At 52.5% G+C, this 57,671-nt stretch carries 45 protein-coding genes, 1 tRNA gene, 3 pseudogenes and 1 riboswitch (2 of these 50 cut by a window edge); of the genes and pseudogenes, 18 read left to right on the top strand and 31 right to left on the bottom strand.

The annotated features are described in order from the left end of the window. The 9 genes from cbiQ to ACZ5EH_RS01660 all read right to left on the bottom strand — a co-directional run. Positions 1 to 185: the beginning of a cobalt ECF transporter T component CbiQ gene (gene cbiQ / locus ACZ5EH_RS01700; RefSeq protein WP_464276411.1), read on the bottom strand. 571 nt of this gene lie to the left of the window's left edge; 185 of the gene's 756 nt are visible here — the first part of the coding sequence; it begins with the start codon at positions 183 to 185; its stop codon lies off the left edge, out of view. After that, positions 182 to 772 (bottom strand): hypothetical protein, encoded by a 591-nt coding sequence (locus tag ACZ5EH_RS01695; protein WP_464276410.1) that lies wholly within the window; start codon positions 770 to 772, stop codon positions 182 to 184. The genes cbiQ and ACZ5EH_RS01695 overlap by 4 nt, the downstream gene beginning before the upstream one ends. Beyond that, complete coding sequence (cbiM, locus tag ACZ5EH_RS01690) at positions 766 to 1,407, bottom strand: cobalt transporter CbiM (protein WP_464276409.1); 642 nt, start codon at positions 1,405 to 1,407, stop codon at positions 766 to 768. Before cbiM ends, ACZ5EH_RS01695 begins: the two co-directional genes overlap by 7 nt. A gap of 2 nt (positions 1,408 to 1,409) precedes the next feature. Continuing rightward, on the bottom strand, positions 1,410 to 2,153 hold the full coding sequence (locus tag ACZ5EH_RS01685) for a sirohydrochlorin cobaltochelatase (RefSeq protein ID WP_464276408.1): 744 nt from the start codon (positions 2,151 to 2,153) through the stop codon (positions 1,410 to 1,412). 32 nt (positions 2,154 to 2,185) lie between these two features. Continuing rightward, complete coding sequence (locus ACZ5EH_RS01680) at positions 2,186 to 2,323, bottom strand: hypothetical protein (RefSeq protein ID WP_464276407.1); 138 nt, start codon at positions 2,321 to 2,323, stop codon at positions 2,186 to 2,188. Between the two features lie 243 nt (positions 2,324 to 2,566). Continuing rightward, positions 2,567 to 2,771, bottom strand: a riboswitch (cobalamin riboswitch). A gap of 632 nt (positions 2,772 to 3,403) precedes the next feature. Beyond that, complete coding sequence (locus ACZ5EH_RS01675; protein WP_464276406.1) at positions 3,404 to 3,502, bottom strand: MetS family NSS transporter small subunit; 99 nt, start codon at positions 3,500 to 3,502, stop codon at positions 3,404 to 3,406. A gap of 3 nt (positions 3,503 to 3,505) precedes the next feature. Beyond that, positions 3,506 to 5,017 (bottom strand): sodium-dependent transporter, encoded by a 1,512-nt coding sequence (locus tag ACZ5EH_RS01670; RefSeq protein WP_464276405.1) that lies wholly within the window; start codon positions 5,015 to 5,017, stop codon positions 3,506 to 3,508. A gap of 300 nt (positions 5,018 to 5,317) precedes the next feature. After that, on the bottom strand, positions 5,318 to 7,459 hold the full coding sequence (locus ACZ5EH_RS01665) for a xanthine dehydrogenase family protein molybdopterin-binding subunit (RefSeq protein WP_464276404.1): 2,142 nt from the start codon (positions 7,457 to 7,459) through the stop codon (positions 5,318 to 5,320). After that, on the bottom strand, positions 7,456 to 7,923 hold the full coding sequence (locus ACZ5EH_RS01660) for a (2Fe-2S)-binding protein (RefSeq protein ID WP_464276403.1): 468 nt from the start codon (positions 7,921 to 7,923) through the stop codon (positions 7,456 to 7,458). Before ACZ5EH_RS01660 ends, ACZ5EH_RS01665 begins: the two co-directional genes overlap by 4 nt. 193 nt (positions 7,924 to 8,116) lie before the next feature. On the opposite strand from ACZ5EH_RS01660, the gene ACZ5EH_RS01655 reads away from it, so the two are divergent. The 4 genes and pseudogenes from ACZ5EH_RS01655 to ACZ5EH_RS01640 all read left to right on the top strand — a co-directional run bounded on the left by ACZ5EH_RS01655 (position 8,117) and on the right by ACZ5EH_RS01640 (position 11,266). Then, entirely contained in the window at positions 8,117 to 9,064 is a 948-nt protein-coding gene (locus ACZ5EH_RS01655) for an AraC family transcriptional regulator (RefSeq protein ID WP_464276402.1), read from the top strand. Between the two features lie 135 nt (positions 9,065 to 9,199). Next, the gene (locus tag ACZ5EH_RS01650) at positions 9,200 to 9,547 is read left to right on the top strand and encodes an ArsR/SmtB family transcription factor (protein ID WP_464276401.1); all 348 of its coding nucleotides are present in this window, start codon (positions 9,200 to 9,202) and stop codon (positions 9,545 to 9,547) included. Positions 9,548 to 9,567: 20 nt separating this feature from the next. After that, positions 9,568 to 10,679 (top strand): annotated as a pseudogene (gene arsB, locus ACZ5EH_RS01645) (ACR3 family arsenite efflux transporter). A 158-nt stretch (positions 10,680 to 10,837) separates the two neighbouring features. After that, positions 10,838 to 11,266 (top strand): arsenate reductase ArsC, encoded by a 429-nt coding sequence (locus ACZ5EH_RS01640; RefSeq protein ID WP_464276400.1) that lies wholly within the window; start codon positions 10,838 to 10,840, stop codon positions 11,264 to 11,266. A gap of 99 nt (positions 11,267 to 11,365) precedes the next feature. Here the strand turns inward: ACZ5EH_RS01640 and ACZ5EH_RS01635 are convergent, their stop codons facing one another. The 10 genes from ACZ5EH_RS01635 to ACZ5EH_RS01590 form a co-directional block, all read right to left on the bottom strand. Next, positions 11,366 to 12,022 (bottom strand): corrinoid protein, encoded by a 657-nt coding sequence (locus ACZ5EH_RS01635; protein ID WP_464276399.1) that lies wholly within the window; start codon positions 12,020 to 12,022, stop codon positions 11,366 to 11,368. Positions 12,023 to 12,025: 3 nt separating this feature from the next. Next, positions 12,026 to 13,660, bottom strand: a complete 1,635-nt coding sequence (locus ACZ5EH_RS01630; RefSeq protein ID WP_464276398.1) for an ASKHA domain-containing protein — start codon at positions 13,658 to 13,660, stop codon at positions 12,026 to 12,028. Continuing rightward, on the bottom strand, positions 13,653 to 14,693 hold the full coding sequence (locus ACZ5EH_RS01625; protein ID WP_464278248.1) for a uroporphyrinogen decarboxylase family protein: 1,041 nt from the start codon (positions 14,691 to 14,693) through the stop codon (positions 13,653 to 13,655). Before ACZ5EH_RS01625 ends, ACZ5EH_RS01630 begins: the two co-directional genes overlap by 8 nt. A gap of 28 nt (positions 14,694 to 14,721) precedes the next feature. Further along, entirely contained in the window at positions 14,722 to 15,687 is a 966-nt protein-coding gene (locus ACZ5EH_RS01620; protein ID WP_464276397.1) for an ABC transporter substrate-binding protein, read from the bottom strand. Between the two features lie 27 nt (positions 15,688 to 15,714). Further along, positions 15,715 to 16,500 (bottom strand): ABC transporter permease, encoded by a 786-nt coding sequence (locus ACZ5EH_RS01615; RefSeq protein WP_464276396.1) that lies wholly within the window; start codon positions 16,498 to 16,500, stop codon positions 15,715 to 15,717. Positions 16,501 to 16,541: 41 nt separating this feature from the next. Then, on the bottom strand, positions 16,542 to 17,318 hold the full coding sequence (locus tag ACZ5EH_RS01610) for an ABC transporter ATP-binding protein (protein ID WP_464276395.1): 777 nt from the start codon (positions 17,316 to 17,318) through the stop codon (positions 16,542 to 16,544). Positions 17,319 to 17,329: 11 nt separating this feature from the next. Next, entirely contained in the window at positions 17,330 to 18,424 is a 1,095-nt protein-coding gene (locus ACZ5EH_RS01605) for a uroporphyrinogen decarboxylase family protein (protein ID WP_464276394.1), read from the bottom strand. After that, on the bottom strand, positions 18,421 to 20,427 hold the full coding sequence (locus ACZ5EH_RS01600; protein WP_464276393.1) for a molybdopterin-containing oxidoreductase family protein: 2,007 nt from the start codon (positions 20,425 to 20,427) through the stop codon (positions 18,421 to 18,423). Before ACZ5EH_RS01600 ends, ACZ5EH_RS01605 begins: the two co-directional genes overlap by 4 nt. A gap of 723 nt (positions 20,428 to 21,150) precedes the next feature. Beyond that, the gene (locus ACZ5EH_RS01595; protein WP_464276392.1) at positions 21,151 to 22,038 is read right to left on the bottom strand and encodes a hypothetical protein; all 888 of its coding nucleotides are present in this window, start codon (positions 22,036 to 22,038) and stop codon (positions 21,151 to 21,153) included. A 343-nt stretch (positions 22,039 to 22,381) separates the two neighbouring features. Next, entirely contained in the window at positions 22,382 to 23,605 is a 1,224-nt protein-coding gene (locus ACZ5EH_RS01590) for an MFS transporter (protein WP_464276391.1), read from the bottom strand. Between the two features lie 128 nt (positions 23,606 to 23,733). Between ACZ5EH_RS01590 and ACZ5EH_RS01585 the strand changes: the two genes are divergently transcribed. The 3 genes from ACZ5EH_RS01585 to ACZ5EH_RS01575 all read left to right on the top strand — a co-directional run bounded on the left by ACZ5EH_RS01585 (position 23,734) and on the right by ACZ5EH_RS01575 (position 27,414). After that, a complete protein-coding gene (locus ACZ5EH_RS01585; protein WP_464276390.1) occupies positions 23,734 to 25,035 on the top strand; it encodes a hypothetical protein in 1,302 nt (433 codons plus the stop codon). After that, complete coding sequence (gene hisC / locus ACZ5EH_RS01580; RefSeq protein WP_464276389.1) at positions 25,022 to 26,131, top strand: histidinol-phosphate transaminase; 1,110 nt, start codon at positions 25,022 to 25,024, stop codon at positions 26,129 to 26,131. Before ACZ5EH_RS01585 ends, hisC begins: the two co-directional genes overlap by 14 nt. A gap of 194 nt (positions 26,132 to 26,325) precedes the next feature. Continuing rightward, the gene (locus tag ACZ5EH_RS01575) at positions 26,326 to 27,414 is read left to right on the top strand and encodes a hypothetical protein (protein WP_464276388.1); all 1,089 of its coding nucleotides are present in this window, start codon (positions 26,326 to 26,328) and stop codon (positions 27,412 to 27,414) included. Between the two features lie 404 nt (positions 27,415 to 27,818). Here ACZ5EH_RS01575 and ACZ5EH_RS01570 read toward each other — a convergent pair whose 3' ends face one another. Then, positions 27,819 to 29,240 (bottom strand): hypothetical protein, encoded by a 1,422-nt coding sequence (locus ACZ5EH_RS01570; RefSeq protein WP_464276387.1) that lies wholly within the window; start codon positions 29,238 to 29,240, stop codon positions 27,819 to 27,821. Between the two features lie 762 nt (positions 29,241 to 30,002). Continuing rightward, positions 30,003 to 32,186, bottom strand: coding sequence for a glutamine synthetase III family protein (locus tag ACZ5EH_RS01565; RefSeq protein WP_464276386.1), 2,184 nt, complete (start codon positions 32,184 to 32,186; stop codon positions 30,003 to 30,005). 167 nt (positions 32,187 to 32,353) lie between these two features. Between ACZ5EH_RS01565 and ACZ5EH_RS01560 the strand changes: the two genes are divergently transcribed. The 7 genes from ACZ5EH_RS01560 to ACZ5EH_RS01530 all read left to right on the top strand — a co-directional run bounded on the left by ACZ5EH_RS01560 (position 32,354) and on the right by ACZ5EH_RS01530 (position 40,287). Then, positions 32,354 to 32,626, top strand: coding sequence for a tyrosine-type recombinase/integrase (locus ACZ5EH_RS01560; RefSeq protein WP_464276385.1), 273 nt, complete (start codon positions 32,354 to 32,356; stop codon positions 32,624 to 32,626). A 120-nt stretch (positions 32,627 to 32,746) separates the two neighbouring features. Further along, a complete protein-coding gene (locus ACZ5EH_RS01555) occupies positions 32,747 to 33,670 on the top strand; it encodes a Hachiman antiphage defense system protein HamA (RefSeq protein ID WP_464276384.1) in 924 nt (307 codons plus the stop codon). Further along, positions 33,654 to 36,998 carry a DEAD/DEAH box helicase gene (locus tag ACZ5EH_RS01550; RefSeq protein ID WP_464276383.1) on the top strand — a complete coding sequence of 1,115 codons (3,345 nt, stop codon included), beginning with the start codon at positions 33,654 to 33,656 and terminating at the stop codon, positions 36,996 to 36,998. The genes ACZ5EH_RS01555 and ACZ5EH_RS01550 overlap by 17 nt, the downstream gene beginning before the upstream one ends. 436 nt (positions 36,999 to 37,434) lie before the next feature. Beyond that, positions 37,435 to 37,677, top strand: coding sequence for a CopG family ribbon-helix-helix protein (locus ACZ5EH_RS01545; RefSeq protein ID WP_464276382.1), 243 nt, complete (start codon positions 37,435 to 37,437; stop codon positions 37,675 to 37,677). Then, positions 37,658 to 37,963, top strand: coding sequence for a type II toxin-antitoxin system RelE/ParE family toxin (locus ACZ5EH_RS01540; protein WP_464276381.1), 306 nt, complete (start codon positions 37,658 to 37,660; stop codon positions 37,961 to 37,963). Before ACZ5EH_RS01545 ends, ACZ5EH_RS01540 begins: the two co-directional genes overlap by 20 nt. 555 nt (positions 37,964 to 38,518) lie before the next feature. Continuing rightward, on the top strand, positions 38,519 to 39,427 hold the full coding sequence (locus ACZ5EH_RS01535) for a potassium channel family protein (RefSeq protein WP_464276380.1): 909 nt from the start codon (positions 38,519 to 38,521) through the stop codon (positions 39,425 to 39,427). Next, on the top strand, positions 39,424 to 40,287 hold the full coding sequence (locus tag ACZ5EH_RS01530; protein ID WP_464276379.1) for a nucleotidyltransferase domain-containing protein: 864 nt from the start codon (positions 39,424 to 39,426) through the stop codon (positions 40,285 to 40,287). Before ACZ5EH_RS01535 ends, ACZ5EH_RS01530 begins: the two co-directional genes overlap by 4 nt. A 389-nt stretch (positions 40,288 to 40,676) precedes the next feature. Here the strand turns inward: ACZ5EH_RS01530 and ACZ5EH_RS01525 are convergent, their stop codons facing one another. From ACZ5EH_RS01525 to ACZ5EH_RS01515, 3 genes and pseudogenes are all read right to left on the bottom strand, one after another. Next, positions 40,677 to 40,964 carry a type II toxin-antitoxin system RelE/ParE family toxin gene (locus tag ACZ5EH_RS01525; protein ID WP_464276378.1) on the bottom strand — a complete coding sequence of 96 codons (288 nt, stop codon included), beginning with the start codon at positions 40,962 to 40,964 and terminating at the stop codon, positions 40,677 to 40,679. Then, on the bottom strand, positions 40,965 to 41,195 hold the full coding sequence (locus ACZ5EH_RS01520) for a type II toxin-antitoxin system ParD family antitoxin (protein WP_464276377.1): 231 nt from the start codon (positions 41,193 to 41,195) through the stop codon (positions 40,965 to 40,967). It lies immediately after the preceding gene. Positions 41,196 to 41,598: 403 nt separating this feature from the next. After that, positions 41,599 to 41,853: pseudogene (locus tag ACZ5EH_RS01515) on the bottom strand (integrase core domain-containing protein); the annotation flags it as partial. A 72-nt stretch (positions 41,854 to 41,925) separates the two neighbouring features. Between ACZ5EH_RS01515 and ACZ5EH_RS01510 the strand changes: the two are divergent. Then, positions 41,926 to 43,013 (top strand): IS3 family transposase gene (locus ACZ5EH_RS01510; RefSeq protein WP_464276376.1). Its coding sequence is split into 2 segments (ribosomal slippage): positions 41,926 to 42,178 and positions 42,178 to 43,013, totalling 1,089 coding nucleotides; the frame shifts between segments, so codons are not numbered across the junction. A 213-nt stretch (positions 43,014 to 43,226) separates the two neighbouring features. Here ACZ5EH_RS01510 and ACZ5EH_RS01505 read toward each other — a convergent pair. Further along, a complete protein-coding gene (locus ACZ5EH_RS01505) occupies positions 43,227 to 43,451 on the bottom strand; it encodes a hypothetical protein (protein ID WP_464276375.1) in 225 nt (74 codons plus the stop codon). Between the two features lie 553 nt (positions 43,452 to 44,004). After that, a tRNA-Ala gene (locus ACZ5EH_RS01500) sits at positions 44,005 to 44,080 on the bottom strand. Positions 44,081 to 44,339: 259 nt separating this feature from the next. On the opposite strand from ACZ5EH_RS01500, the gene thrC reads away from it, so the two are divergent. Next, positions 44,340 to 45,800, top strand: a complete 1,461-nt coding sequence (gene thrC / locus ACZ5EH_RS01495) for a threonine synthase (RefSeq protein WP_464276374.1) — start codon at positions 44,340 to 44,342, stop codon at positions 45,798 to 45,800. 122 nt (positions 45,801 to 45,922) lie between these two features. Here the strand turns inward: thrC and ACZ5EH_RS01490 are convergent, their stop codons facing one another. Next, positions 45,923 to 48,181, bottom strand: a complete 2,259-nt coding sequence (locus ACZ5EH_RS01490) for a putative bifunctional diguanylate cyclase/phosphodiesterase (RefSeq protein WP_464276373.1) — start codon at positions 48,179 to 48,181, stop codon at positions 45,923 to 45,925. A gap of 448 nt (positions 48,182 to 48,629) precedes the next feature. Here ACZ5EH_RS01490 and ACZ5EH_RS01485 point away from each other — a divergent pair, with 448 nt between their 5' ends. Both ACZ5EH_RS01485 and ACZ5EH_RS01480 read left to right on the top strand, forming a co-directional pair. After that, a complete protein-coding gene (locus ACZ5EH_RS01485; RefSeq protein WP_464276372.1) occupies positions 48,630 to 51,887 on the top strand; it encodes a UvrD-helicase domain-containing protein in 3,258 nt (1,085 codons plus the stop codon). Positions 51,888 to 51,981: 94 nt separating this feature from the next. Then, on the top strand, positions 51,982 to 52,845 hold the full coding sequence (locus ACZ5EH_RS01480; RefSeq protein ID WP_464276371.1) for a UbiA-like polyprenyltransferase: 864 nt from the start codon (positions 51,982 to 51,984) through the stop codon (positions 52,843 to 52,845). A 9-nt stretch (positions 52,846 to 52,854) separates the two neighbouring features. On the opposite strand, the gene ACZ5EH_RS01475 is transcribed toward ACZ5EH_RS01480, so the two are convergent. The 4 genes and pseudogenes from ACZ5EH_RS01475 to ACZ5EH_RS01460 all read right to left on the bottom strand — a co-directional run. Further along, positions 52,855 to 53,337, bottom strand: a complete 483-nt coding sequence (locus tag ACZ5EH_RS01475) for a hypothetical protein (RefSeq protein ID WP_464276370.1) — start codon at positions 53,335 to 53,337, stop codon at positions 52,855 to 52,857. Positions 53,338 to 53,436: 99 nt separating this feature from the next. After that, on the bottom strand, positions 53,437 to 54,186 hold the full coding sequence (locus ACZ5EH_RS01470) for a response regulator (RefSeq protein ID WP_464278247.1): 750 nt from the start codon (positions 54,184 to 54,186) through the stop codon (positions 53,437 to 53,439). Positions 54,187 to 54,336: 150 nt separating this feature from the next. Next, a pseudogene (locus ACZ5EH_RS01465) lies at positions 54,337 to 55,880 on the bottom strand (PAS domain S-box protein); the annotation flags it as partial. A gap of 1,705 nt (positions 55,881 to 57,585) precedes the next feature. Then, a protein-coding gene (locus tag ACZ5EH_RS01460; protein ID WP_464276369.1) for a SiaB family protein kinase crosses the window boundary here: on the bottom strand, positions 57,586 to 57,671 show its 3' portion. It continues 454 nt past the right edge of the window; only the last 86 of its 540 coding nucleotides appear in the window; the start codon falls outside the window, past its right edge — the gene reads right to left on this strand; it ends in the stop codon at positions 57,586 to 57,588.

Here is a 57,671-nt window from a genome sequence, read left to right as displayed (position 1 = left end):
GCTTCACGTATACGGACTCGCCCTATAATGAGGAGCAGAACTCCAAGCAGCAGCGAAACAAGTGCAGCAGCCATTGTTTGGATAGGCGCCATGGCGCAGGTGAGCGCCAGGGCGCTGAGAAGCTTATAGCGAATATCAAAGCGCAGCAGGGGGCCGGCGCTTGAAATAGGTGTATCCTGTATCATTTGTGGGCGGTTTCGTTGTGCCTGCGCCGCGCACCTACCAGTGCCGCCACACCGGCAAGGCCAAAGATATAGCCGATACCACCGAGGATGGTGCTCAACGACGGCCCCTTGTCCGCCATGGTCATAATTTCGCGGCGCAAGGGTTTGATTTCTTCGCGTACGGCCTGCTTCACCATAACCTTAACGGCATCGGAAGAGGCGGTTGCGCCCTGCTCTGAAAGGTTTTTTTCAGCAGCAGGCGACTCTACGGGGGGAGAGAACTCATCGCCCGACACAGTCGCCTTGGCCTGGTGTCCGGCGCCGGCATTCGTGACCACTTGAAGATCATGACCTTGTACGATGACTTCGGCTGGAATTTGCGCCTCAAAGAGGCCATTTTCATCTGCAACTCCTGTCAATACCTCTGCGCCCGTTGTGGCGTCGGTGACGGTGATTTTGGACTCTTTTCCCGCGCTGCCATCGCTGAAGCCTGTTTCAGTGATGAGGGTGTCGCCTTCGCCCCAGGCATTCAATATTATCTTGTGCGCGCTGGCTGGTATCGCGAACAACATGATGCAAAGCGCGGTAAGCACTCCCCGCATCAGCATGATGCAGCCTCCTTATGTTCCGGTTTATGGAGTTCATTACCCAGCCCCAGAAGGGAGGGGTGTGTTTTAGCCAGATACCCCACTGCAAACATGGTAACGAATCCTTCTATGATCATGACGGGGATATGGGCAACCACCACAAGCTTTGCGGTGTCCAGGAAACCATCATCGGTGAACGCCAGCGAAAGCGCGGCCATGATTGCCGTACCCAGTACTGCGCCAGCACCGCCAATAAATCCCGCCACAGTGGCCCGTTTGCCGCCGGCCTTGAGCTGGCTGTACAGCAAGTATCGGCACAGAATGGCCGGTACGGCCACGTTCATGGTGTTCACACCAAGCACTGTGATGCCACCGAACTGAAAAAGCAGTGCCTGCAATAAAAGCGCAACGAGGATGCAGGGAAAAGCCACCCACCCGAGAATCAACCCGAGCAAACCATTGAGCAGAAGATGCACGCTGCTAGGGCCAAGTGGCACATGGATGAGAGAGCCGACAAAAAACGCTGAGGCCAGGGTGGCTGCAGTGATAAGATGGTCATAGTCCAGGCGTTTGAGTCCCAACCATGCGCCGGCAAGCGAGACGCCACCTCCTGCAAGGAGAATGGGCACGGAAAGTACGCCCTCGGAAATATGCATAATTATTCTCCTTTGTTGCAGGAAACTGGCTGCGTGGCCATAAACGTTTTTTCGAGATGGTGCAGCCACAGCGAACGGAAGGGAGGGTGCTCCATTGTGCCGGTCATGCAGGTGCGTACATCGAGACCGGCTGCGGTCATGCGGCTTTTCCAGGATCGTGGTCCTTCACCGGCGATATCAACGCGCACATGATGCCCCGGCGCGCTCATGAAGGGCAGCAGCCACACACGTTTTACGCCTGATTCCTGAATCCGCGAAAGAATCTCATCGCAGTTCGGCCTGCCCATGAGCGTGCCCATGAAGACAAGAGGGTCGCGCTGGCGCACAATGGCCTCGAAGTCCAGGTATCGCTGATGGCCTGCATGATATGTGCCGTGCCCAACAAGTATGACTGCTTCGTCAGTGCTGCGATCTGGCGGCAGGTACCCGGATAGCGCATTTGCTGTGCTGTGCAGGTCCTCTTCAGCCATAAGCAGTGGAGCGCCTACCTGGACCTGGAGGAACCCCTTGCGCGGATGTTGATAGACGTGCGCCTGGTCCAGAGCCCAGTGGTACTCCACTCCGGGCACTGTATGCAGGGACTGCACCGCCAGATGGGTCACGCCTTCATCATGCAGCCTGGAAAGCGCGACAGCCACGGAATCGTTTGCAAAGCCGCGGGCTGCAAGCTTGCGTCGGATTTTATGAGCGGTGTATGCCCAGCGTACGGGGATATCGGGAAAACGTGTGTGTACCTCGCGCTCCAATGCTTCGTATCCGGCCCGGGCGTCTGGAATGGCTACTCCAAATGCTGCCAGCAGAATGCCTGGGCGCTCTGGGCGCGATCGGCCATGTTCATGGTCATGCCCGTGGTCTTGGCCATGTTCATGGTCGTGATCGTGGTGGTGATCGTGGCAGCCGCCATTTTCGTCAGCATGATGCAGGCAAGGTATATGACTGTTTTGTTTCCAGGATGTCATTGGAAATCACCGCCACATTAATGCTTGTCCACAGCATGGAGCAAAATGGTGGTGAAAACAGAAGAAAGGGTGGGGTGAGACATGAGCTCTCCTCAGTGGTTCTGAAAAGTTGTAGTGAACCGGAATGAGGAGGAGCGGCCAAGGGTATGGGATAAAGCCCGGATGCCACCATCCCCTTGCCGGCAATAACCCGTGCCATGAAACAGGGAAACAGGATGGCAGGTCTTCTGACTTTCCGGACGTGCGCCCCGCCTTCCCGCTCAGAACAAATGAACAGTGGCTTTGTGGGACGCCGTAACTTCCTGGGTTGCAGCCAAGGCCGGATTACAGCGGCGGGTCCGTTCCGGATTCGCACCGGATTCCCTTTATATCTCCACATGGAGAACCATCCGTCAGAAACGGTATCCAATCGTAGCATTAAATGTCAAAGCATAAAACTCGGGTAAAATGATGGCGGGGAGCATTTGTAAGGTATTTTGAGATAAAGGCAGAAAGCGGGCACTTCAGAAGAAATAAACCTCCAGCTTTGATGGCGTGAGAAAAAGATCCCTCATCTGTAAAGTGTTAATTGCCGCCAGAGGTGAGAGGAATAATTCTCCGTTCGTCGACAATCGTTTACTATCCAGCCGTACTCGGGGTCTACGCTAAGGACGGGCAGTAATATGCCGCAGATCCCTCATGAGAAGACGGAGGTGGCCGGAGGGGGATACACTTAACGCGGTGAAACTGAGGCCGTCCGGTATTTCAAGGGGCGTTTTCGTCAGAAGCTTCTCGTCTGCAATGAAGCTACCCTGGGTTGGACTTTTCACACAAACTGCTTCTCACAGCTCTAAAGGAAATATTTTGTTATTTGTGGAATATGTACAATGTATAGTCAAAAATAACCTACCCATACGCGCTCCGTCAGTCCGTCAGTGTGTCTACAAATAGACCCGCACGGTCTGCACGAAAGCAGAGCTGGTGCCACTATGTTGGAGCACAAAAAAAGGGTAATCGTTATGATTACCCTTGTTTATTCCCTGTGAACTGGTGCTGATTCAGTTGTCTTTTTTCATGGCGATGCGCAGGCAAATGGCGGCGCCCCCCCATGTGATGACTATGCCGCAGGCCATGGTCAGTATGGCTGTCAGTTCCATGTATCAGCTCCTTTTGGTGCAAAAATCACTATGAATGGCGATGACGCCCTGAAATTGCCCACGCCAGAGGGGCAGGCACAATGCGAGCAGCAACGTGCCGAGGAGGAGCGCCCAGCCAAAGAGGAAAATGGCGTTTGTGGTGTAGCCGCCGTAGTTTTTGCCAAAATCCTCTATGAAGTTGGAAATGAGGATGGCCCCTAACATTAAGGGGGTGACAAAACGCAGGCAAAGGTTCCAGGCTGTATTGATCCTGAAGTCAGAGACGGAGTTGACGTAATTGCGCATGGATTCCAGGTTACAGAACCACGCGACGAATACGATTTCTATGAGTCCTCCAAGCAATATTCCGAAATTGTTGATGAAATGGTCAACAATATCGAGGAGGAGCAAACCGCCCCCTGTTGTAAAGGCAGTGCTGCACAAAAAGCCGACCCCACAGACCACAATGGCTGCTTTTTTCCTGCTGAGCCCCATTTTGTCTATGATTGCCGCCACAACGGCTTCGGTGATGGATATCATGGAGGTGAGCCCAGCGAACATGAGTGCCAGAAAGAAAAGCGCGCCGAAGAAAACGGGCATGGGCATGAGGTTTATGGCAGTGGGGAGGGTGATGAACGCCAGACCAACGCCGCTGGACACGACATCCTTGACGGCGACGCCCTGTTCAGCAGCCATGTAGCCCAGAACGCTGAAAATCATGATGCCGGCCAGCAGGCTGAAACCGCAGTTGATGAACACGGTCATGCAGGCGTTGTTGTTCACGTCGGAATCTTTCGGCAGATAGCTGGAGTAGGAAAGCATGATGGCGAAGCCAACGGAAAGACTGAAGAAAATCTGCCCAAAAGCGGCGGCCCAGACCTTTCCATTCATAAGGGCGGAGAAATCAGGCCGAAAAAGCCAGTTCAGTCCTTCTGCCGCGCCGTCCAGCATGACGCCCCGGCCAATGAAGACAAGCACCAGGATGAACAAAAGGGGCATGAATACCTTGTTGGCGCGCTCTATCCCGCCGCGGATGCCTGTAAATACGGCCAGAAACGCCACCAGCCACGCAAAGACGGCAGCGCCCAGAATTGGCCATTGTACGCCGCCCGGATTCATCGGAGAGTCAGTGATGTTCAGGAACTGGCTGAAGAAAAAATCCTTTGGTGCGCTTGTCCATGCCTGTGTGAAGGAAAACAGGAAGTAGTCGATGGTCCAGGCGATGACGACCACATAGTAACAGGCGATTATAAAGGCGACGATGACCTGCCACCACCCCAACCATTCAGCTTTCTTGGAAATGGAGGCGAATATCCGGGGGGCGGAGCCGCGGAATTTGTGGCCAAGGCCGAATTCGAGCATCATGAAGGGGATGCCTGCCAACAGCATTGCGGTGAAGTAGGGGATGAGGAATGCTCCTCCACCGTTGTCATAAACCATGTAAGGGAATCGCCAAATATTCCCCAGTCCTATTGCGGAACCCACAGCGGCCAGCACAAATCCGGTCCTGGAGCCCCATGTCTCTCGCTTGCTCATGACCCTGTCCTTGATGCTTGCATGCAGTTATTTTCCAGCATGCATGTATGAAAAGTGCATAAAAAACGTAAGGGGGGTCGAATAGGACAAAGCGCTTTTCTGGTCAACTCTAATGGGGGGCGGTGCGAGGGGTGTTGCGGGGAGTGATGCATGAAGTCAGGGGTGCAATCAGTTGTTATCTATAAAAATTGTGTTTGGCGCCGGGCCTGTATGGGAGCCCGGCGCTTTTTATTCATATCGGCAGGGTTTGATCCATCGCAACATGGTCAAAGTAGCATCAGGACAATAACACCGCGGCGCTCACCCCTGCAGTAATTCCTTTTGAAAGGGCAATTCTCGCAGCCTGACCCCAGAAGCATTGAAAATGGCGTTTGCCACCGCTGGGGGGACGGTTGGCAGTACAGGCTCACCAACGCCCCCAGGCTTGTGGGTGCTGTTCATGATATGAATTACTATTTCCGGTACCTCTGACATCCGTAAAACAGGGTATTCGTGGTAGTTGGAGGTAAGAACACCGCCGTTGGCAAAGTGGACTTTTTCGTAAAATGCGGTGCTCAACCCCATAACGACTCCGGCTTCAGCCTGAGCCTGGATTGCATCAGGGTAGACAGCGACGCCGCAGTCGAGTGCGCAGATCACCTTGTGTACGGTTATCTCCCCTGCGTCCCCCACGGAGACTTCCGCCATGTGAGCGGCAAAGGATTCGAAGTTGGAAGAGACGGCGACGCCTCTGCCTCTACCAGCAGGGGCGGGCGCCCCCCAACCGGATTTTTCGGCCAGGAATGAAAGTATGTTGTATTGTCTGGACCCTTTTTCCATGTGGTCCAGGCGAAACTGTACCGGGTCTTTCCCCGCTGCGTGGGCCATTTCATCCATGAACGATTCAACCGTGAACACATTTACCGAATATCCCACCGAGCGCCAGAATCCCACGCGTATGGGCAGATTTACCATGGCGTAGGTCACGTTCATATTGGGGAGCGTGTAAATGCTATCCCTGACCCCGGAAACCGCGTCCGGGTCGATTCCGTTTTGCACATAATCCGGCATGAGTCTGGACATGACAGAAGGGGCGGCGATGCTATGCGCATAGGCGACCAGCCGGCCGTTCTTGTCCAGCCCCCCCTTTATGCGGCATTGGCTTGCAGGGCGGAAGTAGTCAGTGGCAAATTCGTCCTCGCGGGTGTTGATGACCTTTACAGGGCGGTTCAGCGCCTTGGAAAGCAATACAGAATCCACGACAGTGTCCTGCTCCCCTCGCAGGCCAAAGCCGCCCCCAGCGGGAAGGGTCATGACCTCTACCTTTTCCGGTGGCAGCCCTGTCAGATGTAAGGCAGTATTTTGGGTGGCGGTCTGCCCTTGCGTTGGCGCCCACACCCTGCAACGTTCTTTTTCCACATGGGCGGTGCAGTTCATGGGTTCTACCTGGGCGTGGGAGATGTACGGGAGTTTATATGTCTGTTCCAGTGTTTGCGCAGCATCTGCCATTGCTGCTTCGACGTCGCCCTCACTTTTGACTGCGGCTCCGGGTTTGTCGAGGTGCTCCATGAATATGGCGTTCAGCCTCGTGTCATCGAGATCAGGGTGGGAACCTTGCGACCACGTGCAGTTCAGTGCGTCTCGCCCCTGCATGGCCGCATAGGTTGTTTCTGCGCAAACCGCTATCCTGTTATCCAGAGGAACCACCTGGATAACCCCTTTGACGGCCAGAGCCGCCTCATTGTCGTAGGTTTTGAGTGTTGCGCCATACTGGGGCGGTCTGGCCACCACGGCCGTACACATGTTCGGGACGGTGAAATCCATGCCGAAAACGGTTTTTCCCGCAACCTTATCAGGAATATCAAACCGCTGCCGCTTTGTGCCTATTATGGTGTAATTCGCTGGGGATTCAAGGACAGGGCTTTCAGGAACAGGCTGTTTACTCGCCGCTTCCGCCAATTGCCCATAGGACAGACTGTGTCCGTCCGGATGAAGAACCTTGCCTTCTTGCGTGGTGCACGAATCTGCTGCTACCCCCCACTTTTCTGCTGCCGCTTGTAGCAGCATCTGCCGTGCGGCGGCGCCGACCTGAAGCAGCAAGCTCCATCTATGACGAATGCTGGTACTGCCCCCTGTTACCTGGACGTGCCACATGGGGTCCTTGAAGGGTTCTGCCGCAAGGGCTGTTCTCACATGCACATTCTCCCAGGCCGCGTCCAAGGCATCGGCAATTATCATGGGAATGCCGGTATGTGTGCCCTGACCAAGGTTTGTTTGCCCCACCCAGACAGTAACCGTATCGTCGTCGGCTACCTCCAGGAACGCGTGGGGTTTGAAGGAGAGTTCCTTTGCAGCCACAGAGTAAGAGGCGTTAAAAAACTCGAAATGGCCTGAAATAACGGTGGTGGCAATGACCAGGCTGGTTTGCTTCAAAAAGGATCTTCGCGTCATTTCTGTCTTCATGACTGACCTCCCTGCTTGGCGGTCATTGCGGCTGCCGCAAGAATGGCCTGCTTGATCCTCGGATGTGACCCGCAGCGGCAAATGACGTCGTCCATGACTTCATTGATTCGCGCCTCGGTGGGGTTTGGTTCTTTTGACAGAAAGTCAACCGTTTGCAGCATAATGCCAGGCTGACAGTAGCCACACTGGGGCGCCTGTTTCTCAATCCAGGCCACCTTTACAGGATGATTTTCGGGTAAGCCTTCAATGGTGGTGATCGCAACATTTTGTGCATCTCCAACCATGATGACGCAGGAGCGCTGGGCTTCACCATCGATGAGGACCGTACACAAACCGCATTCGGCAATACCGCAAGCGTATTTGACACTTGTGATGCCCAGGTTGTCTCGCAGCACCCATAGTAGAGGTGTTTCCGGATCTACATCGACCTGCTTTTTCGTACCATTCACATGCAATTCGATCATGGCTCCTCCAAATACTTTGTAATTCAGTACTTGCCGTTATTTTCTGCATCCTCAAGCAATAATACTATGAATACATGAAAATGCGATAGACAAATAACCTCCGATTATTGCCTGATTCTCCGAAAATGGTGATGAACATATTGTTCATATCACATTGTATCTGGTAAGGTAATAAAAAGACTGGAGGAGTGAGATGGATATCCAAAGCACTTCAGTTGATTACACCTTTGATGCAGTTCGGAAAATATTGGCGGGTCAAATATTTCAATGGACTGCGAATAAGAGTCTCCTGGAAACAGAAATATCAGGCCTGTTGTTTGTAAAATATGAATCTTCCTCTGAGCCTATGATTTTGATGTACGATCCCTGCATCTGTCTTGTTGTGCAAGGCTCCAAGCGTGCTGTGCTCGGTGATGAGGAATATGTGTATAATGCAAATAACTACCTGATTACTTCCGTGGGGTTGCCTGTGACGGCAAATGTCGTTGCTGCGGATAAAGAAAAGCCTCTTCTCGGACTGATTCTGAAGATCGACTTGCAGGTTATTGCTCAAATGATGGTGGACAGTGATCTGCCTGCTGTTCGCAAACACACCCCAAGCAGGGGCATGGCTGTTAGCAAAATCAGTTTCCCATTGCTGCACGCTTTGCAGCGCCTGGTTGAACTGCTGGACCATCCAGAAGATATCCCGATTCTCGCACCACTTATCCATAAGGAGATCCTGTACCGGCTTCTTGTTGGCGAGCAGGGAGTCCGTCTGCGGCAAATCGCCTCCACTGGGAGCCACGCCCATCGAATCGCCCGCGCCATTGATTGGCTCAGGGAGAACTATGCGCAGCATCTGAAAATCGAGAGCCTGGCAAGGGATGTCGGCATGAGCTTGTCTACGTTTCATCAGCATTTTCGAACTATAACGGCCATGAGTCCGCTTCAGTATCAAAAAAAGATGCGCCTTCTCGAAGCGCGACGCCTCATGCTTACGGAACAGCACGACGCAGCAAGCGCAGCGCTGCAAGTGGGGTACGAGAGTCCGTCGCAGTTCAGCAGGGAATACCGCCGCCAATTTGGTGCCCCGCCTTTGCGAGACATAAAAAAATTGCAGGAGAGAGCGCAGTCAGGGGGGCCCCACGCTAGGGCATGATACCACCTGTAAACGTGATGAAATACGCGACGGCTTGGCGCCCTTTGAATGCGTAATAATCCCACCGGACATGACGTTTCAGTGACATTGCAGTATACCTATTGACAAATCCGCATAGGCAGATATGTTGCCGCCATGGAAATTCTTGCGGAACGTCTCAAAGCACTCTCCGATCCGACACGGCTGCGGCTCCTGTGTTTGCTTGAACACGGCGAGCTGTGCGTTTGCGATCTCATGGAAGCCCTGGAATTGCCTCAATCCAAGGTCTCGAGACACATGTCCTATTTGAAAAAATCCGGCTGGGTTCTCAGCAGGCGAAGCAGGAAATGGATCTACTACAGCCTGGCCGCACCCGACGACTTCATTCAGTCCGGGGTGCTGGCCGTTTTGCGGAAGGGGATGCCGCATATGCCCCAGGCCAAAGATGATTATCAACGGCTTTGTCACTACCTCGAGACGAAAAACGCGGACAAGTGTGATTAACTGGCACAAAGGGGGTGAATATGTCTGCATCTGTCGTAAAAAAGCTGTCCTTCCTGGACCGTTATCTTACGCTTTGGATATTCCTGGCCATGTTCGCTGGGGTCGGCGGGGGGTACCTGTACCCGGATATTAAGAATGTCATCAATTCTTTTCAGGTGGGCGCAACCAACATTCCCATTGCCATCGGCCTTATTTTGATGATGTACCCACCCCTTGCAAAAGTGAAATACGAGCAACTCGGGCAGGTATTTCGAAACGTCAAGGTGCTTGCGCTCTCGCTTGTACAGAACTGGGTCATTGGTCCGATTCTCATGTTCGCCCTCGCCATAACGTTCCTCTCAGGCGAACACGAATACATGGTGGGGCTCATCCTTATCGGGTTGGCGCGTTGCATCGCCATGGTCATTGTCTGGAATGACCTTGCAAAGGGCGATACCGAATACTGCGCAGGCTTGTGGCCTTCAATTCCATCTTCCAGGTGCTCTTTTTTTCCGTTTACGCTTATCTGTTCATCACGGTTTTACCGGGCTGGTTTGGTTTGCAGGGCATGGTTGTGGATATTTCCATAGGGCAGATAGCCGAGAGCGTGTTCATCTACCTTGGCATCCCATTCATGGCCGGCATGCTGACGCGATTCGTGGGCATCAAGAGCAAAGGGCGGGAGTGGTATGAGAATACGTTCATTCCCCGTATCAGCCCCCTGACGCTTGTCTTCCTCCTGTTCACGATACTGGTGATGTTTTCTCTCAAGGGCGACAAGGTCATCCAACTGCCCCTCGATGTCATACGTATTGCTATTCCTCTGAGCATCTATTTCCTGGTCATGTTTCTTGTGTCTTTTTACCTGTCCTACAAGGCCGACGCCACATACGAGCAGGCAACCACGCTGAGCTTTACCGCGGCGTCCAACAACTTCGAACTTGCCATAGCGGTGGCCATTGCGGTTTTTGGCATCAATTCCGGAGAAGCCTTTGCCGCGGTCATCGGCCCTTTGGTGGAGGTTCCTGTGCTCATCGCTCTGGTTAATGTCGCCTTGTTTTTCAAGCGGAAATTTTTCCCCAATGCAGTGGAAACCATTGCCGGTGTTTGCCATGTGAAATGTGACGCCGCAGTTGTCTCAAAAGGGTCCTGACATAAGGAAACGCCCCTTTTCGTAAAGAGCACGGAAGCGCCTGGAGTCGGCATGGCGGGGCCAGCCACAAAGGGTTCGGTAAGCGGGGCGTATTCAAGCGATGATGGGAAGCTTTGAAGGTTCCGCAAAATGTAACTGTTAGAAAAAAGGAAATCGCAATGAATATTCTCTTCTTATGCACGGGGAATTCGTGCCGCAGCCAGATGGCGGAAGGGTGGGCGCGCCACCTCAAGGGGGATGTCTTCACCGCCTATTCGGCAGGTGTGGAAAAGCATGGGCTCAACCCCATGGCAGTGAAGGCCATGGCGGAAGCCGGTGTCGACATCAGCATGCAGCAGTCCAAAACCACGGATGAATTGCCGAAAGACGTCGTGTTTGATTACGTCGTGACCGTATGCAACAACGCCCATGAGCAGTGCCCGTTTTTTCCGGCCCGGACAAAGGTTGTCCATGTTGGCTTCGATGATCCGCCTGCCCTTGCCAAAAACGCGGCAAACGAGGAAGAAGCCATGGATCATTTTAGGCGTGTGCGCGATGCCATAAAAGCGATGGTCGCCGATCTGCCCGGCTTGTTCTCCTCTCTGTGACGCGGATTCTTCTCTCACATGCCATGTTTTCTTATATAGCAGCTTTCCCTCGTATGATTTTTGCGAAGCTTGCTGACATCTTTTACATGGGGCTTGTGATTATACCTTTTCAGCAACCAATTGTTTGGCCATGCGGACTGCGTTGACCGCGTCTCCTGCATAGCCGTCGGCGCCGATTTTATCTGCAAATGACTGGGATACGGGACCGCCACCGATCATGGTCCGGAAGCGATTCGCCAATCCTTGCTCGCGTACTGCCTCCACTACTTTGGCCATTCCGTCCATGGTTGTTGTCATCAGGGTAGACATACAGATGAGTTGGGCATCAAATTCCTTAGCCTTGTCCAGGAATTGATCAAGGGGTACGTCACGCCCCAGGTCGAGAACCTCGAAGTTGGCCGCCTCGAGCATGAGCTTGACCAGATTTTTCCCGATATCATGCGTGTCGCCCTCAACCACACCAATGACGACGCGCCCGCGTTGGCTGGTAAAATCCTTTTCAAGATGGGGGTTGAGTACGTCTACACCAGCATCCATGGCGTCAGCGCAAACGAGGAGTTGCGGGATGAAGTATTCGCCGCTTTCGTATTTTTCTCCCACTTCCTCCATGCCTTTGGAAAGGCCTTCGATGATGGCCACATGGGCTTTAATACCTCTATCCAGAGCCTCCTGGGCTGCTGCCGCGGCGCCGTCTTCGTCCATTTCCACCACCGTTGTGGCGAGTTTGCTCAAGATTTTTTGGCAGGTTTCATCCATGGTCTATCCCTCCTGTATCTGCTGTCGGTGCGTATCTTGTTCTGGAAAACGCAGGCAGCGGACGAATATGTCCTGGTAGTTTTTGTGGGTGGAAAGCGGGAAAGCCGCCACACGGCGGGCGATTGCCTCTGCGTCGGCCAAAAGCTCAGGATTCCGGGCTATCATTTTGGCGCCGGCAATGCTGCTGTTGCCGATGAAGGTGTGCGAAGCAGCTGAAAAATTATCCAGGAAACCAAGCCGGAGCAGATTCTCCAATTTGAGATTCAGGCCGAATTCGCCAGCGATGAAAACCCTGGAGATATCCTTGGCCGTTATTTCTGTCTGGTCCTGAAGGGTCTTCAGCCCTGAAAGGATGGCGCCCTTGGCGAGCTGAACCTGACGCACGTCTTGCTGCGTGAACAAGATGGCGTCTACGAGGCGGAAGGCAGTGGCCTTGCCGACTTTGTCCAGGCGTTGGAGCAGCCCTTCTGATAATGTACCTGACAGATTCTGCGGGCGGCCATTGTCGCCGGGGCTCATACGGCCGTTGGCATCTACAATGCCAACCCTGAGCAGTTCGGCCAAAAGGTCTATAATGCCGGAGCCGCACAGGCCCAAAGGGGGCGCTCCCTCGAGAGTTGTGAAATGCGCGTCGTTATTCAGGCTGACACTATCGATGGCCCCCGGGCAGGCAGTCATGCCACAGTGTATGTTCATTCCTTCCAGGGCTGGTCCTGCGGCGCAGGATGTTGCCGCGATAGTTGAACCGCTGGCGAGAATGATTTCGCTGTTGGTCCCGATATCTATCAATAGAAAATCACTTTCGCCCCGGTGCGCACCAAGGGCTAGAAGACCCGCGACCAGATCGCCCCCCAAATATGCGGATATGGAAGGAAGGCACATGCTTGGAACGTCTTTCAGGTGGAGGAATCCAAGCTCGCCGGCGTTGCCGCGCCATGCTTCCAGACTCACTGAGGGGTAGGGGTATTTCCCCATACCGGTCACGTCGAGGCCGCGTAGAAAATGCTGCATGACCGTATTGCCTGAAATCACGATACGGGCCAGGGAGCTTATGGGAGCACCCAGTGCCTTGAGTGACTCCATAATGCAATTCTCAATGGCTTCACGGATGGTCGTTGTCATGATTTCGGCCGCGTTTGAGGACTCTGCGGCGTGTATGCGGCTCATGACATCGTGGCCGAAAACCCGTTGCGGGTTCAGCAGGGAGGCTTTGGTCAGCTCCTCTTCTGCCTCCAGGGATATAAGCTGCACCTTAACACCCGTGGTGCCAATGTCCACGGCTGCAGCGCATTTTTCGTTTGCATGGGTGCGTTTTTCTGGGATTACGGTGAGGCTCATGGCCCCAGTGGTGTGGCCTGCCACTTCTACTTCCAATGGGGCAACGGGAAATATCCGGCAGGCCAGACGAAGCCCGGATTTGATATCATTTGCCGAAAGGTGGCGCAGTTCGTGTTCATCCGGCGGTGGCAGCGATCCCTTGATACGGACCCGGCATTTGCCGCAACCTCCACGAGCGCCACAGGCTGAAGCGATGTTTATTCCCGCCCTGACAAGGGCGTCGTGCAAAGACCCCCCGAGCTGGGCCTCGAAGCGCCGTCCCCCTGGCATAAGGGTCAAAGGAACGCTGTTCTCAGACACGTTCCTCCTCCACACCGCAGACTGTCCCGAGCTTGGCTGAAGCGTTCTTGGCTGCCTGAACCATGGCCTTAATGTTCTCGGTCAGGGTGGAGGTGGGAAGCCCGCATGCCGGAGCCAGAATGGTGGAAATTTCTACAGCCCGAGTGGACGAACGGAACGCTTTGTCCGGGTCCGCCACGCCTAATAGATGAGTGGACACGTTCCCCATGAGAGCGCGGTCCGGGAATCTTTTTTTGAGCCGTTTCAGACTGACCACGGAATCAACGGACATGGCGTCCCAGGCGATATCATCCAAGGCATCAGCCACAGGCATTATGTCGCCGCATATATGTAAAATCACAGGGGCGCCCGCATCTTTGGCAGCGGCTACCACCCGTTGCAGCATGGGCGCAGCAAACTTGCGGAAGCACGCCTCCCCCAGGATTTCACCCGAAGCACCGGGGGCGGCCAGGACAATGACGTCGGCCCCTGCGGCTACTTGCTGGCGGGCGAAATCGGCGATGTGGCCGGTGACGGCCTCAAAAGCGCTTGCGGCCAGTTCAGGCTCTCTGGCCATGGCTTTATATGCCGTGCAAGGTTCTATCAGGGAGGTCAGAAGAGACACGGGTCCGGTAAGATTGCCCAAGACAGGGACGTCCTCGCCTCGCAATAAGCCGATCGCCTCCAGGGTGGTCTCATGTCTTGGACACGCCTCGGGCGCCAGTTGTAACACTTCGGCCAGTTTATCTACCGCATAGGCTGTGACTCTGGGTTCCTTGATCATGGTGCCCAGGTCCACCGGCGCACCAAAGTCTTCGGCTTCGATGGTCATGCAGAAGGGGACACCGTAGTTGTCAATGCCACAGCGTTCCCGAAGCAGGCGCGCGTAGGCGGCCATTGCTTGTGGGTCGGTATGGATGTCGGGATAGCCCAACTCTGAATCGTGCAAAAGCTCATACAATGTGCCGGCCATCATGCCGCCGGGGATGACCACCGGAACGCGGTCCACCGCCTCCCCGGCCAAAGCGCCGAGGAGGCGTTCAAGGGAATGCATCTGATTCACAGTGTTTTTCCTTGAGTTGCTAGTAATCCGTGTCGATAACTTTGGCGAAACGTCCGTCAACGCTGGCGTCGATATCAGGCTGGTTTTTGATAAGGTCATACTTGAGCATGATTTCAGCGGTCTTTCTCAAGCCGTATTTGTAGACCACGGGCGGAATATCAAAGGTCGGCAAGGGAAGAGGCATTTGAAGTTTTTTGAGATCCAGGTGGCGACTTTTCGCGAGCATGGCTACAGTCTCATCATAATGTTCGCTCATCCAGGTGCGCGCCAGGGTAATACCTTCAACGAAACGCTTGACCGCTTCAGGATTCTCTTCAAGGTACTCAGGCTTGAACCACCAGCCGCAGGAATTCCAAATGTATTTGCTGGCTGTACAAACCCATACTTTCTTTACGGAATCCCCGTAGAAAGCCTGAATGTAAGAGCTTCCATTGATTATTTCGAGCTGGCCGGAAAGGAGCCCGGACAAGCGGTCGCTTTCGAACTTGACGTCCATTGAGGTGGCATTGATTCCGTTGGTTTCCAGGTCATAAATCAGCGCAAGCCAAGGACCTCCGGGCCGGGGGGCATTGCCCACTTTGCGGCCTTCGAAGTCGGCCAAAGTATTAACAGGCGAATCCTTAAGGGTGTAAAAGTCGAACGTGCGGTTGCCGATGCCTGAAACCATGACCAAAGGAATGCCTTTGTCGATGGCTGTGAGCGCGCCGGAAGAGGAAATGAAGCAGCCGTCGACCTCGCCCCTGTGCAGGGTGGAGATAATCACCGCAGTGCCGCCTTCAAGGGAGACTGGCTCAAGATCAAGACCTGCCTGCTTGAAAAAACCTTTTTCTATAGCCACAAGTACGTCCAGGGTGAAGTCGTAGGGCGAGTATACCAGCTTCATGTGCGGCATTTCAGCTGACGCGTCCTCTGCGTATAGAACGGGGGCGCTGCAGATGGTCAAGAGCAGGGTCAAGAGCAAAAGGCTTGAAAACATGCGTTTCATGATCAGGTCTTCCTTGTGGTTTGGGTTTCAGACAGAGATGGTCTTACCCTTGCGCCAGGGCATGAGTTTGGCTTCAGTAAAACGGACGAATCTGTCGATGCTGTAGCCGATGACGCCGAGCACGATGAGGTCCATGAACATGGTTGTCATGTTCAGGCTGGCTCTTGCCTGCTCCAGCATGTAGCCAAGCCCGTTATCCCCGGCCAATATTTCCACAAAGACCAGAATGACCAGGGAGGTTGCTGCGGCGATGCGCAAGCCTGCGTACATGGACGGCATGGCTGCGGGCAGAATTATCGTGCCCAATATGCGTCCGTCGGTTGCGCCCATGGAACGGGCTGACTTGATGTAAAGGGAGTCGACGTTCTTTACCCCCTCGATGGTTGGGATGAGTGTGTAGAAAAATGCGCCCAGCCCCACCAAAAGCACTTTGGGAAGGTCGCCAAAGCCGAACCAGACAATAAAAAAAGGCGCCAGTGCGGTTTTGGGGATGGAACGGAGAAAATTTATTACAAAATCGAAGTAGTCGTGAAGTTTGCTATACCATCCCAAAAGGATGCCCATGCTGATGCCCAAGGCGGAACCTGCCAGGAAGCCTATAAGGCAGCGGCGCATGCTGGAGATGGTTTGGCTCAAGAGTTCACCCGTACCGAGATAATGGATGAAGTCATTGATCACGTCCGAAAGCTTCGGCAGAAACAAGGGGTGTATCGTCCAGAAAGTAGTGGCAATGGCCCATAGAGCCAGGATGAGGACGGGCAGGAGCATGCCCCGTAGCAGTGTGGCAGCCTTACTTTTCTTACATCGCGGCATTAGTCCTTCTCCTTGAAAACGTTGCCCGTAAGATCAATTCTTCAGTGGGAGGCCTGTGATTCGTGCGCTGCAACCAGAAGTTTGCGGGCGTGGTGTTCGGTGCGCCTGAATTCTTCGCTCATGCGCATTTCGACGTTTCTCGGCCTTTGAATTGGGACCTCTATATCCTCGATGATCCGGCCTGGATTGCGCGATAGAAACAAAATGCGGTCGGAGAGAAAGACAGCCTCTGCTACGTCATGGGTAACAAAGATGACCGTGAGCCCCGTCTCATGCCAGATGGACAGGAGTTCCTGCTGGCAGCGCTCCTTGGTAAGTGCGTCCAGGGCGGCGAATGGTTCGTCCAGAAGCAGAATGTCCGGCTGTCCGGCCAGGGAGCGGGCCAAGGCCACACGCTGTTGCATGCCTCCTGAAAGTTCATGTGGGTAGTAGCTTTCGTACCCGTCGAGGCGGACCATGGAGAGATACGTCTGACTGATCTCGCGTCGTTCCTTTTTGGCTATTCCCTTCACCTTAAGGCCGTATTCCACATTGCCCCGGACTGTAAGCCACGGGAAAAGGCCGTATTGCTGAAAAACAATGGCGCAGCTCAACCCGGACCGGGCCATGGGTTGATCGTTCGCCAGAATTTCACCGCTGCTGCATGGTTGGAGCCCGGCAATGATCTCCAACAGTGTGGACTTGCCGCACCCGCTGGGGCCCACGATGGAAAGAAATTCTCCTTTGCCGACTTCCACACAAATTTCATCGAGAATGGCGGCAGGCCCCTGACCGTTACCGGGGAAACTTTTGCATAAATCCTTGATTTTAAGCTGCATCAATAATCTCTCTAGTCGTAAAAGCCGCAATCCAAGAGCCCTTGGGCAATGGCTTCCACATTTTCCAATGGCGTGTCCGGAGGAAAGCCACAGGCGGGCATAAGCACAAAGCCGCCTGGATGACGCTTACCTGATTCCAGACACCGTCGCGCCTCGGCTCGCACTTCTTCTGGCGTGCCATTTTGTATGATCGCGTTATTCATGTTGCCGGCCACTATATGGTTTGATCCCACAACGCCCCCTGTGTCCTCGATGTCCATCTCATGACCGATGGAAAAGATGGTTCTATCCGGGAGTGTGACGTCCTTCCAATGGACCGCGTTCAGGGTGTGATCGCCACAAAGGTGCACGGTGACCTTGGTCACACCCGCATCAGCGTAAAAATCGAAAAGCTCCTTGATATACGGCTTGCAAAAAGTCTCGAACATCTGGGGAGAGATGAGTTGGTTCGATTCCATGGGCACGCCGCTAAACAGGGTGCAGTTTTCAGCGCCATAGGTACGGATCGTTTTGATCGCCGCCCGAATAATGAAATCCGTTACCTTGCGCTGCACAGCGTGCACCGCGTCGGGGTGCCGCAGCAGCCATTTTAGAAAGGTGTCCCGGCCCACTATCCCGGCGGTGAGGGTGGTAGGGGTGCCTCCAGGTAATGACGCAGGAAAACCCTTACTTCTGGACAACTCGTTAAAGCGGGCCACCAGGGGCATCATCCCGGCAGTGGCCGGGTCCGGGTCCGGTAGATCCTCCACCTCCTCAGGGCGGGTGATCACGGGGTCAAAGGAAACAGGGGCAGGGTAGCGGTTGCCGTCAGGCCAGATTATTTCTCCGCCAAATTCCCAAGCCCCGCGTTCGGCCCAGCCGTATCCTGGCCGGGTGTTCATCCAGGGATAGACTTCCATGAGTTTCAGTCCGGCCTGGAAAGCGTTTTTGGGGTCGCGGTAGTACTGGCCGCGGTCTATGCCCGCCACGGTTGCGGAAAACGATCCGGCAAAGGGTACGTATGGCACCCGATCGGGCTTACCGCCCTTTACAAGGGCAGCCATGCGCTGGCCGGGAGTCATGCTGTCGCGCCGGGAAAGTTCGTGGCTTGGGGTGGGCTTTGTCATGATGTCCGCCTTTTGCCTATTTTTGCAGGCAAAGCCCGGAGCCAAGGAAACCCGGAAATGGGGTCCAGGTTTTCAAAGGCTCCCAGACTGTTGGCATTGGCCTCGTCCCATCCATGGGCCAGGCGCAGACAGTCCGGCCTTAGGTCGTCGGAAAGCGCCAATGTGATGTCCATATTGCCCCAAGGCGTCGTCAATTCGACTGTTTCTCCATCATTGAGACCGCGTTCGGCTGCAGCCAGGGGGTGGATGTCCAGGACAGGCTCTGGCGCCATACGCCGATATGCTTCAATCATGCGGAATTGGCTGTGTTGATAGTGGGGGAGCCTGTCTCCAGTAGAAAGCATGAAAGGAAAATCAGCATACAATTCAAGAGGCGGGCGGCAGCTTTCAGGGGTGGGAATGGCCGGTTGCCCCTGCTCCCCTACGTTGTCCGCGCGAAAATGGATTTTGCCATCAGCTGTGTTCCAAATCCCGGGCATGGATGCAGGGCGGTCGTAGGCAATGCATTTGCCAGGGGTTGCCGCAATTTCGTCGAATTCGATACCGGTCCCTGCCATGCGATCAATTAATGCCTGACGGTTGTCCTCCCAGGGGAAAAGATGACCAAGTCCCAATCGCCGGGACATTTCAAAGACCACTTTTGATATGGGCCACCCTTTGCCAGTATCGTCGGCTGGGTTGATCAAACCCAGGTAGGGCATCCCTGTCTGAACGTAGTCATGGAGCTCGAACTGTTCCAGATGGGTGGCTGCCGGGAGAATGAGATCCGCGAGTTTTGCGGTCTGCGTTGGAAAAAGGTCGAAGACAACAAGGAAATTGAGATGCGCCAGAGCGTTGCCCAATAGTGCGGGGTCGGGAAATGTGAGCATGGGGTTGGACCCGGCTATGAACATCGTCTTCACCGGGTACGGGTCGCTTTGCAGAATGGCCTGGGGCAGGCGCATAGCCTGTCCTTCACCCTTGGATGCGTAAAACAGAGGAAATTCATCTGCGCCAATGGGGGGCAGTCGTTCGGGATACCGGTCCTTGCCAGGAAGGGGTTTTAGCTTGCCCCAGCGCTTGGGCGGACGGGCTTGAGGATCGAGAAGTGCCTGAAGGCAGGCGATAGTGCGGATTGACTGCACGCCACCAGGTGACAATTCCAGACCCAGGCCTGTCTGAATCCATACGGGGGGGTGCTCAAGGAGCAGCTTGGCCGCATGGAGGAAATCCTCTGTTGCAATATTTGTCGGAGTCAGAAGATCCGCCAGGCTGGTTGTCGCCAAGAAGGCGGCCAGCTCCTCCCACCCTTCGGATTCTTCAGGGGCGGGTGCAAGCCCGGCTTTTTCCGAAAAATATTTTATGAATGCCAGAGCCAGGAGGCCGTCTGTCCCAGGCGTAATGCGAAGGTGGGCGTCGCAAAGCCGCGTGGTTCGCGTTTCGGACGGGTCCACGGCTATCATTGCCACGCCACGTTTACGGGCCGCTTTGATGCGTTCAAAGGTTTTGGCCATGGAGTTGGCCGGGTTCACACCCCAGAAAAGGATGCTTTGCAGACGGTCCCAATTTGGGGCAGGGATGCCGCCGTATGTCAGGCCGTGGCCCAGGGCAAGGGAATTGTGGCAGATGCTTCCCACAGAAAGGGCGTTGGGCGTTCCGAAACCGTATGCCAGATGCCGTAAAAAGGCGGTGACTTCCTGGTGCTTTAGCGATTCTCCCTTGAGCAGACAAACGCTCTGCGGGCCGTAAGCTTGCCTGGAGTCAACCCACTTCTCACAGATCAGGTCGAGGGCGTCGTCCCAAGAAATGGGCTTATGGCCGGATTTGGATTTCAGGAGCGGTGTCGACAGGCGGGCAGGGGAGTCCTGAACATTGCTGAACTGCTTTCCGCGAAAACAGATAAAACCTTTGCTTACTGGATGTTCCGGGTTTCCTGCGATGGTAAGTCCGTCGGCATTTCGGGAAACTAGCAGGCCGCACCCTTCTTTGCAGATACGGCATATACCGGGCAGCGAGGTGGCCATGCAAAAACTCCAGGGGCAGTTGAAATGTTTTCGGCTATATTCAATCAACATTGTTAATAGTTTGACTGTGGAAAAAACAAATAGCAATTCGTGATTACAACTGTGTGTTTGGAGTATTTTTGCAAATAGTTTAATTAAGTATGTTAATATCTTGGGTGAGCAATGTCCTAGTGTTTCAGGAGGAAAGGGGCTTTATTGGAAAGATTTACATGGCTGGAAAATGTTCTCCGTCATGCGTGGTGATGCATGGGGTCACTGGTTATTGCAGACTGTTTTGGGGGTACGGATAGTGTGTGGGATGCGCCCTGGATTCAGGCCTTTAGGAATAGGCAATGAGTATTAAGCGTTTCTGCAGCGCAAAGAGGAAACCAGGAGAGTGCGCGAGGATTAATGAGGATTTCAGACATGTGCGCGATGCCCTAAAAGCGATGGTCGCCGATCTGCCCGGCTTGTTCTCATCTCTGTGACGAACATGTTTCTGGCGCATGCCTAGCCCGAGATTTGCTTGTGCTTGTTTTGCTGTGTTTTTGTAGGCTCTGAGCAGTTTTATCACTTTTTAGATTTGTCGAGCAGGGCTGTGTTTTTACAGTTGCCATCAAAAAAAATATTGGAAAGTAGCAATGTTCTATCCCAGGGCTCATAAGGTAGGAACGCTGGCACTGTGTCCATTACTTACAGCAGTCGGAAGCTCATTTTTTATATCGAAGAAAAAGAAACGCCTTATTATGAATGTAGCTCTATTGGGTAAGTATGCGTATCTATGATGTGAGATATGTCTATATTCTTACTGGTTTTGATATTTTCTTGTAAAGAATAGAAAAAAAATTGATTATGGGGTTTTGTTATATTGTTCCAGTTATGTTGATGTTTATCTTTTCCATAGTAAGGAACAAAAGCGATATAATTCTTGCTGCTGTTTGAAAATTCATCAAATAAAAAGGATAATTGTCTTATCCTCTTTTTGAAATAATTCCTAATCCCGTTCGACGTCCCTTGCTTAAATCCACCAATATACATTTTATATGGAGCATCGGACGTTAAAAGTTTCTGAAAATCTTTAAATACTTCCTTTTCACTAGAATTTGACTCTAGCTCGCAACTGAAAATGGTACCGATTTTTAATTTTTTGTTGTTCTTTGAATCTACGAGGATGGGGAATGCTGTTTCACTTTGTTCATCTTTGGTAAGCAAGATAGAATGTGATAAACAAAGATCGTACAAGTATTCGTTGTCAATTGTGCTAAAGTCGCCTTTACATGAGTATTCTCTGATGTACTCTTTTTCAGGCTTGTAGGCATCTTTACATTCTAGTCTTTGGTATTTTATTTTTTTATCATTGTCTGAACTGCTACAATTGGTTGTTATGATACGATTACAACTAAAAGTGTAGCTATTTGTGTCAAGAGTTGAATCCTTTTGCATTTTGTTAGAAAGCTCTTGAGAAAACTTAAATAAAAATCTCTCTCCATCGCTTTGTCCAGAATTCTCTCTACCCTCTCCGGCAATGTCGATGGACTCATGTATAGTGTCCATCAAGGCTTTTGAAAACGCTGTTTTAATATTGATTTTGCCAAAAGTTTCAATAATTTTATTACGTGTTTCATTCGACATTTGAGCTGTCCTTTAACGCCTTAATAAAGAATGATTTTTTATAATGGAATAGTAGTGATTTCAGCTATAGGCGATTAACTTAGGAACGCCTTTTAACAATGAGAAGGCTGAAAATCAATCGCTAATTAGTTAATAACACAAATGATTGCTGAGCAATAGTCCAAGTGTAATCGCACCCTGCTGTGGTGGCGGTTAAAATGAAGTATTTAGCTTTTTTAGATGGTTGCGGGGTGATAATTGCCTGTATACAGTCTGTTGCAGGGGGGCATCTCTATAAAAACGCGTTTGTTTGTAAAGTGATCTACGCAGTCAAATTGATTCGTGAATATCGGTCCAAGAACCCTCATTCTTTTGCGTGTGGAGCATTTGGAACATGCACGCGCATGAACCTGATGAGGCCGTATGACAGCATCGCGGCCAGGAGCGGGCCCGTTGCAATATACAAAAAGAGGTTGCTCGTAGGCACGCCAATGTTCAGCAGCCCTCCGGCAAGCAAGGGGCCCAGCACATATCCTGCATCCATGGTGAACAACATCAGGTTGGAGTTGAATCCGCGAAGGTGTGGCGGAGAAAGAACGAACATGGATGCATTGAGTTGCGGCATGGCGAAACCGATGCACAGACCGTAAACACCTGCCAGCGTATATATTGATAGTGCTGCTGTTGCCTCGCTGAAGAGTATGAATACCACCCCCATAAGTAGCAGCGTTACCGTGAGCATGGCCGCGCGGTTTACCTTATCCAAAAGGGCGCTGCAGAACACCCGCACCCCTATGGTGACGGCGGTGGAGATGCTGAAAAACAGCCCGGCGTTGGCGATGTTGAGCTCCAGCAATCTGTCTTTCATGAAGAAGAACACCACTGTGGTGGCGGTGAATACCAGTCCGCTGGCGACCAGCAATGAAGCGATTCCAGGCGTTTTGAGGTTTGTCCGGATATCAGCAAGGAGAGGGCGTTGGTTTACGGCCCTGCCGTCTTTGGATCGAATGCGCCTGTGTTTGTTCAGATAGGGCAGGGCCATGAGTGGCAACAGCAACAAAGGAGAGAACAGCGCATAGACATGCGGCTCGCTGCCTACCAGTGACACCAGCCGTTCGGCGATGGGAGGCAGTACCGCATAGGGCAGCAGTGAGGCGATGGTAAAGAATCCGAATGCCTGGCCGCTTCGTTGCGGGGGGATGATCTCGACCAAAATAGTTACCAGGGCGGAGATAAGCAGGACGAATCCCAATCCATGGAAAATGCGGACAAGGGCAAGGGACCAGATGGAGTGCGCCAGGGAATAGGAGCACAGGGCTGCTATCAAAAGTACCAGAGCGCCCCCTACCACCCAAAGACTGTTGCGCGATGTCAGAAACAGGCTGGCTACCGGGCGAATTATCAGGGCTGTGCATGGCTCCAGTGACAGTAAAATTCCCCGCCACAGTGGTGGAATGTGCTGGGTTTCGAGATAGGCATTAAGCCCGTAAAATAGGGATATGTTGCAGAATGCAAGAAAAGCCACGCCCATGAGCACGCAGAATTCGGGTTGCAACAGAGAATTGTCATTTCGAGGGAAAAGTCGCATATTGCCTTTCCGGCTGGAGGTGATCGATCATTGGAACGCTGATGCGCGATTATTGAAGGGCGGCTTTTTTTATGGAGGGGTAAAGAACTGGCTTGCGCAAGCTGCCTATTTTGTCGCCAAGGAATATCATGACTAATTCCCAATCGAGCGTACGTATCAACCTCCCCGCCAAGGAAGCCTGGGTCGGGCTTGTACAGGCTGCGGCCGAACAAGGCGGCAGGGTGTTCGGGTTGGATTCTTCAAAGACGCAACGACTTGTCCATGGGGCGGAGGAATTACTTCTTTTTCTCACCACAGCCGGAGCGGATGCTGTGGAAATGTCCATTCGTCCTTCCGCGACGAGCGTTTTGCTGGAATATTCCTTCACCCTTTCAGACATGGATTTCTCTGCCATGAACATTGTTTCCTCTGCAAGCGAATACGTAGAGGATGATTGGGGGGCCATGTCCCTGTTGCTGGCAACCCGTATGACGGACGGATTCAAGTTGAAGCTGTCCAACCGGCGCATGAGCATTGTCTTGTGGATGGACAAAGCCTATCCGGAACCCAAAATGTTGGAAGTGAGTCAGGTTCGGGTGCAAGGCGGTCTGAGCTTCTCGAACATGACAGATGCTGACGCGTTGTATGAGGCCTGTAGCGCCATTGTGTCGCTTTACCCCCCGCATCACGTTCCCCACTGGTGCAGTAGCCCGGGCAAGATGGCGGACATGATTGTGGATGGAGAGCTTTCCGCTCTTGGCGCACGCGATGGGAGCGGACGTCTGTGCGGCGTTATTTTTTGGCACAACCGCTCTGAACAGAGCATCACTTTTTATGGCCCCTACGATTTTTCCGAGGATCAATCAGTGCGCAGTGAACTTGTCCTGCATTTCTTACGCGCACTGGGGCGCTCCGGAACCAAAACCGTGTTCAGCAGCATCGCCCCGGAACCTCTGGCCGAGTATGGATTCGAGTTGCTGGCGGAAGTCCCTTATATCCTGGAAAACGTTGACACCCCTGTCCACTTCGCCGCTTGGGAAAGGCAGCTGGGTGAAGACTTCGGGGCTTCCATCTGGGCGCACCCTTACTATGCAGATTTTCTCCGTAACAAGTACGAGGAGCTTGAGCTTATACGTGACCTGCGCGAATTCAGCGAGCTTGGAGAGGCGGTTGGAAAAAGTTCTGTTTTCGGCGTGCGGCTGGAACCGCGACTGAGCGAAGTGTTTCTGCATCCCGAGTTCAATGGCAGCGATCTGGGTGAGAATCTTGAAAGGCATGTAAAGAATCTTTCGCAGGCGGGATACAAGAACATTTTTCTCGAGATCGACCTCGGCACTGGGTGGCACGCCGCCCTTGGAGGGTGTCTGGAACGTTGTGGTTTTCAACCTGAACTGCTGCTGCCCAACGGCGGACAGTCCGACATACTGATCTTTCGCAATGTCCAGTCCTGATTTTGAAAATCTCGTCCCCTCGCACATAAGGCTTTTCACCCCTTACAAGCCCAGCCCGCCGGACGCCGAGCTGATGCGGCTTTACGGTCTTAGCAGGCTGCACCGGCTCAACAACAATGAGAACATGCTGGGCCCGTCGCCCGCCGTGCGCAATTTTCTGGAGCAGGTCGATGCCGGTTTGGCGCCTGTCTACCCCCATGGCGATAGTCAGGACCTTCGTGACGCGCTGAGCGCTACTCTGGGGCCGGACCGTGAACAGTTTCTGGTCGGCAATGGCTCCTGTGAACTGATATCCAGTGTCGTCAAGGCCTTTTGCGAGCAGGGCGACAATATCGTGACTGCGGACAAGACCTTTGCAGTCTATGAGTGGGTGGCGGAGTTTTCCGGCGTAGAGGCCAGACTGATCCCTCTTGATACTGACCGGGGATTTGATCCGGACGCCATGTTGGCCGCTGTGGACGAACGGACTAAAATCATCTTTGTATGCAATCCCAACAACCCCACCGGGACCTATTGGAACGAGGCCAAAATGCGCCGGTTTCTGGACGCGGCAGGCAGCAACCGCATTGTGGTGGCTGACGAGGCCTATTTCGAATACGTGGAGCAGGACGACTATCCGGACTGCATCCGATTGTTGGAAGATTACCCCAATCTCGTGGTTTTTCGAACCTTTTCAAAAATGTACGCCCTCGCAGCCCTCCGCGTGGGGTATCTCTGCGCCAGACAAGAAGTTACGGACATTATCCGCCGCACACATGTGGCCTACTCCGTGAACACGCTTGCCCAGATGGCCGCCCGGGCCGCATTGCTGGACCAATCCTCGTTTATTGAAGACACACGGGCCATGGTGCGTAGTGGTCGCAAGATGATCAGCGACGTGTGCGACTCGCTGGGCTTTGCGTTCTTAATGGGGGAGGGCAACTACGTCATGATCAAAACGCCCGTTTCAGACACCCTGTTGCAACGAAAACTGCTGCGAAAAGGCTTCCTTATCCGCACGATGACCGGTTTTCGTTTTCCCAACTGGATTCGTGTCAGCCTGGTGCGGGAGCCTGTCATGGATGCGTTCTGCACGGTCTTTAAAAACTTGTTTTGAGAGCGCTAAGGGCATGATCCTCCATCGTATCAGACACGGGGGGCGCTGCCCTGCGGGGTTGTGAACCGGGAGAGAATATATACTTAACGTTGGCAATCAGGTGGGCATAAAAATAGCGCTTTGCAACAGCAACTTGCATGCAGCTGCACAAACGACTGTTTACTGCCTGCCAGCGCTTCCACCAAGGAGAGGTCATGGGAACTGATTTTCCAAGCGCTGCATCCAGAGCCGCATCACTGAAGCGGCTGGCTGAAGACAAATATATTGTGGAGCCGGATCAAGAGTACACCATCGAGGCCTTCAGGCCAGAGGATGCGCTGCCGGTGGTACGGTGTATCTACGATGTCTACGGGGGCGATCACGCTTTTGATTATGTCTACGACCCCGAGGCCGTGGCGCGGCAATTCACTTCTGGGGAGCAATTCACGGCAGTGGCCCGCACCCCAAAGGGAGATGTGCTGGGCATGATCAGCCTGTACCACTGCCCACCGTGGCCCGGGACATTTGAAGGGGGGCAGTTGATGATTATGCAAAACTGCCGCGACGCCACCATGGGCCTGAAATTGTGCAAGTACGCGGCAACCATCCTGGCCTCCACCGCCAACGCAGACGCTGTTTACGTCGAGGCAGTCTGCACGCATGTTTTCACCCAGTACGCCTGCCGCAAAAACAAGTATATTGAATGCGGGCTGGAAGTGGACGCCATGCCGGCCGGCGCCTTTTCTTCTGGTGATGCTCAGGTTGCGGAAAGGACGAGCATGCTCCTCTATTTTCTGGTGCGGAACGACCGCCCGCATAATGTGTACCTGCCTGAGTCGGCCAAGAACCTGGCCCAAGGGGTCTATGACCGCCTGCAATTGGAGCGAACTCTGCAAGAGGGCGCTTCTGACCAGCGGGCCGAGGCGTCTGCGCTTACCACGATTGCACTCCCGGACGTGGGGCTCATGCGTTTGCAGGTGGAGAAGGCAGGGAACGATCTGGCCCCCCTTGCAGCCCAAGCCGAACAAAAGCTGGATTCCGGCGCCGTGCAAATCATACTCAATCTGGCCGACCCGGCGACGCCGGCAGCCGCGTCGGAACTCCGCGCCAGAGGCTACTTTTTGGGAGGTCTCATGCCGCTCTGGTTCGGCACGGACGGCCTGCTTTTACAGCGTCTGAAAACGCCCCCTGATTTCGATGCGCCCAAGATCGGCTCCGCTGCAGGCAAGGATATACTGCGCCAGGTCCGCGAAGACATGGAGCGCCTGCCTGCGCCATCCTTTGCTTGGGGGGAAATGCCCTAGCGTATATTGGATGAAGACCGCTCCCAGTAAGGGCGGTCTTTTTTTCTTCATTGCCACCGAAAAAAGGGGTTGTCCTGAATATTGGGCAACCCTTTGTAATTTTTGGGAAGATGGAATCGTGTCGACGGCCTCTTGCATGTCGTGTGAGAATTAAAGTGTGTAGCGTTCGAAATGCTTCAGTTTTATTTGGAGCAAACAGATAAGCAGTGTGGTTGGCTAGGTATTAGCGGTTTTTGGATGATGGTGTGGTTTGCTATTTCAAAGATGAGGGCCATCGTTAACGGTTATTTACTGCAACCTATTTAACCAACTCACGCTGACCATTACTTAATACATGCTATGTTTTTCCCCTGATTGTCTAAAAACGCCGCTTAGTAGTCCAAAAAAGTTGGCTCCACTTCACTTTAGACTAAGTCACAAACTGGAGATTGTGTAAGGATGTAGGAGAGCTTCTCCTCAAGTTCTTCCAGAGTCTCTGGCTGGCATGGCAGACACGGGTCTTGCAACCAGTCGATCACCCGATAAATAACAAAGGCGCTTGCTCGCCCAAGTTTGTGTATTGGGATATCTTGGACTAATTTTTCTACGTCTATGCTACCGTGTGCTATTGCAGAACGAGCCGAATACCCCTTTGTGAAAAGGGCATACAACTCATGAAAATCTTTCTCCTTTTCTGCTGCTAGAGCCGCAGCCCTAAGGGCATACGTCTTAACAATGTCTTTCGTGTCACGCTTTGTAGGCAATAACACCGTCTCAGTTGCGATCACGTAGTTTAAGATACTGTATTCTGGGCTGATATCGTGAACAGCCTCACCAAATTTGTTAAGGCTATGAATCAGTTTCAGCGACAACTTGTCTAATTTGTCGAGATTAGATCTTGCCCTGAGCAGGCAGGCAACTTGATCGAAAAGAAACCGAACTTTAGTATCATGGATTACTTCGTTGAAGTGCTTTGGAGCGTATATGCTGTTCCACTTTATGGCAATTTCGTAACTGTACTTTCCATTGGTTTGTGTCAGCATTGGCGTTTTCACACGGCTTGGGGGAGTGCCTACTTCAAATGCCTGAGAGAACTCTGCCCCAAAGGCAAGCTTGATAATCGCAATGGCGGTCTCAACGTTCTTCAGTGCAATCTCCCGTGAAATTTTGTCTGAACAAGGGGCAACAACTGATGCGGCAACCCATTCAGCTTTTTCAAACTCCTCTAAATGATCTTCTTCTAACATATTAATTTGCTGAAAAGCTTCGTCGTGGGAGCTTGAGACACTGGAGTTCCCCTTTTTTTTAAGCCTTTTCCATTTCAGAAGAACATCCTGGACATTTTGCTCGACCGAAGAATCCCTTTTTTCCTTGTACTCATCCAAAAATTGCGAGGCAGGTTTAAACTCAACAGGGCCGATTTTGATAGATTCATTGCCATTTGGGATGTACAACCTGCAAGGGAAAAAGTGCGTTTTCGCAACCATGTTATCAAATGCTTTTTGAAATACCCTATGCAGCATTCGAGAGAGGTTTTTTTCATTGATTTCCAATTCTCCGCTAAGAAGATGCTGTGAGAACTCTTTTTTAAACGGAACGATGAGTGGATCAATATCTATCATCAGATGCTTGTACTTCAAATTCCTATATCCCTTAATTATATCGCAGAGGGCGAAATGAGCTTCACGCCCACACACAAGCTTCCCTTTCCCCTTTGGATGAGGAACATCAGAAAGGACATCCCAAATATCCAACTTTTTCCACGCATCTCTGGATTCTTGTATGGCATCATGAATTCGTACGATTTCGTTAGCCGCAAATTTCGCTTTTTCCACCAAATCTTCCATTCGTTCTCCATTTGCAAACTACTCGTGCTAGCGACTCATTCGCCACGACCAAAAGACTAGTATATATACTATTGGCCTATAGCACTGGATAAAGTACAAGAACACCATACCTATTTTAACCACTCCAAGCTAGACCTAGCACCACCCTATATCCACTAAAACACAGTTCACACAAGCCTTTAATCATTTGTCTCGAACACTTTGGTAAGTAGTCGATTGACAAGCCGTTCACCACCAAAAGAAAAAGGCGCGATCAGCTAATCAATCTCTACGGTCCAGTTCTATGGGGGCAGGTCAATTTTTCTTCGAAAATTTTAGTGGTGAAGCTGGGAGGAATTGAACCAGCGGCCTCTTGCATGTCGTGCTTGGCGAGCACCCAAGATGCGTTGATTCTATAAAATTTTTGTGTTCGCGAGGACACTTATCGGAATCTTGCGGAATTCAGGTATACCGCCGGTCCATCGGTGACCCAAAGCTCATCGATACTTTTTGGAATGTCTCTGAGAAACGTTGATCCGTTCCTAACTGGTACGGACAATAGAGAGGCAAAGAAACCTGCAACAGAGGCACTGGGGCAGGTTGATTCCCCGTCCTTTCAAATGGAAATGGGAAGACTGGGCGAAGTACGTTGGGGGCAGAAGGGCTAGATGGTCAGCTATCACTGCCTCATGGTCCGAAAGTCTGGGTAGGGCAGAATCAGATACGCAGAAGCCCGGCTCCTGATGGAGCCGGGCTTCTTTATTTCTGTGTGCGAAGAAAGCTCTATTTGATGAAGAGCATTTCCTGGTAGCTAGGCAGAGCCCACAGGTCGTCGGCGACGATCTTTTCCAGAGCGTCGGCGTACTTGCGAACTTCCAGCATGGCGGGCAGAGTGGTGTCCTTCTTGTAGAGCGCTTCTTCCTGCACGCTGGCGAAGTCTTCCTTCTCCATGACCTTCTCCAGAGCGCCCACGGCTTCCTGCAGGCTGCGCAGCGTGGCAGTCACTTCTTCCAGGATAGCGGTGGTGGGCTCGATGCCGGCGGTCTTCATATCGGCGCAGACCTTGGCGAGCTCGCCCTGGTAACGGATGGCGGAGGGCAGGATGGTGGTCTTGGCCACGTCAATTGCCATCAAGGACTCGGTCAGAATGTGCTGGTTGTACTGCTCGAAGTAGATCTCCTCGCGGGATTCCAGCTCTTCCTTGCTCAGAACAGCGTACTTCTCGAACACGGACACAACTTCGGGAGAGCTCAGCACGGGCAGTGCGTCGGGAGTGGTCTTCAGGTTGGGCAGGCCGCGCTTGGCCGCCTCGGCGTGCCACTCGTCGGAATAGCCGTCGCCGTTGAAGATGACCTGACCGTGCTCCTTGATGATGGCCTGGATGACGGTCTGGCAAGCTTCGTTCAGCTTGCTGGCGTCACCCTTGGTGATCTTTTCGATCTCATCGGAAACGTAGTCCAGGGACTCGGCGATGATAGTGTTCAGGGCTACCTGAGCACCGGCGATGGACTGGTTGGAGCCAACAGCGCGGAACTCGAAGCGGTTGCCGGTGAAAGCGAAGGGGCTGGTACGGTTACGGTCGCCAGCGTCCATGGGCAGCGGAGGCAGGGTGTCTACGCCCACTTCCAGGCAATCCTTGCACTTCACGCCCTTGATATCGCCTGCCTTGATCTGTTCGAAGATGTCGGCCAGCTGTTCGCCCAGGAAGATGGAGATGATGGCCGGCGGGGCCTCGTTGGCGCCCAGACGGTGGTCGTTGCCAGCGGTGGCGACAACGGCGCGCAGCAGCTTGCTGTACTTCTCAACCGCGCGGACGGTGGCAGCCACGATGGTCAGGAACTGCATATTTTCGTGCGGGGTGTCACCGGGGTTGTACAGAGATCCCTGGGTGGCGGTGGAGATGGAGTAGTTCAGGTGCTTACCGGAACCGTTGATGCCGGCGAAGGGCTTTTCGTGCAGCAGGCAGGCCATGCCGTGGCGTTTGGCAACGGACCTCAGGGTGGTCATCAGCATCTGGTTGTGGTCGGTGGCCAGGTTGGACTGCTCGAAAATGGGAGCGATTTCGAACTGGCCGGGAGCCACTTCGTTGTGGCGGGTCTTGACCGGAACGCCCAGCTTGTACAGCTCGTTCTCAACTTCCATCATGAAGGACAGCACGCGGCGGGGAATAGCGCCGAAGTAATGGTCGTCCAGCTCCTGGCCCTTGGCTGGCTTGGCGCCAAAAAGGGTGCGACCGCAAACCATCAGGTCGGGGCGGGCAAAGTAGAAGTTGCGATCCACCAGGAAGTATTCCTGCTCGGGGCCAGCGTTGGAAATAACCATCTCGCCGTCGTCGGTGCCGAAGATGTCCAGCAGGCGGCGTGCGGACTTGTTCAGAGCCTGGTTGGCGCGAAGCAGCGGGGTCTTCTTATCCAGAGCGTGTCCCTTCCAGGAAACGAACGCGGTGGGGATGCACAGGAAGGTGCCGTTGGGATTTTCAAGAATGTAAGCCGGGTTGGTGACGTCCCAAGCGGTGTAACCGCGGGCTTCGAAGGTGGCGCGCAGGCCGCCCGAGGGGAAGCTTGATGCGTCAGGTTCGCCCTGGATCAGAAGCTTGCCTTCAAATTCGGCAATGGCGCCGCCCTCTCCGTCAGGAGCCAGGAAACCGTCGTGCTTCTCGGCGGTCAGACCGGTCAGGGGGTAAAATACGTGGGTGTAGTGGGTGGCGCCCTTGGACAGGGCCCATTCCTTCATGGCCGCAGCCACGGGACCAGCTATGGAAGGGTCGAGCTTTTCGCCGTTTTTCTTGGTCTTCATCAAGGACTTGTAGATGTCCTTGGGCAGCATCGCCTTCATTACCTTGTCGCTGAATACGTTGGAGCCGAAAATCTCCGTGGGGCTGGTCTTGGAGAAATCCAAGGCGGCTACTTCGGGGGTGTAGTTGGTAATTGCCTGAATGGCGCTACGGCGCACCTGGTATCCACTCATAAATCTGTCTCCTTAATAAGTAATGTATTACCCTACACATCCGGGCAAAATTCGTTTTTCATTAGACCGCTTTTTATAGCACATGTTAGGCCAAATTAAATTTACGCAGTAAAATCGGCTGATAGTTACGTTGGGCTAAAAAAATTTTTTAATTAATTTTTACAAATTTGCCATACAAGCGCCCCAAAAACAGAAGGAACTTTACATTTTTAGAAAAAAGGGTGCCTGCCGCCTGCCGCCGCGCCAAGATCAGTGACGACGGCATCAATTACGACATCCGTCACCTCTTTTGCTCCAGCATGCTGTCACAGAGGGCGTCGCCGAACGCTGTATCCCGCCTCATGGGGCATGCCAGCACGAAGATGACCTTGGACCGATATGGCCATGTCATGCCGGGTGACGAGGACAGAGCTATCGAGCTGCTGCCGGTGATTGAGTAGGAAGGAGAAGATTGTTGCGAGGTTCAGGGACGTCAGAAATGGCGTCCCTTTTCTTGGGTCACCTGGCTATCATTTTTTCCTTAACAGCCCTATGCTATTCTGAAAGACGACAAACCCATCATGAGGATTGACCACAAGCAATATCGTGTCGTAAATAATCCCATACCTCTTTACACATACAGCAACCATGCTCGACCTTTCGTTATGCCAAGAAAAAAACCAACTCTTCCCGAAGCTGAATCCATTATAGGCCAACACCCCGAAGGTGAATCATTCGGAGCTGATACCACTTATGATGATGGCCATACCGACTCTAAGGTGCCACACAGAGCCCTCACGCTGCCGGAAGAATGTGTTGAACAAACAGTAGCCCAATTACGTGGCGCATTAATCAACCACCATGCTGACGAGGGTAAAATTGCTAGAATAAAAAGTCAGTTGGAGCGCTTGGGTTTTGATCATTCAAAACTCCAAACATGCCCAATTCCAAGAGCCGACAAAACACGGAAAGGCAATTTAGCTGAGATATTTTTAGCTGAGTATGTTTCAACTACAGCGGAGGCAGACCTGCCAGTTTTTCGCCTTCGATACAATCCCAACACTGAGCAATCCATGAAGGGCGATGATGTACTTGTTTTTGACTTTAACCAAGAGCCTGTAAGAGTTTTCATTGGGGAGGCAAAATATCGAGGAGCTTCATCAAAAGAGGCTGTCAAAGATATGGTAAAAGCACTCTTCTCATCTCATCGAATAGGAGTTCCTGCCTCACTACAGTTTGTGGCTGATCGCTTATTTGAAACTGGACAATCAGAACTCGGCCAACGCGTAGAAGATTGCGCAGCAAGCATTGCCAACGGAAATCATGACCTAAGATATGTGGGGCTACTCATGAGTACTGGCAGATGTAAAAAACATGTGGACGAGCACACCGAGGCGTCGGCTCCTAATCTTGTTGTTTTGTCCTTTACCGCAGACAATCTCACAGAATTCTATCAGTCTTGTTACGAACACATTGAGGAGGAAGCCTTTGGCACTCCCAACTGATGTAGCCAAGAGCATCCTTGGCGCTCATGACACAGACAGGCTTCGTCACCTCTTCGCTCAAGCAAATGCCAGCTCTGTTTTATATGAGGTAAAAGAAGAACAAGAGAATTTTCCACACTTCGATCCGTATTTAATCGAAAAAGTTACTTCTTCCGCCTACGCTATTCTTGCTGCTGGGGCCAGCCTGCACGAAGCAGAGCCAAGCCTAGAATCCTCAGCCGCTTTAGAGAAGGCGGCGACACTATTACTAAATACCCACTTCACACATGCTCAAGATGATATTGCCAGCTCAAATCATGTGCTGGTTGCTGCGATGGCGTTTTACGCCTGTGGGCAGTATTCACGATCGTTTGTTGCCATTAAGCCTGTTCATTTGACTTCTCGAATCGCGGCAATGATATCGTTATTTCTTCGTAGGCGCAGAAAGAGCTTGATTGGAGTATTAAACGATGTGCTCCTCGCGGACATGGAGCCGCCATCCTGCGTTTCGCTGGTATGCGAACCAGCTATCGAAATTTCCGTTGCCCAAGCCCTATGTCACATTCTTGAGTTTCAGGCTTCTGGAAACAACATCCACATTGAATTAGCACTTGTCTCAATTGACGCGGGAATGGAAATCGCGTCTGAATGTATGTCCCCAGCCCTCTGGTGGGTCACAAGGCTATTGAAACTCATGATCAGAGGTTTCAAGGATTCTTCATTATGGGATTGTCTTCCACCATTTTTTCCAGATGCTCCCCATTTGTTAAAGAAATATATTCAGCTTTCAGCATTCGCCTCAAATCCCGTTATCGAACTGTGGGCCTCCCAAAAGGAATCTATTCCAATCGCTTTAGATACTGAAAGGCCAGGCGTTGTAGTCAACATGCGTACAAGCGCTGGAAAAACACGTGTTGCCGAATTGGCTATACTTCAAACCCTCACTTCCGATCCCTCAGCGAAAATCCTTTATATTGCCCCCTACCGATCTTTGGCCCTGGAGATAGAACAGTCATTATGCCAGATATTCGACTGGCTTGGCTTTCAAGCGTCCCACTTATATGGCGGCTTTAGGTTTAGCGCGGTTGATAGGCTCCTCGCCGACGAGGCGACCATTACCATTGCGACTCCTGAAAAGACGAGAGCCATAGTTCGCTCATCTCCAGAAATGCTATCGGGGTACAAACTTATTGTTGTCGACGAAGGGCACTTGATAGGAGCTGATGAACGCCTGATTAGAAACGAGTTGTTTCTTGATCACTTACGTGTGGTGTGTGCCGCGTCGGGTGGCAGGTTAATCTTGTTGTCTGCCGTATTGCCGAACCCTGCTGAGTTGGCTCATTGGATAGGCGGAGCACCGGAGAATGTCGCGAAGTCAAATTGGAAGCCATCGGTCGAGCGATTTGGTCTCCTCCGCTGGAATGGAAGCCGTGTTCGGATAGACTGGAAAGGCGAATTCGAATCATTCAATCCTAGATTTATTGAATCAGGACCACTTGGTTGGGGGAGAAGAAGAAATCCTTTCCCCAATAGCAAAAATGAAGCTATAGCCGCGACTGCCGTTCGCCTCACATCTATTGGTCCTGTAATGATTTTTTGTGGCCAAGCGAGAAGCGTGCCAGGAATGGCTAAGTGTGTACTCATGGCTTTAGGCCAAAATCCAGATGAACATCAATGGCCTGAACACTTATGGAACACATTCGCAGCGTCGTGCAGAGAAGAGCTAGGCGAAGATGACATCATTTTCGATGCCGCCAAGGCGGGCGTTATATGTCACAGTAATAAATTACCCTCTCAAGTCCGTATGGCGACTGAAAGACTTATGAGGTCAAAAGCTCCGAAAATTATTATCGCGACATCCACACTTGCCCAAGGGGTCAACATTGGTATTTCCAGTGTTATCATAGCGTCTCCATACATTGGAGAAGAAGCACCTATTACTCACCGAGATTTTTGGAATATTTGCGGGCGGGCGGGACGAGCGTTTGTGGATGGGGAAGGAAAAATCCTTTATGCAATTGATGAAACAAAAAAATCGTGGCAAGTCCGCAAGGCAAATGAGTTAGCGGAGGGATACTTCAACATAAAAAACACAGACCCTGTCCGCTCTGGTTTACTACACTGTGTCACGATCATGAAGAATTACGCCGCGTCGGTGGGCGTCGATTTTGAGACACTTGTGGGACTTGTGGCTGAAAATGATTTTTCCGCGATGGGAGAGCAAGCGGGAACTTATAGCTATATATTCTCGATGATGGATGACGCTTTGCTCGCATTGGTTGAAGACCCGTGCATCCAATTCGATACTGAGAATCCCCTTACAATAATAGACCATGTCTTCCGAGCGTCGCTCGCTTCGATTCAAGCACGGAACGCTGTGGACGGTATATCAGATGATGACCTGATCAGTTTTCTTCAAAGCAGAGTCACCTATCTTCTTTCCGATTGTCCTGATCCTAACAAAAGGCAAGCGTATGTGTCCTCGGGATTACCCTATCTATGCGTTAAAAATCTTCACCGCGATCTGGAGGATTGGAAAAACGCGATAGACGAATCATCAACAGAAGAATTGCCAATTGATCGCTTCCTGTGGCTTTTGGAGTGGATCGAAGAATGGGCACGAGGCAATGGGGTTGGAGTTGTAAAAGATTGGCCGGAGAAAGAAGTGCTTAATGATGTCAGGGCAGGATGGTTGGGGGGCGTGCCGACATCAGAACTGGCCGAAACGGTTGGTAACGCTTTGTATATTTGCAAAGACATCTATGGATTTCAACTGCCTTGGCTTATTCATGCGGGCTCCCAGCTCTTCAGCAAGAATGGTGAAGAATGCTATTCGGAGATTCTTGGCATCGTAGCAACCCTCGTTGAACTTGGACTGCCCAGCATGACCGCAGTTAATATATTTCTCGCAGGAGTCCGATCCAGAGTGGCAGCATGCGAGCTTGCTGCTTTAGATGAAGAATGGAAAGACACCCCAGGGAAAATACGAAAGCAACTTTGCTCGCCAGATTCTTTGTCACGTATTGAGCCACAGGTCAGTGAAGACACAAACTGTTGGTTAAAGCTAATTGATGCCGACACAGGAAGAAAAGACTTCTCTGTTCCAAAATTTGAGAAGTTCACTATGAATAAGTATTGGAAACAACTTCCTGAGAAGATCCTCGTGAGAAAGCATAACGAGTCTCTCTTCTTATGCTCTCCAGATGGACGTCAACGGGTGAGCGTGAAGTGTGAATCTAAATGGCCTTTTATGTATCTTGCCAACGATCTCAGATTTTCGTTTACTTATGACGGGAGCTCTTACCAACTAGACATTCGTGATCCACGCATACAACCAGATGATTCCTAACCATTTGATACGGCGAAGGATAACGGCTTTTTTTTCATGACATTGCAGCATGGATAAAAACGCGCCCCTATAAACGCCTAGCCTATGTTCACACCCGGTTCACCGGCAGGGTCACCGCAAAAGAAAAGGCCCGGTTATCTTGAACGATAACCAGGCCTAATTCTTTAGAAATATCTGGTGGAGCTGGAGGGAATCGAACCCACGACCTCTTGAATGCCATGCACGAGGATAGGTTCGTAAGCCTCGAAATACTTTGACTCTTTATTTCTAAGTCAACAGAAAATCAGTGGTGTTGGAGATGTGTTAATGCATTGGGTTGACCGGATGGTTGACCAAATGGTGAGCGGCTCCCGTTACCATCGTTTTTCTCCTTACCAACCCACACTGGACATTTTTTCACCGGCGACATACATTGTGTCATACAGGAGGGAGCAATATGCCTTCAATGGTAAGCACACGATTTGATACCGCCACTCTTGAGCGGCTGGATGAGGCGGTACGTGCGTTAGGACAAACCAGATCCGGGTTGATTAAAGACGCCGTCAATCACTACCTGGAATATTTGACATGGTACTCAGCCGAGGTCCAGAAAGGACTTGATGATGTTGAAGTCGGTCGAGTCTTTTCCCATGAGGAAGTTGCAGAGAAACTGAAAAGGCTTGGCGTTGAACTCGATTAACTGGACCGAATCCGCCTACGCTGACCTGACAGACTTACTAAGCTACTTCCGAGATCAGGGAGAACCAGATGTTGGGAAAATACTGGTTGCCAAAATTCACAAGGCAACTGGCACGCTAAGTACATTCTCCCACGCAGGTCGGGCTGGACTACTGAAAGACACAAGAGAACTGGTCATTCCTCATATTCCGTACTTTCTGGTTTCTCAGGTGCGGCAGGATGTCGTTAATGTATTGCGGGTGATGCATACATCGCAGCTTTGGTCGGGAAACATCGAAAACGAATAAGGTTGTTGGATTTTTCTTCTAAAACGCTTCTCACCAACAACTAGGTATAATATCCTTCTACTCCAGGGACTCTTTTTTGTGAGTACTATGTAGTTTTATATAAGCTCTTATCAGCTTGGTTAAATCGCACTCATCCGCTCCCGCCAAGATTTTATACCCCTGGATATACGGATGTTATCAAGAAAGATTGGGCGATATGGCTCTCAATCGAAGAAGTGGCTTATCTGCACGAAGCGCTAAAAACAATTCCACCTCACACACCATCAAACACAGTTCATGCATATCCTTATTTAGCTATCTCAAACACTCTGGTCAACACCCGATTTACCATCTGGCTCACCACCAAAAGAAAAAGGACCGAGCAGCTTGTCAAACTAAACAGTCCTTATTCTTGAGGAAATTTGAGTTGTACAAACGGGTTAGCCCATCATCTATGGCACCTTTCCTGCCAGTCTTCCCATCGATTCTGAGTAAAACACTTGCACAATTTACTACCACCTTGTAAATACAGATAAACATCTAAAGTCAAGAATAGCGCATTGAGGGAGACGAGTTGTGGCTCAAGATACTTTTTTCAAACTTCAAGGGACGTGCAATAAGATTGAAAGCCAAGAGAAGCTTTCTAGTATCTTGCGTAACGGGAAAGGATTTCGTGACGGGATATACATACCAGACATTTGGAATTACTCTAAAGACGAAACTCCATCTTTAAAAGAGCTGTACTTTGAAAATTGCAGCTTTAGTAAAACAACTTCGAAAGGTTTATATTTTGTTTCTTGCAAATTTTTTAATTGTTTATTTATAGACACACAGTTTGATAAATGCGAATTCCATGACTGTGAATTCATTGGTTGCAACTTCTTCAAAACAACATTGGACAATTGCTATCTCAACCCCGCTTCAATCAAGGGGATAAGTAAAATTAAACACTCTAACATAGCTCTGGGAATTTTTTCTGAACTTATAAAAAATGCAAAACAAGTTGAAAACCCAAACTTCCAATCTGATGCTGAATTTTACTACAAAATATATCGAAGGTATCAAAAGAGATATCGTTTAAAAGTGAAAAAAAATCAAAAACGATTGTCTGTGAACTGGATAGTCAAACTTATTCAGTTCATAGTTACTTTCATTGCTGATTTCCTTTGGATGCTTATCTCTGGTTATGGAATGCGTTCGAGATATGTTGTCTTTTCAGGAATCTCATTCATATGCATCCTAACGTATATAAACTATCGATTTGATTCATTAATTGATGGTATATCAAATAGTGCTGACCAGTTTGCAAAGGGTGTAGATTCTTTATATTTTTCCGTAATGACAATAACAACATTAGGCTATGGCTCCGTAACTCCAACAAATCCTGAAGGGAAACTGTGGGTTGCATTCCAAGCCATAACAGGAGTCGTGTGGCTCACGGCTTGCGCCAGTGTAATAGTAAAGAAAATAGTGAGGTCGTCATGAGCAGCACGTCTGTCATGCTCTTTGGATCAGTTGCACGGGGTGACAGCTCGAAGAACAGCGACATAGATTACCTAGTTGTTTCAGATGAGCCAGAGGCATCAATCGAGTGCGATTTGCCCAACGTATCAACATCTAAATACACTTGGGCAGAGTTCTATGAACTAGCTGAGAAAAAAATGCTTTTCATCCAGCACCTCAAACATGAAGGGATAATCCTTTCAGATGAGGGAAAACGACTTGAAAAGATATTCTCCGCCTTTTCACCCAAAAAAAGCTATCGCAAAGACTTCGACGCGACCAGATTATTGCTTGAGTTGCTTTCGGTTATACCTGAGCAAAATCATTCACGATTATGGTACTCAGATGTCCTTTTTGTAGTCTTTAGGAATTTAATGATTACAGACCTCGCGGACCAAGGTCAGTATATTTTCTCACCCAAGACACTGACATCAACTTTCGGTGATGAAGTCTGGAAAGCGATGGAGGTTATACGAGAAGCGAAACATGCATATAGGGAAAGAAAGCCACATCAAGCCCCTACTTGCGATTTCATTAAAAAAGCCATAGCGACAGCGACAAAAGCCCTTTCTCTTGACTTCACACCATCATATGGTTCCGAGGTTGAATTCGTTTCCAATCTCACTGACCTAACTGCAACAGGAACTCCTTGGTATCGAAGAGTGCGTGCAGCTGAGGGCTTGTTGACCCATGCTTATCGCGGCGATATCCCTTCAGACGTGTGGGACATCCACAAAAGCATCATAACAAATCAAATCGGCTACAGATCATTTTCATCTCATTTCAAGCGCGACGAAGCTATCTTCCAAATTGTTGAGGCTGCCTTTTGCGCCCACCATTAAAGCAGGACAAGCGAACCTTTCACAAAGACTATGAAGGGGCTGCAACCTCATACACCCTCAAACACAGTTCATACACGCCTTTAATTCGTGATCTTAAACACTTCTCCCAACACCCGGCTCGCCAAATAGTTCACCATCAAAAGAAAAAGGACCGGCTAGCCTATCAAGCTAAACAGGCATTTTTCTTTGAAAATTTCTGGTGGAGCTGGACGGAATTGAACCGACGGCCTCTTGAATGCCATGCCAGGGAATTTGCCTTTATCCCTTGAAATTGTTGGAACTATATTTTTGAGTATAATACTTTTTCAGGGATGTTGGATAGGTGTTAGAGGCACTTGGTTCACCAGATGGTTGACCAAAACTGACGTCTCGGTTTGAGTTACATCTGCCTACAGTTGCCGTTCCACATCCATGCTCTGATGCAGGATTCTGACGATAGTCACTACCTCATTCTCAACGCGGTAGAAAACAAGGTGCTTGCCAACAGGATGGCTGTGGTAGCCCTCTCTTATGTGGTCGCAATTTCTGCCAATGCCGACATTTTCCGAGATCATGTGGAAGGACTGGTCCAGACGAGACAGATATTCCTTGCGCTGCTCAACTCCCCAAGTCGTCTGCGTATACCTGGCGATACTCGTGAGGTCGTCGTACGCCTTATTGGTAAGCTGAAATCGCATCTAGCCGTCCAACTCGGCGGACAGCTTCTCCAGAGAATAATCGGCAATACCGCTCTTATCGCCTTCTTCAAGCGCAAACTGCAAGGCTCTGAGCTTCGCCTCGCGCTCCTCAAGCAACCTGAGCCCTGCTCGAATCGCTTCGCTGGCTGAGTTGAAGCGGCCTTCCTTCACCTGGTTGGAAATAAAGGTATCAAAATGCTCGCCGAGTGTGACGCTGGTGTTTTTTTGCATGGCTTGCCTCCACGGTTTACCTAGATATAATATTTGTTGGTATTGGAGGCAAGGGGGCTTGGTTGGGGAAAAGGTCAACAGAAAATCAGGGATGTTGGATAGGTGTTAGAGGCAAAGGTTTGCCAGGTGGTTGACCAAAGGTTGAAGATTATAAGAGATGGGTCCAGTGAATTCATTAGTTCTCATTTAATCTTCTAATCAGTGAACGAATCCAAGACATTGCAATCTCAATAGCCCAGTCCGTTTGAACAAGGGAGAACTCAGGCTGGAGTTGCCCCCGCTAAACCGGACACCCCAGTTATTGTTCCGCCTCCGGGACGCTGCCTCCGACGAGCTGCACTTTGGCCCATTCTCGGCAGCGACCCTCAGGCTCTGCCGTGCCTTGGTCCACTGACTCCATGGACCTGATATATTCCCGTGGTGACATCATCTTCAGCCCCTTGTTGGGGTGGTTCTCGTTGTAGTCTTCAAACCAGCCTCCGAGAACTGCCATGACGCTCACTGCATCAGGTCGCTCATTGACCTTCACGTAATCCCTTCGGAAAGTCTTGATGAACGATTCCGCCAGGCCATTGCTCTCCGGGCTTCTCACGGGCGTAAACTTCGATACCAGGCCAATCTCAGCCGAAAACTCCACCGTCTCCTTTGCCGTGTAGCAGGGTAATCCCCCCACAAATTAATGGTTCTGAAAAGTAGAATTTTCTCGTAAACCCGACCGAGGAGATTCGACATGAAGAAATCGCGCTATTCCGACTCGCAAATCCTGAGCATCCTCAAGCAGGCCGAAAGCGGTGTCCCTGTGGCTCAGCTTTGCCGCGAACATGGCATGAGCAGCGCCACATTCTATAAATGGCGTGCCAAGTTCGGTGGTATGGACGCCTCCCTGATGGCCCGCATGAGAGAACTGGAGCGGGAAAACAGCCTGCTCAAGCGCATGTACGCCGAAGAGAAGATGAAAGCCGAAGTCGTGGCCGAGGCGCTCGCAAAAAACTGCTGAGGCCGTCTCGCCGCCGCGAGATGGCCAAAGAAGCCGTAAGGGAAAAGAAGCTGAACATTCGTCAGGCCTGCGAGGCTTTTGCTATTAGCCAAACCTGCTATCGGTACGAGCCTAAGCTCTCGGCCGAGAACGAGCGAATAGCCGATTGGCTGACGCGTTTGACGCACAACCAGCGGAACTGGGGCTTCGGGCTATGCTTTCTGCACCTGCGTAACGTTCAGGGTTTTGGCTGGAACCACAAACGGGTATACCGGATTTACTGTGAACTGGAATTGAACATGCGTATCAAGCCCAAGAAGCGCATAGTGCGCGAGAAACCGGAACCGCTGGCGCAGCCAGAAGAAGCCAACCCGGTCTGGTCCATGGATTTCAAGCATGACCAGCTTGAAAATAGCCGCAAGTTCAGGCTGCTGAACGTGCTCGACGATTTCAATCGCGAGGGACTGGGCATCGAGGTGGACTTCTCGCTCCCCGCCGAACGCGTGATCCGGAGTCTGGAACGGATCATTGAATGGCGGGGCAAACCGGCCGCAATTCGCTGCGACAACGGGCCGGAGTATGTGAGCGCCAAACTGCAGCTCTGGGCCGATAGCCAAGGAGTCCGGCTCGAATACATCCAGCCTGGCCAGCCGCAGCAAAACGCATACGTCGAGCGCTACAACCGCACGGTGCGCTACGACTGGCTGAATCAATATCTGTTTGCGAGCATAGAGGAAGTTCAGGATTTCGCGACGCGTTGGCTCTGGACCTACAACAACGAACGGCCCAACATGGGCATTGGCGGCATCACCCCGATGCAGAAACTGAGAACGGCCGTATAGCTTCTACTTTTCAGACCTCCTAAAAATGGGAGGATTACCGAACTATCCGACTGTTCAGGAGAGAATAATAAAATTGCGTAATTCGTCTTTATATTCATTGGATTTATTTAAAAAACTTGTTTGTCTACTTAGTGTGAATGAATAAGAGTTTGGGTTTTAAAAAGATATAACCTAAAAAGCCCTCTATTCATCAGATTTCGATGGAATCTAAGATTAACTGAACTCCTTCTCGATGGGACGGTCCACCAAGTCGATGACCTCTGAGTGAATTTCCACATCGAACCACAGTTTCAGCAATCTCCTGTCCCGTTTCTTTGGCCAAAGCTCCTCTCTGGTGTCCCAAGCCCCACACATGATTTCGAGGATGTGCTTGCTCTGTTTGTAGAAAAACTCAAGCGCATCTTCGTTGGTGTCGAACTCAGGGACGAGAAATGCCATGCAGTCTTCGGAACGAGCAACCTCCAAATCAGGGATGAGACCCCTCTCTGCATCCGGTAGCGCCAGCATCCAATCCAGATAACCCTGCTTGGGTTTGAGTATAACAACGTGTCTGTTGATGAAATTCATGGTTGGTATTGAGCCATCAATATTCAAAAGAGTCAACAGATCGTGACGGAAGGTCCCCAAAAACCCTATTCCCAAAAACAGGTGTCGCATCTGGAGAAGGAGAATAGTTGGATATCTTGCAGAAGGGTGTCTGAGGGGAACGGGCAATCAGGGATTTGACCTTTTCCGCTTCATACTTGTCAAACACCAGATCATGCATGATCATCAAACATCTTGGGTTATTACCCCGTGTGCTCAAGTTTCTCCGGAAACCTGATGCAAGATGTTGACAAGCTCAAACAAATCTTAATCATTGATTACAGGATATTAAACAGTTCGCTATTGCAAGTTGGTCAACATTTGGTTCACCAGAAGGTTGACCAACAACGGAAAAAGGGACAGCCAGGATGTTGTCCTAACCGTCCATTTTTCTGGAAAAAATAAGTGGTGGAGCTGGACGGAATTGAACCGACGGCCTCTTGAATGCCATTCAAGCGCTCTCCCAACTGAGCTACAGCCCCGCGAACGAGAAAGAACTTTTGCCCCATTTGGTTGGAGCTGTCAAGGGCAAATTGTTGCCGTGGGAAAAAAGTGAGTGCAGTACGCCACGAGGGTCTTTATTTAGGGGGCGCGGCGCAGGGAAAGATCACGGGCGCTGCCTCTTGCCCCGCAAGGGGCTTGCCGGTATGGTGCGCCTGCGCGGTTTTGGGGGAAGAGGGCGCCTGCCCGCTGTTCTCCCGCCACAAAAGACCATTCCGCCGCGCCAAAAAAGGACAGAACATGAGCATTCCCTACGCCTACGACGCTTTTCCGGCCCGACGCGGCCGTATGGAGTACTACTGTCTGGGGTGCGATCGCCGCTACTCCACAGACGAACTGCACTACACCTGCCCCTCTTGTGGTGGCGTATTCCTGCTGCAGGACCTGGATTTCGACACCATGCGCGAGACTTCCGGCCAGGAATGGCGGGAGTTGTTCGACGCCAGGGCCAGAGCCAAGCGCACGTCACTCAGGGGCGTGTTCCGGTTTTATGAACTGATGGCCCCTGTGCTGGAAGAAGAGGACATCGTCTATCTTGGCGAAGGGAACACCCCCATTGTTGCATCGAGTCCTGAGCTGCAAAAGTTCACCGGGGTCAAGCTGGCCTATAAGAATGACGGGCAGAATCCCAGCGCCTCCTTCAAGGATCGCGGCATGGCCTGCGCCTTCAGCCATTTGAAGGCCCTGGTGCGCGAGCACGGCTGGGACCAGGTGCTCACGGTTTGCGCCTCCACCGGCGATACTTCGGCCGCGGCCGCTCTCTATGCTGCGTATGTGGGCGCGCCTATCGCCTCGGTTGTGTTGCTGCCAGAGGGCAAAGTGACCCCCCAGCAACTGGCGCAACCTCTTGGCAGCGGGGCCACGGTGCTGGAAATCCCTGGTGTTTTTGATGATTGCATGAAGGTTGTCGAGAACCTTGCGGATAATTACCGGGTGGCCTTGCTCAACTCCAAGAACGCCTGGCGCATTCTGGGGCAGGAAAGCTACGCCTTTGAGGTCGCCCAATGGTACGGGTGGGACCTGCGGGGCGTTTGCGTTTTCGTGCCCATTGGCAACGCCGGCAACATCACGGCCGTGATGGGCGGTTTTCTGAAGCTGCATACCCTTGGGGTGATAGACACGCTGCCCAGAGTTTTTGGCGTGCAGTCAGAGCATGCCGACCCCGTGTACCGTTACTACAGCGTTACCGATCCGGACCAGCGGCTGTACAAGGCCGTGCCCGTAGAGCCCAGCGTTGCGCAAGCCGCCATGATCGGCAACCCGGTTTCCTTCCCGCGGGTCAGGCATTTTGCCGAAAAGTATGAAGCCATTGCCGGCGAAGGTTCCTTTCAGGTGGTGCAGGTTACAGAGCAGGCAATTATCGAGGGCATGTTGCTGGCCAACCGCCATGGCCATATCGCCTGCACCCAGGGGGGTGAGTGTCTGGCCGGCGCCCTGCGCGCCAAAGAATTGGGCTTGGTGACCGGTGAGGAGCAACTGGTGCTGGACGCCACTGCCCACAGCCTGAAATTTATCGGGTTCCAGGAAATGTATTTTGAGAACAGCTTCCCGGCCGAGTACGGGATTGTGCCGGATAAGAGCCTGGTGAATCGCCCACAACTGTTGGTGGATGCCAAACGCCGCGCCGCTCTCTCTCCGGAAGCCTATACGGAAGAAGCCGCGGCCGCCGCGGCCGGTCTGTTGGGGCTGGTGAAAAAATAGCCCGCCTGTAAAACGCCTCTTTGGCCCGGTGAGGAAACGTCCTAACGGTTTTCCTTGCCGGGCTTTTTTTATGGCGTCATGGTGTCATGGTGTCTTGGGGGGGGGCAGGGGGCGTTAGGGCATCATGCCGTCAGCATGGCTTCGGCGTCACGGTCGTCTACATCTGTGTCCATCTCCACAATAAGCTGCCGGGCGCGTTCCGCATTCACCGGTTTGGAGAAGAAAAAGCCCTGGGCATATTCGCATCCCAGAGACTTGAGGGCCTGCTTCTGGAGAATGGTCTCCACGCCTTCGGCAACCACTTCCAGCTTCAGGGTGTGGGCAAGGTCTATGATGGCCTTTACGATCTCTATGTTTTCGGGAGAATGCTCCATCATGCGGACGAAGCTGAGGTCTATTTTGAGATTATCCAGGGGAAAGCGTTGCAGATAGGAAAGCGAAGAATAACCGGTGCCAAAGTCGTCTATGGAAAGTGTGACGCCCAGGTCCTTGAGCCGCAGCAATTTTTCCGCAGCCATTTCCGGGTCGTCCATGATGGTGGTTTCGGTGATTTCCAGCTTGATGTTCTTGGGCGGGATCATGTTTTGCTGCAAGGAGCGTTTGACCACGTCCACAAGCCCTGGCTGTGAAAACTGGCGGCCTGAGATGTTCACCGACAGGAAGAGGTGTTCTGACTGGGGGAGCTCCTCGCGCCAGCGGTGGAGCTGGCGGCAGCCTTGCGCCAGGGACCAGGCGCCCAGATCCACGATGAGGCCGGTGTCTTCGGCCATGGGAATAAAGTCGCCTGGCATGACCAGCCCTTTTTCCGGGTGGGCCCAGCGCAAAAGTGCTTCGAAACCAAGCAGAACACCGCTGTTGATGTCGACAATGGGCTGGTAGACCAGGAAGAATTCATTTTCCAGAATACCGCGGCGGAGGTCGTTTTCCAGGTGCATTTGCCTAATGGCCTGCTCGAGCATCTTGGTATTGAAAATCTTGAAACGGTCGCGGCCCGCCTCTTTGGCGCGGTACATTGCAATGTTGGCGTTGCGGATCAGGTCTTCCGGCTTGGCGTAGTCTGCCGGGCTCAGCACCGCCCCCAAACTGGCAGTGACCTGCACCTCTTCCCCGTCAATTTTGTATGGTTCGCGCAAATCGTCGTGAATGCGCTTGATGATCAGTGTTGCCTCACGGGGGGACATCAGTTCCTCGAGGAAAAGCACGAACTCATCGCCCCCGAATCTGGAGACGGTATCCAGGTGGCGCACGTTGGCGGTGAGTCTTTTGCCAGCTTCGATGAGCACTTTGTCGCCAAAATCGTGCCCCATGCTTTCGTTGACCATTTTGAAGCGGTCCAGCCCGATGAAGGCCACGGCGTAGAAATAGTCTTCACGGCGTTTGGCGCGCTCCAGGCCGAGCATGATACGGTCCAGGCACATGACGCGATTGCCCACTCCTGTGAGGGAATCGTGCAGAGCCTGGTGCTTGAGCTGCTGTTCGAGGTTTTTGCGGGCGGAGATATTGCGCAGGCTGCAGCGTTGCCCCAGGGGGGTGCCGTCGGCATCGAACACTGGGCGGCTTACCTGAGAAAGCCAGAGTTCGCGCCCCTCTGCGCTGGTAATGCGAAAGTCGAGAGTGTCGCCAAAGCGTTCACTGGAGTGCATGTGCTCGTACCACAGAGGCAGGTCGTCGCGATGGACCAGGCCGGCCAGGAAATCGGCAGAACTCTTGAATGTCTCAAGGTCATAGCCTGTCAATTGCGCGCAGGCAGGGCTGGCGTAGAGCACTTTGCCATCCGGGCTTATCCACGTCTCGCACCCGTGCGTGTAGTCGGCAACAGTCCGGTAGCGCTCCTCGGAATCGCGCAGTTCCTGCTCCACTTTTTTGCGGCGGCTCACATTACGCATAGACACGAGGTGGGCCGTGTCCCCATGCCAAGAAACGGGGGCGGCGCGCAATTCAAATGTCTGTGCAGTGCCGTCTGTCGCGGTGATTGCGACCTCTGTGGTTTCGTCTTCCCTGATGGGGAAGGAAAACGAAGTCTTGCAAAGGGCGGCGGCATCACTGGAAAAAGCTTGGCAGGCTGCAGCGTTTGCAAAAAGTATGTGGCCGCTTTTGCCAACGATGAGTAACGGATCCACCTGTTTTTCACAGAGAGCGCGGTGGCATCCTTCAGTTTCTGTCAGCGATTTTTTAAAAAAACGAACGCGTAACGCAAGAATGATGCAGACAAGCAGCAGCAGGGCAATAAAGCTCCAGAGCACTGGAAAGGAAGAAAAGAAAGAGGATGCAGGCGTTGTAGCGGCGTGGACGTCAAACGCGGGAAGGAAGAGAAGCACGCATGTAAAAAACAGGGTAACATACCCTGTAGAGATGTAACGGGGGCGCAATGAAATGTTCATACCGTACAAAACCGCCTTGCCACGCAGGTAGCCCATGTTGGTACGAGAGTGACCCAAAGACCGGTTTTAGCCCCCGTGCGCTCAACCAGTCAGAGAACAATCCCCCAATAATGAAAACTCATCTATATTTAAATAATATATATTAATTCTGACAAATTCGCAACGCAAATCCTACACACCATGGTTTTTCCTGTACCGCTCGGAAAAAGCCTTTGCGGCGTCAGGTTGTGAACCGCCCTCTGCATAAGCACACTGTGGCAAGCATTGGCTTCGGAATTGCTTTCTGCTAGTGAAGCCGGAGGAAGCTAGAAAGCGGTTTCCAGCGCAGAAAACGTCTTTGAGGTAGAAATCGTAAACTATTTGCGCGCCTTGGCAAAATCATGCTTTGGCCGCGTCAAGCTGGGAAAGTCTGAAGCGGGCTTTTCAACAGCCAGTCATGAGGAGACCCATGGAGCAGTTCAGGGCCGACTTGCATATTCATTCCAGGTATTCTCGGGCCACCAGCAAGGGGCTGACCGTACAACTCCTTGCCCTTTGGGGGCGCGTCAAAGGGCTGGATGTTTTGGGCACCGGAGATTTCACCCACCCCGGTTGGCTGGACGAACTCGAGTCCTCTCTGGTGGAGGACAAGAAGAGCGGTCTCTACATGTTGGCAGAGGAACCGCGGGCAGACCGCGAGGTTCCCTGGCTCGACGGCTACTCCTCCTCCGGCAAAACGCGCTTCATGCTCCAGGCGGAGATCAGCTCCATATACAAAAGGGGCGACAAGGTTCGCAAAATTCACAACCTTGTTTTTATGCCAAACCTTGAGACTGCCAGAAATTTCAGGGACAGGCTCGCCAAGGTGGGTAATCTGGAATCTGACGGACGCCCGATTCTTGGTCTGGATTCTCGTGATTTGCTGGAAATGGTGCTGGAGACCGATCCCCTGGCCTTTTTGGTGCCAGCGCACATCTGGACACCCTGGTTTTCCCTGTTCGGCTCCAAGTCCGGATTTGACAGCATAGAGGAATGTTTCGGCGATCTATCCCAGCACATATTCGCCCTGGAAACGGGGCTTTCCTCCGATCCGGAGATGAACTGGACCATCAGCGCCCTGGACCGTTTCAGGCTGATTTCCAACTCCGACGCCCATTCGGCGGAAAAACTGGGGCGCGAGGCCAACCGATTTTCCGGCGCGCCCTCCTATGAAGGCATTTTTCGCGCCTTGCGCGGCGAAGCCCTGGGGCACAAGTTCCTTGGCAGCATCGAGTTCTTTCCTGAAGAGGGTAAGTACCACATGGACGGACACCGCAAATGCGGCGTGGTGCTGGACCCCAGGGATGCAATGGCGCGCAAGAATATTTGCCCCGTCTGTGGCAAGCCGCTGACCCTGGGCGTATTGCACAGGGTGCTGGAACTGGCGGACAGGGACGCCCCTGAACAGCCGGAAGCACAGCCCGGATTTGTATCTTTGATTCCCCTGAATGAAGTGCTTTCCGAGATAGTGGGCACAGGGCCGGCAACCAAGAAGGTAAAGGCTTTTTACGCCAAGCTGATGCTGCGTTTCGGGTCAGAAATGCAGCTTTTGCTGGAAACCCCTCTGGAAGACATCGCCAAGGTGTCTTCTGCTTTGGCTGAAGGCATCGGGCGCATGCGCAGGGGAGATGTGCTGCGGGCTCCCGGGTATGATGGCAATTTCGGTGTCATCACCGTTTTTAGCAAAAAGGAACAGGCGGAATTCAAAAAAGGGCGTACATTACAGGGCACGCAGCCTGCTCCTGCCACTGTGACAAAGAAGCAGAGCTCCTTGCTGACGCCCCTGCAGGATTCTTCCGCCAAGGAAGAGGGCAAGCAGGCCCCGCCGGTTACGGTGGTAAAGCCCAACCCTGAACAGCAGGCCGCCATTCAGGCCGGCCCCGGGCCTGTGCTGGTTGTCGCGGGGCCAGGAACGGGCAAAACCCAGACCCTTATCAACCGCATCGCCGCGCTCATCGAGCAGGGGGAGAGCACCCGTCATATTCTGGCGGTTACATTTACCCGCCGCGCCGCACAGGAACTTAACGATCGTTTGCTCAAAATCCTCGGCGAAAAGGACAAAAGCAGCAGTGTTTCCCTGCCAAGGGCGGATACGCTCCATGCCCTGGCGTTCGAGTACTGGACCGCGGCCTATGCCGAGGCGCCGACGCTGCTTTCGGAAGAAGGCGCTTTCCGCGCCTTTCAGGAAGCCAACATCGGGCAGCCCAAACAGAAGCTGCGCGCTGCGTGGAAGCGATTGGGGCGCAAACGCGAGGCCATGACGCCCCTGGAACCTGATGAGGAGCTCTTCCATAACTATACAAAGCTGAAAGAATCCTGGAATCTTGCGGATTTTACCGATCTGTTGGTGTTCTGGCTGGAACAGATCAAGGCAGACATCTACACCTGCCCCTTTACCCAGGTGCTGGTGGACGAAGTGCAGGATCTTTCCGCGCTGCAGTTCGAAGTTATAAAGGCCCTTGTGCCCAAAGCCGTTGAACCGGAAACGGGGGGCGAAGGCCTTTTCGCCATCGGCGACCCGAGACAGTCCATCTATGGCTTCCGTGGCGCCTTGACCAAGGTGGAGCAGGAAATGCTTCAGACCTGGCCGCATCTGCAGATTGTGACCCTGGCTGCCAATTACCGTTCGGCGCAGCCCGTATTGGATGTTGCTGCAGCGCTTTTTGCCGGGGAAGAAACGCCCCCTTCTTTGCAGGCGCATGCAGATTTGCCGGCCACCATCCGCTTGTTCGAAGCGCCGAGCGACGGCAGCGAAGCATCCTGGCTTGCGGAGCGCATCCGTTTTCTGATTGGCAGCACCAGTCACTCTTTGATGGATGGAACAGGGGAGGGGCGCTTGTCCGACGATCCTGACTTGCAGGCCAGCCTGAGCCCCGGGGACGTGGCCGTGCTGGTGCGCTTTCGATCTCTTGTACGCCCGTTGCGGCGGGCGCTGGAGCGGCTTGGCCTGCCGTGCAGCGCGCCCGAGGAAGAAGCCTTTTGGGCCGACCCACGCGTGCAGATAATCCTGCAGGCTGCGGGTGCTTTTCTAGGGATCACCCCTGGGCATGAAGCCAGGGAATTGGCGTGCCCCGACACCATTGTGGCCAAAGGCCCTCTGGCGGTGGGCGCCTATGTGCAGGATATTCCTCCCTTTGATAAGCTTTTTTGGGAGAGCAGGGCGTTTCGCCAGCTTGTTGCCGCCTGGGAAGAACAGGGCGGATGGCCTGCGCTCTTGAACTGGGTGCATTTACAAAGCAGGGTGGAATTGGCGGCCGAACGGAGCGAGCGCATACGGATCATGACTTTGCACGCGGCCAAGGGCTTGGAGTTTGAGGCCGTTTTCTTACCAGCCCTGGAAGACGGCATCCTGCCTTTTGCGGGAGCGGCTTTTCTGAGCGGTAAAAGTGCTGGTGACGCCAAGACCGAATCTACGGAAGAAGGTGAGGCTCCTGTTGCAAGTGCAGACAGCGTGCACGAGATGGATGTCGCCATGGATGTGGAAGAGGAGCGGCGGCTTTTTTACGTGGGCATGACACGGGCCAAGCGCGCCCTTTATTTGAGCTACGCCGCCCGTCGTTCAATTTTTGGCAGAGAACTCAGACTGCAGCCTTCCCGTTTTGTCAAGGCGCTTCCGCAGGATATGCTGCAACGGTCGACATTGAAGAGCCACCACAAACGCACGACACAGCAACTTACACTGCTGTGAGCCTTTTCTCAGGATATTTTTCTTATACACATACACAGCAACGCAGTCCGAATGCGGCAATATCCGCATTTTATTATCCAGTTTTGGAGGTTACATGCCCAAGGCGCATAGCCCTTTGCATACCGCCGTGCTTTACGCACGCATGGTCAAGATAGAACACTCAGTCTTTGCGCTGCCTTTTGCCTATATGGGCGCATTCATGGCCGATGGCGGCCTGCCGGATATGCGGATCATGGTGCTGCTGACCATCGCCATGGTTGCTGTGCGCTCCTTTGCCATGGGATTCAACAGGTTGGCGGATCTGCGTTATGACAGTCTCAATCCCCGCACTGCCAACCGCCCTTTGGTTACTGGGGAAATAACCACCCTGGAAACAAAGATCTTTTTGACGGTTACCGCCCTCGTGTTCATAGCCTCCTGCGCGGGCATCAACCGCGCCTGTCTCAATCTTTCGTTCCCTGCGCTTTTGCTGTGCGCATTCTATAGTTATACCAAGCGCTTCACCTGGCTTTGCCATTTTGTCCTGGGGGCGGTGCTGGGGCTTGCCCCCGCTGCGGGATGGATAAGTGTACAGCCCGGGTTACCCATGCCTGTGGCGTTGCTTTTTTTGGGCGTACTCTTTTGGGTGGCGGGGTTCGATATCCTGTATGCCTGCCAGGACGTGGAGTTTGACCGGGAGCATGGGCTGCACTCCGTGCCCGTGCATTTTGGCGTGAAAACTGCGCTGGCCTTGTCGGCTTTTTGCCACGCAAATACGGTTGTGTTCTTTTTGCTGGCCGGCTGGTCCGCCTGGCTGGGGGTGCCCTATTTCCTGGTGGCGGCCATTGTGGGGATAATTCTTGTCTACGAGCACAGGCTGGTGAAGCCTGGGGATCTCACCCGCATCAATCTGGCCTTTTTTACGCTCAACGGAGTCATTTCCATTGCGCTTTTTACAGGCGTGCTGCTGGCGCTGTAAGCCGCCGCGTCAACGTTTGCGGCTGCGCATGATGATGGTTTCGTTGCAGGGACCATCGAGGTCGGCGATGGGCTCCTTCCCGGTTACGTAATGGTAATAGCTGCGGTTGCCATGCCAGGTGGGGTCGTTGACGAGTTCTGAGGAGTGGTAAGCGCGCCCTTTGTTCTGGATGTGCTCCGCAACAAGGCAGTAGCCCAGCTCTCCCCTGTAGTCCGAGATATTGGCGACTTTGAACCGAAAATCGCCGGCCTGGAAGGTGCCTGCGTTGCGGACTTCGCGTTTGGGGATGTTTGCCGCCGAGGGGTAGGCGTTTTCAAGGTGGTCCAGGTATTTCGTAATCTTATCGAACTGGGGGCCTACCTTGGTGGCCACTTCCTGATATTTTGGGTCGCGTTGAATTTGGTTGGTCGAGTTCTGATAGAAGTAAAAATATGACGCAAGAATGCCGGCCATGATGAGACCAATGCCGATGACTGCCTTGTCGATCTTCATTTCCTGTGGCTGCCTTTTGCTTCCCCCCGTCGTTCATGTACCCTTGGAGAGCTTTAGGTGCCAGCATGATTGAAAAAAGGCAAGGCCTGAGTGTTTTCCTCACTGGGTGAGTTTTTCGAGCATAGGCATGAGAGCGGCTATCTCCGCTTCGAGTTGCAGCGTTAATTCCTTTGTGTTTCCGTCACGGGTTTTGAGGGTCTGCTCCAGCCTGTGGGCGATGGTCGCGACTTTTTCTGCGCCGATGGTTGCACTGTTTCCCTTTATGGAATGGGCGCTTAGCATGGCGGTTTCAAAATCCCCGGATTCATGACTCTCGAACAGTTTGGCAAGGGTGGCGGGTGTGCGCTCCAAAAAGTCTTGGCAAGCCTCCAGATACAGTTCTTCGTCATCCGCAAAACGAAACATCGCTTCCTTGCGGTTAAGCGTGTCTGTATCTGCACGGGCAGCAGAGGGGCTGGGCGCAGGGGAGGGGGCGGCAGGCTGTTGGTCTGTATTCTTTGCCTGAAATCGCCTGATGGCGTTGCCGATGTTCTCCATGGAAAGCGGTTTTGGCAGATAGTCATCCATACCGTATGAAAGGAATCGTTCCTTGTCTCCTGGCATGGAGTGAGCGGTCATGGCGGTGATGAAAGGGCCATTTTCTTTTGCCAGGCCGAATTTTTCGCGGATGCGTCGGGTTGTTTCCAGCCCGTTCATGCCCGGCATCTCCACATCGATGAACACCACGTCAAAACTGCTGTCTGCAAGAAGTTGCAGCGCATCCCTGCCGGATGCCGCGGTTTGCGCAAGGTGTCCGGAACGTTCTATCATGCGTTTGGCCACCAGGCGATTGAGTTCGTTATCGTCCACGACGAGCACGTGCACCTGACGTTGCCGCTCTTGAGCAGACTGCTCCAATGGGGCGAGGGTGTCTTGGGATAATTCTCGCGAGACCTGGAATTGTGCTGTAAAGCTGAAGTCGCTCCCGTTTTCGGGTTCGCTTTGTACACCAAGTTCGCCCCCCATGAGCTGTACCAGCCTGTTTGCCAGGGAGAGGCCGAGACCGGTTCCTGGGTGGCGTCTGGATATGGAGCCATCGCCCTGCACAAAAGATTCGAAATACGTTTCTGGTCGGCAGGCGAAATACCGATGCCTGTGTCGCGGATGTGAAAGCGCATCATCTGGGTGATTTTGGTTCCGTTTTGTGGCGGGAGCGCGCACCCACCTTCGCAACCAACGCTAATTTCCACAGTTCCTTTTTCCGTGAATTTTACTGCATTGCCTGCAAGGTTCAAAAGCACCTGCCGCAGGCGTTTTACATCGCCATAAAAAAGCGAAGCGGGCATATTCGGCTGGATTTTCCAGTGTATGGCAATGCCCTTTTCGCGGGCCTGGGGTTCCAGAATATCCACAATGGATTGCAAGATGGTTTCCAGGCGGAAGGCCTCTGCTTGCAGGTCCATGCGTCCTGATTCAATGCGTGCAAGGTCCAGGATGTCGTCGATGAGGCGAGTCAGCCCTCTGGCGGAGGAGTGGATTGTTTCCAGGGAGTCGCGCTGCTCTGCATCGACCCCGGAATCGAGCAGCAATTCGACAAGCCCCAGAATACCATTCATTGGGGTGCGCAGTTCGTGGCTCATGTTTGTGAGGAATTCGCTCTTGGCCCGGTTGGCGGCGATGGCGTCTTCCTTGGCTTCGCGCTGTTCCTGCTCCGCCTGTTTCAGCTGGGTTATGTCACGGGAAACCACCATGTACCGCTGCATGTTGCCTGCTGTGTCCAGAAGAGGAGTAATGCTTATTTTCCACCAGCGGGGGGTTCCTTCAAAGTCAGGGAACAGTGCTTCGAAGCCGGTTGTTCCTTGTGTCTCCCGTGCCAGGCGCATGGCGTTCTCTACATTTTCACGCGCTTGGCCCTGCCACATCTCGGGGTAGTTTTTGCCGATGAGCTGGTCGGGGGAATCCAGTTTCAACAGTTTCGCCCCACCTTTGCTCAGAAATTCAATGTTGCCGTTTTTGTCCAGTATCTTGATGCAGTCAGGGCTGGATTCGATAATCCTTTTGTTGAATTCTTCGCTTTCGCGCCTGGCCTCTTCGGCCATTCGTCGCTCGGTCAAGTCGGTGACAACTGCTTCCAGGGCAACGGCTTTGCCTGAAGAGTCCCGGAGCAGAACATTGCGCTGGTTCAGCCAGCGTTCACGTCCGTTTGCATCGATAATTTTGTACTCCCACACAGGGTCAATGTCTCCTGTGGGCAGGCGACGCCATTGGTCATTGAAGAAATCCAAGTAGTCCGGGTGGATAATGTCGTAATGCAGGTCTGTAGCCGTGTAGAACGCCTCTGGGGCCAGGCCCACGATATATTTTACTGCGGGGCTTACATATTCGTAACGCCGCTCCGGCAGCCGCATGCGGAATATAATGTCAGGGGCGTTTTCCGCCAGTCGTCGAAAGCGTTCTTCACCTTCGCGCTGCGCGTCTTCGGCGATTTTGCGCTGGGTTACGTCTTGGAACGTACCGCCGATTACATGGTGGCTGGTCCTTTTGGGGGCATCATCCTGCCGCATGACAGCGCCAATGGTGCGCACCCAGATGTGTCTGCCACGGGATGTGACCAGCGCCAACTCCAGATCAAAGCTTTCCTCGAGTTCACGCAGCCGCTTCAGGGCGTTTTCAATGATGGGGTGGCTTTCATCAGTGTAGAAAGAAAGGGCTGTTGCAACAGAAACGTTCTCCCCTGGGCTGAGTCCGTGAATACGGAAGGTTTCATCAGTCCAGGTCAATTGCTCCGTGTCAGTATCCAGTCGCCAGCCGCCAACCTTTGCAGTCTTACCGGTGGCGTCCAACAAGTGCTGGCTTTCGCGCAGGGCCAGGTTGGCCTCCTGCAATTGCGCGCTGCGTTGTTCCAGTTCCGCCTGTTTGGTCATCAAGGAGAGCATTGTATCTTGTAAATCGTTATCCAGACGCAGGATTTCTTCGGCAACCAGGCGGTCGGTGGTCAGAGCCGTGACAGGTGGCATTTCACCGCTTCTGAGTTCGGCTGCCCGGCGTTGCAGGTGCGTAAGGGGGGTTACAAAAAAGCGCCGGCCCACAAAAATGCCAATGACGCCAAACAGTACGACCATGCCAAACACGATGGCCGCAGTGCGCAAAAACACTGTCTGCCGCTCCATGTTCACGTCTTCAAGGTTCATCCGAAGCACAAGTGTCACGCCAAGTTCTGGAATCTCCATACGAGCGCTGGTCGCGTCGCCTCCCTGTTGGCTGGAGTAAAGAACGTTGCCGTCTTGAAGCAGTGAAATGGTTTCACCAGAGTTGGCTTCCTCGATTTCCTTTAAAACGTCGATGGAATCAATGGGAACGTCGGCAACAAGAAAACCAGCGGGTCCAAGGGCTGCACTGCCACTCCGGATGGCCACGGCAAACCGTAAAAAAGGTTTGGAAAGCGTATTGCCTGCGCAGCCAGACACTACCTTGACCGTGGCTTTGGTACTTTGTCGCAGCAGTGCAAATGTCTCTGGCTGCAACAGGCAACCGGAAGCATTGGCCGTGTCGTAGAGCAGTGAATTGTCGGCGTCGAACAGCACAAAACGCGGCTTTTTGCCGAATAGTTCCACCCTGTCCAGGAATGCCGCGGTGTTGTTGTGCGGACTGACATCTCTACGCAGAATGGCGGCAAGCATGGGGTTAGTCGCCATGTCCTCCATAACGGAAAGGTGGTTGTCCACATAGCGGACCAAAAGCGTTGCTGTGGCCTTGGAACGGGCGTCTAACAGCCTGGCTATCTGGTTTTCGAATGCTGAATATATGCCGTTTGCTGCAAGCAGGCCAACGAAAACGCCCTGGGCCGTCATCGCCAGGATGATGAAAATGCCGAACAGGCGCGCCATGGGCACACCACGTAAGGCGCGCTTGTTTTTGCTTGAGAAGGCGGTGTTGTTTGGGGAAGATGTCCTCGTACCTGTCGTCATTGCAGGATGTCCTTGCTCCCGTGTAGCCTTGTGTCTGCGATCAAACACCTGTTCATGGTGTTTTGACACAGCGTCGTCATTATTTCCCCCAAATGGTCGTCTGAAAAACAAATCAGACAATGGGATGATGCAGCATATTTTATTATGTTGGTATGATTTAGTAGTCAAATTATAAATAATTACCATTTTTACGCAGAGGTCGGGGAGGGGAGCCAGGAAGGCGTGCTGCTGCAAACACATTGCTGGGGCAACGCGCTACACAAATATGAGAAAGAAGGTTTTGCGTGAGGGAATAGGTGCGTCAGATAAGAACCAGCACGGAAAAAAAGACCACGCCTTTGCCGATTTCGGAAAAGGAATGGCTCATGTCCTTTGCATTACGAGCCA

The sequence above is a fragment of the Desulfovibrio biadhensis genome, assembly GCF_055388615.1.
Note: the sequence above shows the minus strand (reverse complement) of the source record. Positions and strands in the feature narration are given on the sequence as shown.

Coding starts and splice junctions, on each gene's coding strand:
- ACZ5EH_RS01695 (WP_464276410.1), bottom strand. CDS start 772: ATGCTGATGCGGGGAGTGCTTACCGCGCTTTGCATCATGTTGTTCGCG.
- cbiM (WP_464276409.1), bottom strand. CDS start 1,407: ATGCATATTTCCGAGGGCGTACTTTCCGTGCCCATTCTCCTTGCAGGA.
- ACZ5EH_RS01680 (WP_464276407.1), bottom strand. CDS start 2,323: ATGCTGACGAAAATGGCGGCTGCCACGATCACCACCACGATCACGACC.
- ACZ5EH_RS01675 (WP_464276406.1), bottom strand. CDS start 3,502: ATGGAACTGACAGCCATACTGACCATGGCCTGCGGCATAGTCATCACA.
- ACZ5EH_RS01670 (WP_464276405.1), bottom strand. CDS start 5,017: ATGAGCAAGCGAGAGACATGGGGCTCCAGGACCGGATTTGTGCTGGCC.
- ACZ5EH_RS01665 (WP_464276404.1), bottom strand. CDS start 7,459: ATGAAGACAGAAATGACGCGAAGATCCTTTTTGAAGCAAACCAGCCTG.
- ACZ5EH_RS01660 (WP_464276403.1), bottom strand. CDS start 7,923: ATGATCGAATTGCATGTGAATGGTACGAAAAAGCAGGTCGATGTAGAT.
- ACZ5EH_RS01655 (WP_464276402.1), top strand. CDS start 8,117: ATGGATATCCAAAGCACTTCAGTTGATTACACCTTTGATGCAGTTCGG.
- ACZ5EH_RS01650 (WP_464276401.1), top strand. CDS start 9,200: ATGGAAATTCTTGCGGAACGTCTCAAAGCACTCTCCGATCCGACACGG.
- ACZ5EH_RS01640 (WP_464276400.1), top strand. CDS start 10,838: ATGAATATTCTCTTCTTATGCACGGGGAATTCGTGCCGCAGCCAGATG.
- ACZ5EH_RS01635 (WP_464276399.1), bottom strand. CDS start 12,022: ATGGATGAAACCTGCCAAAAAATCTTGAGCAAACTCGCCACAACGGTG.
- ACZ5EH_RS01625 (WP_464278248.1), bottom strand. CDS start 14,693: ATGCATTCCCTTGAACGCCTCCTCGGCGCTTTGGCCGGGGAGGCGGTG.
- ACZ5EH_RS01620 (WP_464276397.1), bottom strand. CDS start 15,687: ATGAAACGCATGTTTTCAAGCCTTTTGCTCTTGACCCTGCTCTTGACC.
- ACZ5EH_RS01615 (WP_464276396.1), bottom strand. CDS start 16,500: ATGCCGCGATGTAAGAAAAGTAAGGCTGCCACACTGCTACGGGGCATG.
- ACZ5EH_RS01610 (WP_464276395.1), bottom strand. CDS start 17,318: ATGCAGCTTAAAATCAAGGATTTATGCAAAAGTTTCCCCGGTAACGGT.
- ACZ5EH_RS01605 (WP_464276394.1), bottom strand. CDS start 18,424: ATGACAAAGCCCACCCCAAGCCACGAACTTTCCCGGCGCGACAGCATG.
- ACZ5EH_RS01600 (WP_464276393.1), bottom strand. CDS start 20,427: ATGGCCACCTCGCTGCCCGGTATATGCCGTATCTGCAAAGAAGGGTGC.
- ACZ5EH_RS01595 (WP_464276392.1), bottom strand. CDS start 22,038: ATGTCGAATGAAACACGTAATAAAATTATTGAAACTTTTGGCAAAATC.
- ACZ5EH_RS01590 (WP_464276391.1), bottom strand. CDS start 23,605: ATGCGACTTTTCCCTCGAAATGACAATTCTCTGTTGCAACCCGAATTC.
- ACZ5EH_RS01585 (WP_464276390.1), top strand. CDS start 23,734: ATGACTAATTCCCAATCGAGCGTACGTATCAACCTCCCCGCCAAGGAA.
- hisC (WP_464276389.1), top strand. CDS start 25,022: ATGTCCAGTCCTGATTTTGAAAATCTCGTCCCCTCGCACATAAGGCTT.
- ACZ5EH_RS01575 (WP_464276388.1), top strand. CDS start 26,326: ATGGGAACTGATTTTCCAAGCGCTGCATCCAGAGCCGCATCACTGAAG.
- ACZ5EH_RS01570 (WP_464276387.1), bottom strand. CDS start 29,240: ATGGAAGATTTGGTGGAAAAAGCGAAATTTGCGGCTAACGAAATCGTA.
- ACZ5EH_RS01565 (WP_464276386.1), bottom strand. CDS start 32,186: ATGAGTGGATACCAGGTGCGCCGTAGCGCCATTCAGGCAATTACCAAC.
- ACZ5EH_RS01555 (WP_464276384.1), top strand. CDS start 32,747: ATGAGGATTGACCACAAGCAATATCGTGTCGTAAATAATCCCATACCT.
- ACZ5EH_RS01545 (WP_464276382.1), top strand. CDS start 37,435: ATGCCTTCAATGGTAAGCACACGATTTGATACCGCCACTCTTGAGCGG.
- ACZ5EH_RS01530 (WP_464276379.1), top strand. CDS start 39,424: ATGAGCAGCACGTCTGTCATGCTCTTTGGATCAGTTGCACGGGGTGAC.
- ACZ5EH_RS01525 (WP_464276378.1), bottom strand. CDS start 40,964: ATGCGATTTCAGCTTACCAATAAGGCGTACGACGACCTCACGAGTATC.
- ACZ5EH_RS01520 (WP_464276377.1), bottom strand. CDS start 41,195: ATGCAAAAAAACACCAGCGTCACACTCGGCGAGCATTTTGATACCTTT.
- ACZ5EH_RS01505 (WP_464276375.1), bottom strand. CDS start 43,451: ATGGCATTTCTCGTCCCTGAGTTCGACACCAACGAAGATGCGCTTGAG.
- thrC (WP_464276374.1), top strand. CDS start 44,340: ATGAGCATTCCCTACGCCTACGACGCTTTTCCGGCCCGACGCGGCCGT.
- ACZ5EH_RS01490 (WP_464276373.1), bottom strand. CDS start 48,181: ATGAACATTTCATTGCGCCCCCGTTACATCTCTACAGGGTATGTTACC.
- ACZ5EH_RS01485 (WP_464276372.1), top strand. CDS start 48,630: ATGGAGCAGTTCAGGGCCGACTTGCATATTCATTCCAGGTATTCTCGG.
- ACZ5EH_RS01480 (WP_464276371.1), top strand. CDS start 51,982: ATGCCCAAGGCGCATAGCCCTTTGCATACCGCCGTGCTTTACGCACGC.
- ACZ5EH_RS01475 (WP_464276370.1), bottom strand. CDS start 53,337: ATGAAGATCGACAAGGCAGTCATCGGCATTGGTCTCATCATGGCCGGC.